The sequence below is a fragment of the Rubellimicrobium thermophilum DSM 16684 genome, from assembly GCF_000442315.1.
Classification (GTDB): Bacteria; Pseudomonadota; Alphaproteobacteria; order Rhodobacterales; family Rhodobacteraceae; genus Rubellimicrobium; species Rubellimicrobium thermophilum.
The window spans coordinates 135104-190480 of record NZ_KE557321.1; the positions used below are offsets into that span (position 1 = coordinate 135104).

51 protein-coding genes and 6 pseudogenes (2 of these 57 only partly in view) are annotated in these 55377 nt (G+C 70.4%); 32 read left to right on the forward strand and 25 right to left on the reverse strand.

Annotation, left to right across the window (positions count from 1 at the left end; genetic code table 11):
* Positions 1-768: the 5' portion of an alkane 1-monooxygenase gene (locus RUTHE_RS08450; RefSeq protein WP_021097957.1), read on the reverse strand. The gene continues 396 nt to the left of window position 1, outside the view; only the first 768 of its 1164 coding nucleotides appear in the window; its start codon is at positions 766-768; its stop codon lies beyond the left edge, outside the window.
* A gap of 628 nt (positions 769-1396) precedes the next feature.
* Here RUTHE_RS08450 and RUTHE_RS08460 point away from each other — a divergent pair.
* A complete protein-coding gene (locus tag RUTHE_RS08460) occupies positions 1397-2008 on the forward strand; it encodes a LolA family protein (RefSeq protein WP_040645595.1) in 612 nt (203 codons plus the stop codon).
* A gap of 147 nt (positions 2009-2155) precedes the next feature.
* Here the strand turns inward: RUTHE_RS08460 and RUTHE_RS08465 are convergent, their stop codons facing one another.
* Positions 2156-2746 (reverse strand): transglycosylase SLT domain-containing protein, encoded by a 591-nt coding sequence (locus tag RUTHE_RS08465; protein WP_021097959.1) that lies wholly within the window; start codon positions 2744-2746, stop codon positions 2156-2158.
* Between the two features lie 262 nt (positions 2747-3008).
* Here RUTHE_RS08465 and hspQ point away from each other — a divergent pair, with 262 nt between their 5' ends.
* The 5 genes and pseudogenes from hspQ (at position 3009) to RUTHE_RS08490 (ending at position 8235) form a co-directional block, all read left to right on the forward strand.
* The gene (gene hspQ / locus RUTHE_RS08470; protein ID WP_021097960.1) at positions 3009-3332 is read left to right on the forward strand and encodes a heat shock protein HspQ; all 324 of its coding nucleotides are present in this window, start codon (positions 3009-3011) and stop codon (positions 3330-3332) included.
* A 279-nt stretch (positions 3333-3611) separates the two neighbouring features.
* Positions 3612-4091, forward strand: a complete 480-nt coding sequence (locus tag RUTHE_RS08475; RefSeq protein ID WP_021097961.1) for a GAF domain-containing protein — start codon at positions 3612-3614, stop codon at positions 4089-4091.
* 39 nt (positions 4092-4130) lie between these two features.
* Positions 4131-4693, forward strand: a pseudogene (locus RUTHE_RS08480) (helix-turn-helix domain-containing protein).
* 11 nt (positions 4694-4704) lie between these two features.
* Positions 4705-7149, forward strand: a complete 2445-nt coding sequence (locus tag RUTHE_RS08485) for a GcvT family protein (protein WP_021097964.1) — start codon at positions 4705-4707, stop codon at positions 7147-7149.
* Positions 7150-7575: 426 nt separating this feature from the next.
* Positions 7576-8235, forward strand: coding sequence for an RluA family pseudouridine synthase (locus RUTHE_RS08490; RefSeq protein ID WP_040645596.1), 660 nt, complete (start codon positions 7576-7578; stop codon positions 8233-8235).
* A gap of 6 nt (positions 8236-8241) precedes the next feature.
* Here the strand turns inward: RUTHE_RS08490 and dapA are convergent.
* Positions 8242-9112, reverse strand: a pseudogene (dapA, locus tag RUTHE_RS08495) (4-hydroxy-tetrahydrodipicolinate synthase).
* Between the two features lie 670 nt (positions 9113-9782).
* Between dapA and RUTHE_RS08500 the strand changes: the two are divergent.
* Together RUTHE_RS08500 and RUTHE_RS15440 are read left to right on the forward strand one after the other, a co-directional pair.
* Positions 9783-11510 (forward strand): lytic transglycosylase domain-containing protein, encoded by a 1728-nt coding sequence (locus RUTHE_RS08500; RefSeq protein WP_021097967.1) that lies wholly within the window; start codon positions 9783-9785, stop codon positions 11508-11510.
* Positions 11511-11569: 59 nt separating this feature from the next.
* Positions 11570-12547: a BadF/BadG/BcrA/BcrD ATPase family protein gene (locus RUTHE_RS15440; protein ID WP_021097968.1), complete on the forward strand. Its 978-nt coding sequence runs from the start codon at positions 11570-11572 to the stop codon at positions 12545-12547.
* Here RUTHE_RS15440 and RUTHE_RS08510 read toward each other — a convergent pair.
* Positions 12525-13085, reverse strand: a complete 561-nt coding sequence (locus RUTHE_RS08510; protein WP_021097969.1) for an RsmD family RNA methyltransferase — start codon at positions 13083-13085, stop codon at positions 12525-12527. The two genes, RUTHE_RS15440 and RUTHE_RS08510, sit on opposite strands and share 23 nt — an antisense overlap.
* Entirely contained in the window at positions 13082-14305 is a 1224-nt protein-coding gene (locus RUTHE_RS08515) for an NAD(P)/FAD-dependent oxidoreductase (protein ID WP_021097970.1), read from the reverse strand. The genes RUTHE_RS08510 and RUTHE_RS08515 overlap by 4 nt, the downstream gene beginning before the upstream one ends.
* Positions 14306-14403: 98 nt before the next feature.
* Between RUTHE_RS08515 and RUTHE_RS08520 the strand changes: the two genes are divergently transcribed.
* Positions 14404-14904, forward strand: coding sequence for a peroxiredoxin (locus tag RUTHE_RS08520; protein ID WP_021097971.1), 501 nt, complete (start codon positions 14404-14406; stop codon positions 14902-14904).
* Positions 14905-14911: 7 nt separating this feature from the next.
* Here the strand turns inward: RUTHE_RS08520 and RUTHE_RS08525 are convergent, their stop codons facing one another.
* The 6 genes from RUTHE_RS08525 to RUTHE_RS08550 form a co-directional block, all read right to left on the reverse strand.
* Positions 14912-15283, reverse strand: coding sequence for a 4a-hydroxytetrahydrobiopterin dehydratase (locus RUTHE_RS08525; protein ID WP_021097972.1), 372 nt, complete (start codon positions 15281-15283; stop codon positions 14912-14914).
* Positions 15284-15415: 132 nt separating this feature from the next.
* Complete coding sequence (locus RUTHE_RS08530; protein WP_021097973.1) at positions 15416-16597, reverse strand: GNAT family N-acetyltransferase; 1182 nt, start codon at positions 16595-16597, stop codon at positions 15416-15418.
* A complete protein-coding gene (locus RUTHE_RS08535) occupies positions 16594-17358 on the reverse strand; it encodes a glycerophosphodiester phosphodiesterase family protein (RefSeq protein ID WP_021097974.1) in 765 nt (254 codons plus the stop codon). The genes RUTHE_RS08530 and RUTHE_RS08535 overlap by 4 nt, the downstream gene beginning before the upstream one ends.
* Before the next feature lie 7 nt (positions 17359-17365).
* The gene (locus RUTHE_RS08540; protein WP_021097975.1) at positions 17366-17827 is read right to left on the reverse strand and encodes a RidA family protein; all 462 of its coding nucleotides are present in this window, start codon (positions 17825-17827) and stop codon (positions 17366-17368) included.
* A 66-nt stretch (positions 17828-17893) separates the two neighbouring features.
* A complete protein-coding gene (locus tag RUTHE_RS08545; RefSeq protein WP_021097976.1) occupies positions 17894-19234 on the reverse strand; it encodes an HlyD family type I secretion periplasmic adaptor subunit in 1341 nt (446 codons plus the stop codon).
* Positions 19231-20988: a type I secretion system permease/ATPase gene (locus RUTHE_RS08550; protein ID WP_021097977.1), complete on the reverse strand. Its 1758-nt coding sequence runs from the start codon at positions 20986-20988 to the stop codon at positions 19231-19233. The genes RUTHE_RS08545 and RUTHE_RS08550 overlap by 4 nt, the downstream gene beginning before the upstream one ends.
* A gap of 111 nt (positions 20989-21099) precedes the next feature.
* On the opposite strand from RUTHE_RS08550, the gene RUTHE_RS08555 reads away from it, so the two are divergent.
* Positions 21100-21840: an MlaA family lipoprotein gene (locus RUTHE_RS08555; protein ID WP_021097978.1), complete on the forward strand. Its 741-nt coding sequence runs from the start codon at positions 21100-21102 to the stop codon at positions 21838-21840.
* Positions 21837-22421: an MlaC/ttg2D family ABC transporter substrate-binding protein gene (locus tag RUTHE_RS08560; RefSeq protein ID WP_021097979.1), complete on the forward strand. Its 585-nt coding sequence runs from the start codon at positions 21837-21839 to the stop codon at positions 22419-22421. The genes RUTHE_RS08555 and RUTHE_RS08560 overlap by 4 nt, the downstream gene beginning before the upstream one ends.
* Before the next feature lie 82 nt (positions 22422-22503).
* On the opposite strand, the gene RUTHE_RS08565 is transcribed toward RUTHE_RS08560, so the two are convergent.
* A complete protein-coding gene (locus RUTHE_RS08565; RefSeq protein ID WP_021097980.1) occupies positions 22504-24750 on the reverse strand; it encodes a transglycosylase domain-containing protein in 2247 nt (748 codons plus the stop codon).
* 253 nt (positions 24751-25003) lie between these two features.
* Between RUTHE_RS08565 and RUTHE_RS08570 the strand changes: the two genes are divergently transcribed.
* Positions 25004-25342 (forward strand): P-II family nitrogen regulator, encoded by a 339-nt coding sequence (locus RUTHE_RS08570; RefSeq protein ID WP_021097981.1) that lies wholly within the window; start codon positions 25004-25006, stop codon positions 25340-25342.
* A gap of 53 nt (positions 25343-25395) precedes the next feature.
* Positions 25396-26775 carry an ammonium transporter gene (locus RUTHE_RS08575; protein ID WP_211217741.1) on the forward strand — a complete coding sequence of 460 codons (1380 nt, stop codon included), beginning with the start codon at positions 25396-25398 and terminating at the stop codon, positions 26773-26775.
* 126 nt (positions 26776-26901) lie between these two features.
* Here RUTHE_RS08575 and RUTHE_RS08580 read toward each other — a convergent pair.
* Positions 26902-28082: pseudogene (locus RUTHE_RS08580) on the reverse strand (amino acid aminotransferase).
* A gap of 10 nt (positions 28083-28092) precedes the next feature.
* Positions 28093-28932 (reverse strand): sulfurtransferase, encoded by an 840-nt coding sequence (locus RUTHE_RS08585; protein WP_021097984.1) that lies wholly within the window; start codon positions 28930-28932, stop codon positions 28093-28095.
* A 97-nt stretch (positions 28933-29029) separates the two neighbouring features.
* Here RUTHE_RS08585 and RUTHE_RS08590 point away from each other — a divergent pair, with 97 nt between their 5' ends.
* Positions 29030-29863 (forward strand): glycosyltransferase family protein, encoded by an 834-nt coding sequence (locus RUTHE_RS08590; protein ID WP_021097985.1) that lies wholly within the window; start codon positions 29030-29032, stop codon positions 29861-29863.
* Positions 29864-29891: 28 nt separating this feature from the next.
* Entirely contained in the window at positions 29892-30761 is an 870-nt protein-coding gene (locus RUTHE_RS08595) for a LysR family transcriptional regulator (RefSeq protein WP_021097986.1), read from the forward strand.
* Between the two features lie 26 nt (positions 30762-30787).
* Here the strand turns inward: RUTHE_RS08595 and RUTHE_RS16045 are convergent.
* Positions 30788-31114, reverse strand: a pseudogene (locus tag RUTHE_RS16045) (ArsR/SmtB family transcription factor); the annotation flags it as partial.
* 220 nt (positions 31115-31334) lie between these two features.
* Here RUTHE_RS16045 and RUTHE_RS08605 point away from each other — a divergent pair.
* The 5 genes and pseudogenes from RUTHE_RS08605 to RUTHE_RS08625 all read left to right on the forward strand — a co-directional run bounded on the left by RUTHE_RS08605 (position 31335) and on the right by RUTHE_RS08625 (position 33964).
* The gene (locus tag RUTHE_RS08605) at positions 31335-31667 is read left to right on the forward strand and encodes an AtpZ/AtpI family protein (RefSeq protein ID WP_021097987.1); all 333 of its coding nucleotides are present in this window, start codon (positions 31335-31337) and stop codon (positions 31665-31667) included.
* A gap of 4 nt (positions 31668-31671) precedes the next feature.
* Positions 31672-32436: a F0F1 ATP synthase subunit A gene (locus RUTHE_RS08610; protein WP_021097988.1), complete on the forward strand. Its 765-nt coding sequence runs from the start codon at positions 31672-31674 to the stop codon at positions 32434-32436.
* Positions 32437-32474: 38 nt separating this feature from the next.
* Positions 32475-32714 (forward strand): annotated as a pseudogene (locus RUTHE_RS08615) (F0F1 ATP synthase subunit C).
* Positions 32715-32798: 84 nt separating this feature from the next.
* The gene (locus RUTHE_RS08620; protein WP_021097990.1) at positions 32799-33404 is read left to right on the forward strand and encodes a F0F1 ATP synthase subunit B'; all 606 of its coding nucleotides are present in this window, start codon (positions 32799-32801) and stop codon (positions 33402-33404) included.
* Positions 33401-33964, forward strand: coding sequence for a F0F1 ATP synthase subunit B family protein (locus tag RUTHE_RS08625; RefSeq protein WP_021097991.1), 564 nt, complete (start codon positions 33401-33403; stop codon positions 33962-33964). Before RUTHE_RS08620 ends, RUTHE_RS08625 begins: the two co-directional genes overlap by 4 nt.
* A gap of 91 nt (positions 33965-34055) precedes the next feature.
* On the opposite strand, the gene RUTHE_RS08630 is transcribed toward RUTHE_RS08625, so the two are convergent.
* Both RUTHE_RS08630 and RUTHE_RS08635 read right to left on the reverse strand, forming a co-directional pair.
* On the reverse strand, positions 34056-34709 hold the full coding sequence (locus tag RUTHE_RS08630) for a YiaD family glycine zipper/OmpA-like lipoprotein (RefSeq protein ID WP_021097992.1): 654 nt from the start codon (positions 34707-34709) through the stop codon (positions 34056-34058).
* Between the two features lie 115 nt (positions 34710-34824).
* The gene (locus RUTHE_RS08635) at positions 34825-35670 is read right to left on the reverse strand and encodes a methylated-DNA--[protein]-cysteine S-methyltransferase (RefSeq protein ID WP_021097993.1); all 846 of its coding nucleotides are present in this window, start codon (positions 35668-35670) and stop codon (positions 34825-34827) included.
* A gap of 102 nt (positions 35671-35772) precedes the next feature.
* Between RUTHE_RS08635 and nth the strand changes: the two genes are divergently transcribed.
* From nth to RUTHE_RS08680, 9 genes are all read left to right on the forward strand, one after another.
* Positions 35773-36420, forward strand: a complete 648-nt coding sequence (nth, locus tag RUTHE_RS08640; RefSeq protein ID WP_021097994.1) for an endonuclease III — start codon at positions 35773-35775, stop codon at positions 36418-36420.
* Positions 36417-37466, forward strand: a complete 1050-nt coding sequence (locus RUTHE_RS08645; protein ID WP_021097995.1) for an adenosine kinase — start codon at positions 36417-36419, stop codon at positions 37464-37466. Before nth ends, RUTHE_RS08645 begins: the two co-directional genes overlap by 4 nt.
* Positions 37467-37532: 66 nt before the next feature.
* Entirely contained in the window at positions 37533-38534 is a 1002-nt protein-coding gene (locus RUTHE_RS08650; protein ID WP_021097996.1) for an SIS domain-containing protein, read from the forward strand.
* A 12-nt stretch (positions 38535-38546) separates the two neighbouring features.
* Positions 38547-39695 (forward strand): N-acetylglucosamine-6-phosphate deacetylase, encoded by a 1149-nt coding sequence (locus tag RUTHE_RS08655; RefSeq protein ID WP_021097997.1) that lies wholly within the window; start codon positions 38547-38549, stop codon positions 39693-39695.
* A 54-nt stretch (positions 39696-39749) separates the two neighbouring features.
* Complete coding sequence (locus RUTHE_RS08660; RefSeq protein WP_021097998.1) at positions 39750-40691, forward strand: histidine kinase dimerization/phosphoacceptor domain -containing protein; 942 nt, start codon at positions 39750-39752, stop codon at positions 40689-40691.
* A 75-nt stretch (positions 40692-40766) separates the two neighbouring features.
* Positions 40767-41984 carry an NAD-dependent epimerase/dehydratase family protein gene (locus RUTHE_RS08665; protein ID WP_021097999.1) on the forward strand — a complete coding sequence of 406 codons (1218 nt, stop codon included), beginning with the start codon at positions 40767-40769 and terminating at the stop codon, positions 41982-41984.
* 4 nt (positions 41985-41988) lie between these two features.
* Positions 41989-42228: a DUF2798 domain-containing protein gene (locus RUTHE_RS08670; protein WP_021098000.1), complete on the forward strand. Its 240-nt coding sequence runs from the start codon at positions 41989-41991 to the stop codon at positions 42226-42228.
* A complete protein-coding gene (locus tag RUTHE_RS08675; protein WP_021098001.1) occupies positions 42225-43103 on the forward strand; it encodes a glycosyltransferase in 879 nt (292 codons plus the stop codon). The genes RUTHE_RS08670 and RUTHE_RS08675 overlap by 4 nt, the downstream gene beginning before the upstream one ends.
* Complete coding sequence (locus tag RUTHE_RS08680) at positions 43104-43925, forward strand: NAD-dependent epimerase/dehydratase family protein (protein WP_021098002.1); 822 nt, start codon at positions 43104-43106, stop codon at positions 43923-43925. It begins immediately after the preceding gene.
* Between the two features lie 640 nt (positions 43926-44565).
* Here RUTHE_RS08680 and hemF read toward each other — a convergent pair.
* On the reverse strand, positions 44566-45459 hold the full coding sequence (gene hemF / locus RUTHE_RS08685; protein WP_021098003.1) for an oxygen-dependent coproporphyrinogen oxidase: 894 nt from the start codon (positions 45457-45459) through the stop codon (positions 44566-44568).
* A 109-nt stretch (positions 45460-45568) separates the two neighbouring features.
* On the opposite strand from hemF, the gene RUTHE_RS08690 reads away from it, so the two are divergent.
* Positions 45569-45961, forward strand: a complete 393-nt coding sequence (locus RUTHE_RS08690; protein WP_021098004.1) for a hypothetical protein — start codon at positions 45569-45571, stop codon at positions 45959-45961.
* Positions 45962-46012: 51 nt separating this feature from the next.
* On the opposite strand, the gene RUTHE_RS18280 is transcribed toward RUTHE_RS08690, so the two are convergent.
* From RUTHE_RS18280 to clpS, 3 genes are all read right to left on the reverse strand, one after another.
* Complete coding sequence (locus tag RUTHE_RS18280) at positions 46013-46348, reverse strand: methyltransferase (RefSeq protein ID WP_342662230.1); 336 nt, start codon at positions 46346-46348, stop codon at positions 46013-46015.
* On the reverse strand, positions 46309-46950 hold the full coding sequence (locus tag RUTHE_RS18285) for a methyltransferase (RefSeq protein WP_021098006.1): 642 nt from the start codon (positions 46948-46950) through the stop codon (positions 46309-46311). The genes RUTHE_RS18280 and RUTHE_RS18285 overlap by 40 nt, the downstream gene beginning before the upstream one ends.
* Before the next feature lie 70 nt (positions 46951-47020).
* A complete protein-coding gene (gene clpS, locus RUTHE_RS08700) occupies positions 47021-47353 on the reverse strand; it encodes an ATP-dependent Clp protease adapter ClpS (protein ID WP_144079652.1) in 333 nt (110 codons plus the stop codon).
* Between the two features lie 109 nt (positions 47354-47462).
* On the opposite strand from clpS, the pseudogene RUTHE_RS08705 reads away from it, so the two are divergent.
* Positions 47463-48159: pseudogene (locus tag RUTHE_RS08705) on the forward strand (HAD family hydrolase).
* A 310-nt stretch (positions 48160-48469) separates the two neighbouring features.
* Positions 48470-49921 carry a D-alanyl-D-alanine carboxypeptidase family protein gene (locus RUTHE_RS08710; protein ID WP_425413939.1) on the forward strand — a complete coding sequence of 484 codons (1452 nt, stop codon included), beginning with the start codon at positions 48470-48472 and terminating at the stop codon, positions 49919-49921.
* A 98-nt stretch (positions 49922-50019) separates the two neighbouring features.
* On the opposite strand, the gene RUTHE_RS08715 is transcribed toward RUTHE_RS08710, so the two are convergent.
* From RUTHE_RS08715 to RUTHE_RS08730, 4 genes are all read right to left on the reverse strand, one after another.
* Complete coding sequence (locus RUTHE_RS08715; RefSeq protein ID WP_021098010.1) at positions 50020-51378, reverse strand: aminomethyltransferase family protein; 1359 nt, start codon at positions 51376-51378, stop codon at positions 50020-50022.
* Positions 51379-51560: 182 nt separating this feature from the next.
* Positions 51561-53201 carry an ABC transporter ATP-binding protein gene (locus RUTHE_RS08720; protein WP_021098011.1) on the reverse strand — a complete coding sequence of 547 codons (1641 nt, stop codon included), beginning with the start codon at positions 53199-53201 and terminating at the stop codon, positions 51561-51563.
* On the reverse strand, positions 53198-54385 hold the full coding sequence (locus tag RUTHE_RS08725; protein ID WP_021098012.1) for an ABC transporter permease: 1188 nt from the start codon (positions 54383-54385) through the stop codon (positions 53198-53200). Before RUTHE_RS08725 ends, RUTHE_RS08720 begins: the two co-directional genes overlap by 4 nt.
* Before the next feature lie 5 nt (positions 54386-54390).
* Positions 54391-55377: the 3' portion of a microcin C ABC transporter permease YejB gene (locus RUTHE_RS08730; protein ID WP_021098013.1), read on the reverse strand. 102 nt of this gene lie beyond the right edge of the window; only the last 987 of its 1089 coding nucleotides appear in the window; its start codon lies off the right edge, out of view — the gene reads right to left on this strand; it ends in the stop codon at positions 54391-54393.

Below are 55377 nucleotides of genomic sequence, written 5' to 3' on the forward strand. Positions count from 1 at the left end.
GAAGGCCTGCAGCAGGAACAGCCCCAGTCCTTCCCACCCGCCCAGGGCCAGCGCCAGGGCCAGCGCCGCCGCCTGCAGGACGGCATAGCGCCAGAAGGGGTTCCGGCGCGACCAGACCGGCAGCCCCGCCCGCGCCAGAAGGGCCTTCTCCGCGCGCCAGGCCGACGGCGGACATTGCCGCAGCACCCGCAGGAAGAAGCGGTGGAACCCTTCATTGTAGCGGGCCGAGACGGGGTCGCGCGGGGTGCCGACATGGATGTGATGGACGCGCAGATGTTCGGACCGGAAATGGGAATAGAGCACCTGCGCCAGCAGCAGATCCGCGAGCCACCGTTCAAGCCGGGAGGACTGATGCATCAGTTCATGGGCATAGACGATGCCGACGGCCCCCGAGACGATCCCGATGCCGAAGAAGAGGGCGAGCTTCTCGCCCAGGCCGAGATGGGGCGCCTGGGGCACATACCAGACGAGGCCGAAGACGGTCAGCGCCTGCAGGGGCCACCAGATCAGGGTGACGAGGCGATACCAGAACAGATCCGAATCGGGTGTGGAGGGGTCGGCATTCGACGTGTCGAGGCCGATGACGAGATCGAGCAGATCGAACAGGAACCAGGTGAAGAGCGGCAGCAGGAACACGGTCCACCCCCCCCACCAGGCGCCCGCCCAGGCGAGGGGAAGAGTGAGCAGCGACATCCAGTAGGGCAGCGCACGCCAGAAACCGATGGGCGCGTGGCGGGGCGGGGGCGGAGCAGTGGCGGTCTCGGGCATGGGGGTCCCTTCTCCTGCGATCCTGGGGGAGGCGTGGCGGCGGCTCGCCACGGCGATTCTAAGGGGGCGGGGTGACCGCTCAACGGCGGCAGGGGGGCGGCAGGGTGGCGGCAGGGGGACAGCAGGAGGGCTGCATGACGGCGGATGGTCCGGCAGGGCAGGGGCCGGCCCGGATCCGTCTGCCGTCAGGACGGTCATGGCGCGCCGGCGCCATGGCGGCAGGGCTGTCCGGCGATGTGGGGCGGATGGTTCCGGGCGGTTCCTCCATGGCTGTTGCGGTGACGATGACGCCGTTCTGCCAGCAAGAGGTTCATGATCGGTAAGCGCAACGCGCGCTCCGCCCCCGATTCGCGCAACACCCCCCGGACCCCGCCGTGACGGCAGTTCCGTGCCGCGCCTTTCGGTCCCCCGGCCTCTCGGCCTCCGCGAAGGAGGGGGTGGAAGGCCCCCCTTGCGGAGAGCAGGCGGCCTTCCTCGCGGAAGGCCCCTGCGGGAGGAGCGGACCGGCGGCCGGCCCCCGTCACCGCCCTGCGAGCGGCTGTTATCGTCTGGCGCTCGGGTTCCGGGCAGGAGGGCGCTATATGATGCCGGACCTCAGACCGAAAGGACGGACCCCATGAGCCGCCCCATGACCCGACGCCACCTGATCGCTGCCTTGCCTGCCGTCGCGCTTGCCCCGGCGCTGTGGCCGGCCATGGCCCGGGCCCAGGCGATCCCCCTGGCGGAGATCGCCGCCTATCTCAACCGGTTGCAGACCGCGACAGGTGGCTTCACGCAGATCAATGCCGACGGCTCGATCTCGACCGGCACCATCTTCCTCAAGCGCCCTGGCCGCATCCGCTTCGAATATGACGACGGCTCGGCGCTGGTGGTGGCAGGGGGCGGACAGGTGGCCGTGTTCGACCGCCGCTCCAATCAGGGGCCCGAACGGTTCCCCCTGCGCGAGACGCCGCTGTCGATCATCCTGGCCGAGAGGGTGGACCTGTCGCAGGCGGGGATGGTGACGGGGCATGTCTCGGACGGGACGACCACCACCGTGACCATGCAGGATCCGCAGAATCCCGGTTATGGGTCGATCCGGCTGGTCTTCACGGGCAGTCCGGTGGAGCTGCGCCAATGGATCGTGACCGATCAGTCAGGCAGCGAGACGACGGTCGTGCTGCATGATCTGCAGACAGGGGTGCAGATCGGCGACCGTCCCTTCAACATCCAGGCCGAGATGGCCGCCTGGAACCGCTGAGACGCCGCCGGGACAGCGCCGGGACAGCGCGGGGACAGCGCGGGTACGGGCGTCGGCGGGGGGGGCTTCCCGCCCGCGGCCCCCCGCCCGCGGCCCCCCGTCCGCGGCGAGGCGTCCGCGGCGAGGCCGGGTCGGTCCGGCGGCGGGTCAGATCCGCCGGCAGCTGCGGAGCTGGGCGTCATACATCTGGGCGCGGGTCTTCAGATCCGCGGCCACGCGCAGCAGCCAGGCCTTTTCCTGATGGCTCTGCCGGCGGTAGCCGTTGCGCCCCTCGTGATAGGCCAGATACTGATTTTCCACGTCGTGGAGGGGGATGCCGAGTTCGCGCAGCGTCCCGTTCATGTACCAGCCCATGAAATCGGTGGCATCGAAGATGTCGTCGCGCCGTCCGCGGCCCTGCTGGGCCTCGTATTCGGCCCAGGTGCCGTCGAGCGCCTGGCTGTAGCCCATCGCCGAGGACTGACGGCCGATGGGAATCACGCCCAGGGCATACTGGTGAGGGGGGCGCGCATTGGGGACGAATTTGGATTCCTGGTAGATGATGGCCATCTGCACCGCGACGGGCACGCCCCAGCGCCGTTCGGTCTGCCGGAAGGCGCGCAGATAGCTGGGACGCTCGGCGAGGATGGCGCAGGCATTGTCGAGATTCCTCGGGGCAGGGCCCGAGCGTTCGCGCGGGGCGCAGCTCGAGGCCACCACGAGAAGCATCAGCGCCATGACGCGGAGTCGTCTGCTCATCTGCCCCTGATTCCGTTCCGGGGCGGCGCCCCCTGCGGTGCCTGTTCTTGAGGGCTACTGTAGCGCAGGGGGGCGGCGCGGGGAACCGGGAATCCGGCGGATCCGCCCCGAAGAGGGATGCCGACGTCGCCGATGCGCGACAGGCCGCCGGTTCCGCACCCGGGATCGGAGGCGAACGGATCGTTTCCTGGCCAAATCATGGCGAAGCATGGACTTTTTCGTGGCCGACAGGCCTAATGCACGGGAAAGGAGTGCAAGGGCCATGCTGACAGCCTTTACGAAATACCGCATCGGGCAGGTGGTGCGCCATCGCAAGCATGGCTTTCGCGGGGTGATCTTCGATGTGGATGCCTGTTTCTCGCAGGGCGAGGCCTGGTGGCAGTCCATCCCCGAGGACGCCCGACCCCGCCGCGATCAGCCTTTCTATCATCTGCTGGCCGTGAATGCGGAGGGCCCCTCCCTCGCCTATGTGTCCGAGCAGAACCTGGTCCCGGATGATTCGGGGCCGGTGGACCATCCGGATATCCCGGATCTTTTCGGAGCCTTCGAGGGGGGGCGCTACCGGCTCGAATTCCAGCTCAACTGACCGAGCCCGCCGGCAGGGACCCCGGCGCCGCCATCTGGGTGGGGGCATTCGCGTGCGGCGCCGGGGGAAGCCATGCAGCTACGCGGGGCAGACTGGCCGGACGGCACGGCAGCAGCACGGAGGATTTGCGGCAGGGGCAGGGCAGGGCAGGAACACTGCGTTGCCAGAAAGGAGACGGCGCGGGGGCAGGACGGGGCAGGGCCGCTGTTCCGCCTGCATGGCGCGCCTTCCCCCCGGCACCCCCTTGCGCGCGCCCCTCATCCGGGCTCTGCTGCCGTCATGCGCGCCGATTACGCCGAGCTCCGCTCCCGCATCCGGGCCCTGACCGAGGGCGAGGACGATCCCGTGGCCCTGATGGCCACCCTGGCCTGCGAGATCCACCATGCCGATGACCGCTTCGACTGGACCGGCTTCTACCGGGTCGTCGCACCGGGGCTGCTGAAGATCGGCCCCTATCAGGGCGGCCATGGCTGCCTGACCATCCCCTTCGCGCGCGGGGTCTGCGGCGCGGCAGCCCGGACCGGACAGGTGCAGATCGTCCCCGATGTCGAGGCCTTTCCCGGCCATATCGCCTGCTCCGCCTCCACCCGCAGCGAGATCGTGCTGCCGGTGCGCGACGGAACGGGGCAGCTGATCGCGGTGCTCGACATCGACAGCGACCGGCCGGCCGCCTTTGACGAGACCGATGCCGAGGGCCTGTCCGCCATCCTCTCCGACGTGTTCGGACGGCTGCGCAGGGATCCCGCGGAACCGGATTGACAGATCCGGCCGCCCGTGAAATTCATCCCATGAATTTTCATGGACGGCCATGGCATGGACAGCGGGTTCGGCGCCGATCTGCGTGCCCTGCGCCGCGCGAGGGGGCTCACCCTTCAGGCGCTGGCAGGGGCGGCCGGCCGCTCGGTCGGCTGGATGAGCCAGGTCGAACGCGGCCTGTCGCGCCCGAGCCTTGACGATCTGCGGCGGCTGGCCCGCGCGCTCGATGTGCCGCTGGCTGCCCTGATGCGCCCGGAAGGGCCCGAGGAGGAACGCGGCGTCGTGCTGCGTGCGGGGGCACGGCGGCCGATCGGGTCGCGGGCCGAAGGCCTGACCGAGGAGCTCCTGTCCCCCGATCTGTCGGATGCCTTCGAGGTCATCCGGTCGGCTTTGCCCCCGGGGCGCGCCTGCCCGACCCCGTGCAGCGCCCCACCCAGGAAGTCGGCTATGTCGAGAGCGGACGGCTGGACCTGACCGTCGCCGGGCGGCTCCACCGCCTGGGGCCCGGCGATTCCTTCCGCCTGCGGGGCGAGCCCTTCCAATGGGCCAATCCCCATCCCGAACCCTGCACGGTCATCTGGGTCATCGCCCCCCCGATCTACTGAGAGGTCCGCCCATGCATCCCCCTGCCCATGCCCGTGCCGTCATCATCGGTGGCGGTGTCGTCGGCTGTTCGGTCGCCTATCACCTGACAAGGCGCGGCTGGCGCGAGGTGGTGCTGCTCGAACGCAAGAGGCTGACTTCGGGCACCACCTGGCATGCCGCCGGGCTGATCGCCCAGCTGCGGGCGACGGCGAACCTCACCCGCCTCGCGAAATACAGCCAGGAGCTCTATGGCCGGCTCGAGGCGGAGACCGGGGTCGCCACGGGCTTTCGCCGTGTCGGATCGATCACCGTGGCGCTGACGGAGGAACGGCTCGAGGAGCTGCGGCGGCAGGCCGCCATGGCCCGCGCCTTCGGCGTGGAGATCGAGGAGATCACCCCGGCCGAGATCGGTGCCCGCTATCCCCATCTCCGTCTCGAGGGCGTGACCGGAGGGGTCTATCTGCCGAAGGACGGGCAGGGCGATCCCTCCGGCATCACCATGGCGCTGGCCCGAGGGGCGCGGAACGGGGGCGCCTCCCTTCACGAACAGGTCTGCGTCACCGGATTCCGCATGAACCGGGGGCGCATCGCCGCGGTGCGCTGGGAGGCCGGGGGCGAAACCGGCGAAACCGCCGCCGAGGTCGTCGTCAACTGTGCCGGCATGTGGGCCCGCGAGGTGGGCGCCTGGGCCGGCGCGGCCATTCCCCTGCAGGCCTGCGAGCATTTCTATGCCATCACCGAGCCGATCCCGGATCTGGGCTCCCTGCCGGTCCTGCGCGTGCCGGACGAATGCACCTATTACAAGGAGGATGCCGGCAAGCTGATGATCGGGGCCTTCGAGCCGCGCGCCAAACCCTGGGCGGTGGACGGCATCCCGCCCGATGCCGAATTCACCGAGCTGCCCCCCGATCTCGACCATTTCGAGCCGATCCTCGAGAAGGCGGTCCACCGCATCCCTCTCCTCCAGCGCGCGGGATTCCGCACCTTCTTCAACGGTCCCGAAAGCTTCACCCCCGACAATGCCTATCACCTCGGGCCCACGCCGGAATGTCCCAATCTGTGGGTGGCGGCAGGGTTCAACTCGGTCGGCATCCAGTCCGCCGGCGGGGCGGGCATGGCCCTGGCCGCCTGGATGGACGAGGGCGAGAAGCCCTTCGACCTGTCCGATGTGGACATCGCCCGCACCGAGCCCTTCCAGCGCAACCGCCGCTATCTGGCCGAGCGGGTGTCCGAGACGCTCGGCCTGCTTTATGCCGATCACTTCCCCTTCCGGCAGAAGGCCACGGCGCGGGGGGTGCGGCGATCGCCCTTTCACGCGCATCTGGCCGCGCGCGGCGCCGTCTTCGGCGAGCTGGCCGGATGGGAACGGGCCAACTGGTTCGCCGCGCCGGGGCAGACGCCCGAGGAGAGCCGCACCTGGGGCCGGGGGCCCTTCTTCGACAATGTGGGGCGCGAGCTGCGCGCCTTCCGCGAAGGGGTGGGCGTCTATGACATGTCCTCCTTCGGCAAGCTGCGCATCGAGGGGCCGGATGCCGAGCGCTTCCTCAACCGGGTGCTGGCTGCCGATGTCGCGGTGGCGCCCGGGCGCCTTGTCTATGCGCAGGCGCTCAATGCCCGGGGGGGGATCGAGGCGGATGTGACCGTGGCGCGTCTGCGCGAGGATCTGTTCCTGATCGTCACCGGGGCGGCGCGACGGCGCGCCGACGAGGCCCTGCTGCGCGCCGCCCTGCGCGAGGAGGAGCGCGTCGTGATCACCGATGCGACCGCCGCCGAAGGCTGTCTGGCCGTGATGGGCCCCCTCTCGCGCGCGCTGATGCAGCGCCTGACGGCGGAGGATGTCTCGGCCGCGGGGATGCCCTGGGGCACGGTGCGGGAGATCGAGTTCGGCCTCGGCCTCGCCCGGGTGCATCGCGTCTCCTATGTCGGAGAGCTGGGCTATGAGGTCTATGTGAGTGCGGACATGGCTGCCCATGCCATCGAGGCCCTGTTCGAGGCCGGAGATGAGGTGGGTCTCCGGCCCTGCGGGCTGTATGCCATGAACTGTGCCCGGCTGGAGAAGGGGTTCCGGCATATGGGGCACGACATCACCCCGGAGGATCACGTCCTCGAGGCCGGACTGGGCTTTGCCGTTGCCCTGGAAAAGGGGGAGTTCGTCGGCCGCGAGGCCGTGCTGCGCAAGCGCGAGGCAGGGCTGTCGCGCCGCCTGCTCCAGTTCCGGCTGCAGGATCCGGGCCCGCTTCTCTATCACAACGAGCCGATCCTGCGCGACGGGCGCATCGTCGGGCATCTGAGCTCCGGCGCCTACGGGCACTGGCTCGGTGCGGCCGTGGGCCTGGGCTATGTCCCCTGCGAGGGCGAGGAGATCGGCGCGCTGCTGGCCAGCGAATGGGCGATCGACGTGGCCGGGCAGAGGGTGGCCGCGGAGGCCTCGCTGCGGCCGTTCCACGACCCGTCGGGCGCGCGGATGCGGGCCTGAGCTTGCGCCGGAGGTTGCTCCATGCCGTCTCGCCCCACCGGGACGGGCAGGAGGAGCGATGCGCCCTGCCGCGTTCCGGGTCGGTCAGGCCGCAGCCAGGACCGGAGAGGGGGGACCGGTCGCAGCGGTCTGCTGGGGGGGCTCTGCCCCCCGCCGCTGTGCGGCTCCCCCCGGGATATTTGCAGTCGGATGAGAAGGCGTTAACGAATTCTTAACCTTTTCCTGTCAGGCTGATCCTGCGGTACAGGCTGGGAAGCCGATGACCGTGTCGGATGACGGCCCCTCCGGTCCTCGTGCCGGGGGGGCTGCGCCTTCATCCGACCGCAAATATCCCGGGTGGGTGAAGGCCGTAGGCCGAGGGAGGGCAGCGCCCTCCCTGGCGCCAGTGGACAGGCGCGCTGCCTTGCGGCAAGGGGCAGGGCATGGATCGCCGCCCAGCCCGATTCCCCTGTCTATGCCCCCCCGCAGGAGCCCCTGCGCATCCTGCATGACGATCACGAGATCGTCGTGGTGGACAAGCCGGCAGGCCTGCTCTCCGTCCCCGGAAGGGGAGAGCATCTTGCCGACTGTCTGATCGCCCGCCTGCAGGCGGTGTTCCCGACCGTGCGCCTTGTCCATCGGCTCGACCGCGACACTTCGGGCGTGATGGTCTTCGCTCTCACCCCGCTTGCCCAGCGGCATCTGGGCTGGCAGTTCGAGGAAAGGCGGGTGAAGAAGACCTACATCGCTCGGCTGTGGGGCGAGATGGCGGAACGCGAAGGCGTCGTGGACCTGCCGCTCAAGGTGGACTGGCCCAATCGGCCGCGGCAGATGGTAGCCCCGGACGGGCGCCCCGCGGTGACGCGATGGCGGGCCCTGCGCGCCGCCGGGGGAGAGACGCGGGTCCGCCTGTTCCCCGAGACGGGGCGTAGCCATCAGCTCCGGGTGCATATGGCCGCCATCGGACATCCCATCCTGGGCGACCCCTTCTATGCCGAAGGGGCGGCACGGGACTTTCCCCGCCTGATGCTCCATTCCGAGAGTCTGACCATCCGGCATCCGGATGGCGGCCGCAGCATGCGGTTCAGCGTTCCCGCGCCGTTCTGAGGGCCATCACAGCAGGCCGGCATGCTCCATTGCGGCGCGGATTGCCGCCCGGGTCGGCTCGGTCACGGGCAGGAGCGGCAGGCGCACCTCCTCGCGGCAATGACCAAGCAGCGACAGGGCATATTTCGCCCCGCACAGACCGGGTTCGCGGAAGATCGCCTCGTGCAGGGGCATCAGCCGGTCCTGATAGGCCAGCGCCCTGGCCCAATCCCCCGCAAGGGTTGCCGCCTGGAATTCCGCGCAGAGGCGGGGGGCGACATTCGCCGTCACCGAGATGCAGCCCCGCCCCCCACTGCGCGTTGAAGCCGAGCGCCGTCGCATCCTCGCCCGAGAGCTGGATGAAGTCCGTCCCGCAGGTGATGCGCTGCTTCGGCACGCGCGAGAGATCGCCGGTGGCGTCCTTGACGCCCACGATCATCGGATGGCGCGCCAGTTCCCCCATCGTCGCGGGCGTCATGTCCACGGCCGAACGGCCGGGGATGTTGTAGATGATGATCGGCAGACCGACCTCGGCCGCGGCGGTGAAATGCGCGATCAGACCCGCCTGCGTGGGCCGGTTGTAATAGGGCGTGACGACCAGCGCCGCATCCGCCCCCGCCGCCTTCGCCGCCTGGACCAGACGGACGCATTCGGCCGTGCTGTTGGATCCCGCCCCGGCGATCACCGGCACACGGCCCGCCGCCTGCCGCACCACCGTCGCCACCACCAGATCATGTTCCTCATGGCTGAGAGTCGGGCTCTCGCCGGTGGTGCCCACGGGGACGAGACCGTGGCTGCCTTCGGCGATCTGCCAGTCCACCAGAGCCTTCAGGGCCTCCAGATCCAGTCCGCCGTCGCGGAAGGGGGTGACGAGGGCAGTGATCGAGCCCTGGAACATCGTGCCGGTCCTCATGCCAAGGGGGTCTGCGGGGCCCTGCGGGACGCGGCCCGAGGGCCTGGTCCGCTGCGGCCCCGAAGCCGCAAGCGCCGGGACCCTAGACGGTTTTCCGCCGACTGCCAAGTTGGAGCAGGTTGTGGCTTGTCCCCGAGATCCCCATGCGTAGGCTTTGATCCCGAAGCCCTCCGCCCTCTCGCGATTCCCCCAGTCCGGCGGTCCTGCATGCCCCTGTCCCGATCCATCGTCCGCGGCCTTGCGGCTCTCCTCTTCATCATCCCCCTGCCGGGTGGGGCGGTCCGGGCGGAATCCGTTGCCGCCGTCGAGGTCCTGCGCGAGGCCGCGCGGCTGGCCGATCAGGGCCTCTGGGAGGCCGCGCGCGACCAGGCGCAGAAGGGCGGCGATCTGGTCGCGGACCTGATCGAATGGCGCCATCTGCGCGAATCCGAAGGGACGGCCGAATTCGCCGAATACGCTACCTTCATCGCCGCGCATCCCGACTGGCCGGGGCTCGACCGGCTGCGCGCCAATGGCGAGACGGCGATCCGCGAGGCTGCCCCCCCCGAAGCCGTGATCGCCTATTTCGGCCAGGCCCTGCCCCGGACCGGGCAGGGGGTCCATCGCCCTGGCCCGTGCCCTGACCGCCACGGGCCGCGGCGCAGACGCCGAGGCCATGCTGCGCGAGGTCTGGCTGCGCCAGCCGCTCAAGGAGGCGGAGCTGGCCGAAATGCTGGCCGTGCATGGCGATCTCCTCCGACCGCTGGCCGCCGCGCGGGCCGAGGCGATGCTGTGGCGCGGGCGGGCAGCCGATGCCGAGCCGATGCTCTCCCTTCTGCCGGACGAGCGCCGGGCCCTGCTGCGCGCGCGCATCGCGCTGATCCGCGGCCAGGAGCCCGACCTGTCGGCCATTCCCGCCGCCCTGCGCGACGATCCGGGCCTGGCCCATGACCGCTTCGCCCGCCTGGCCGCAGAAGGCCGCTACAGCGAGGCCCTGGCAATCCTGCAGGCCCGGACCGGCAGCGCGGCCGCCCTGGGAGAGCCCGATCGCTGGGCCGCCTGGCGGGCGCAGATCGCCCGCTGGCTCATGCGCGAGGGCCGCCATCAGGAGGCCTATGCCATCGCCGCCGCGCATCACCTGACAGAGCCGTCCGAGTCCCATGCCGATCTCGAATGGCTGGCCGGCTATCTCGCCCTGCGCTTTCTCGATGAGCCGGCGGGGGCGCTCGAGCATTTCCGGCGCTCCGAAGCGCTGGTTCGCGGGCCGATCTCGCTGGCGCGGGCGGCCTACTGGCAGGGGCGCGCCGAAGAGGCCCTGGGCCGGCCCGACGAGGCCGCGATCGCCTATGCGCGCGGCGCCCGGCATCAGACCGCCTTCTATGGTCTGCTCTCGGCCGAGAAGCTCGGCCTCCCGCTCGACCCGATCCTGACCGGGCAGGAGGATTTCGGCGACTGGCGGACCTCCGGGCGGCTGGCCGGCGACCTGCCGCGCGCCATGCTCCTGTTGCTGGCCGCCGGCGAAAGGGCGGATGCACGGCTCTTCGCGCTGGCGCTGGCACGCTCTCTCGACCGCGAGGGTGTGGGGCAGCTGGCCGCTCTTCTTGAGGAGATGCACGAATCCCACCTGGCCGTGCTGGTGGGCAAAGCCGCCGTGGAACAGGGCATCGTGGTCCCCGCAGCCTATTTCCCGCTCCATCCGATGGCCCGGGGCGACTGGCCGGTCGACACGGCGCTTGCCCTGTCGATCGCGCGGCGCGAATCGGAGTTCGATGCCGCGGCACGATCCCCCGTGGGGGCGCAGGGTCTGATGCAGCTCATGCCCGCCACGGCGCGCGAGGTGGCCGGCTGGCTCGGCCTGCCCTACAGCGCCGCGCGTCTGAACGAATGGGACTACAACGTCCGCTTGGGAACGCGCTATCTGCATCATCTGGAGGAGCAGTTCGGCACCTCGCCCGTGCTGATCGCGGCCGGTTACAATGCCGGGCCGGGCCGACCGCGCCAGTGGCTTGCCGAAAGGGGGGATTTCCGCGACGGCAGTGTCGATGTCGTGGACTGGATCGAGCATATCCCCTTCACCGAGACGCGCATCTATGTCATGCGCGTGGCCGAATCGATCCCTGTCTATCGCGCCCGCCTGACCGGCGAGACGGGGCCCGTGCAGTTCACCGCGCTGCTGCGGGGCGCCCCGCCGCTGATCCGGCCCGTGGCCCGGCCGGATCCGGCAGCCGCTGCGGCAACAGGGGCGGTCGAGCGGCTGTCCACCGCTTCGGTGCCCGAGGCCGTTGCCCAGGCGGTGGCTGCCGGGCCGGAGGTCGGATCCCAGGCGGAGGCCCCGGCCCGGCAGGTGGCCCCTCAGACCGTCGATCCGCTTCTGCGCCCCCTGAACCGGCCCGATCCGGATTGAGGCATCGCCCCGCGGGCGGGGGCCTTGCGCGCCCCCGCCCGGCTGGCAGGAACGGGACCATGGGCAAGGGCAACTGGGTTCTGGCAGTCGATGGGGGCGGAACCAAGACCGCCGCCGCGCTGGCTTCGCCCGATGCAGAGGTGATCCGCCTTCCCGATGGACCGGGTTGCAACCCCCAGGACGGGCCGTCCTGGGCGCCGGTGCTGGGCCGGGTGATCGACACTGCCTGCGGCCTCTCGGGCGGACTGGCGGGCGCGGTGCTGGGGCTGGCGGGACGGGGCGAGGTGGCCGCCCATGATGCGGCGGTCGATGCCCTGATCCGGGCGCGGCTGGGCACGGATCTGCCCGTGGAGACGGTCCATGACGGGATGCTGGCGCATCGGGGGGCCTTCGGCGGCGGAGAAGGCGTCCTGCTGATCGCGGGAACGGGATCGGTGGCGGTGGCACGGGGACCGTCGGGGTTTGCGCGCGCCGGGGGCTGGGGCGATGTGATCGGCGACGAGGGCAGCGCCTTCTGGATCGGGCGCGAGGCGCTGGCCCTCGCGGCCCGGGCGGCGGATGGACGGATGCCTCAAGCGGCCGGATTCGCCGGAGCCCTGCGCCGGGGGCTGGGGGTGCCGGCGGGTTCCTTCGGCCTGCTCGACTGGCTGCTGGGGCAGGGCCTCGGCCCGCGCGCGGCGGCGGCACAAGCCGCGCAGGTGGTGGATGCGCTGGCGGCCCAGGGCTGGCCGGAAGCGGCGGCCATCCTCGACCATGCGGGGGAGGAGCTGGCCCTCGCCGCCCGGGCGGCGGCGGCCCGAGCCGGCCTGGGCGAGGAATTCCCCTGGGTGGCGACGGGCGGCGCCTGGGCCTGTGCCCCTCTGCATGCGGCGGTGGTCAGGCGGCTCGGCCCGCCGGGGGCGGCGCGGCTCTCGGTGCTGGCCGGGGGGCTCGCATGGGCTGCCGAACTGGCGGGCTGGGCGCCGGGCCCGGACTGGACCGGCCGTGCGGAGGCCGGATTGCGTGCGGAGCCGGTCAGGTCGCCCGCAGCAGGGTGAGCCAGCTTCGTCCGTAGCGGCGGTGATCGAGCAGCATCAGCCCGGGCAGCGGCAGCATCGGCTGATCCTCTTCCCACAGGAGGAGGGCGCCGGGGGCGATCCAGCCCCCTGCCTGTGCCGCCGCGATGGCCTGCTGGCCGAGGCCGCGTCCATAGGGCGGATCGAGCAGGATCAGCCCGAAGGGCGGCCCGTCATGGGGTGGCAGGCGCGTCGCATCCTGCGCCAGAAGGCGGGCGCGATCCTGCATCCGCGCACGGGCGAGATTGTCGCGGATCAGCCGGCCGGCCACGCGGCCGTCATCGACCAGAACCGCCTCTGCCGCCCCGCGCGAGAGGGCCTCGATCGCCATCGCCCCGGTCCCGGCAAACAGATCGAGCACGCGCGCCCCGCTCAGCGGATCGCCGAAGCGTCCCCCCTGGAGAAGGGCGAAGGCCGCTTCGCGCACGCGATCCGGGGTGGGGCGCAGGCGCGCGGCCTCGTCCCCGGCGCCGGGATCGGCCAGGCGCAGACCGCGCAGGACTCCCCCGACGATCCTCACCCCTTGAGCAGGGCCTTCAGATCGGTCGCCGGATCGGCCAGAAGCGCGGGATCCGGGCTGCGCCCCGCCTCGATCAGGCGCTTGCCGATCATGTAGGCGCGGCTGTCATTCATCGCATCCACCGCGATCAGCCGCCCGTCGCGGAAATACCAGTGCGACAGCGGCGCATCCGGCCCCTCGCCCAGGCGGCGCGTCACGATCCGGTCATGCCCCTGGCCGAGGCCGGCGATCTGCAGCTTGCAGTCATACTGGTCGGACCAGAACCACGGCATCGGGCGATAGGGCTGTTCGGCGCCCATGATGTTGCGGGCGACCGTCTCGGCCTGGTCGATGGCATGGCCCACCGATTCGAGCCGCAGCCGTCCCCCTTCATGGGGGAAGGAGGCACAGTCGCCGGCCGCCCAGACATGGGGGACGGAGGTGCGGCCGTATTCGTCGGTGCGGATGCCGTTCTCGACCGCGATTCCGGCCGATTCGGCCAGCCGCGTGTCGGGCTGGATGCCGATCCCCACGAGCACCAGATCGACGGGGATCTCCTCACCCGTGGACAGGCGCGCGGCGGTCACGCGGCCGTCCTTGCCCAGCAGACGGTCGAGCCCGGTCCCCTCGCGGATGTCCACCCCATGCGCGCGGTGGAGGGCGCGGAACCAGTCGGCGGTCTCGGCCGAGGCCACGCGGTTGAGGATTCGCGGGGCCATCTCGATCAGCGTCACCTGCAGGCCCCGGCTGGCCGCCACTGCCGCCCCTTCGAGGCCGATATAGCCCCCCCCCACGACAAGAGCGCGGCGCCCCGGCCTCATCTGCGGGGCGAGGGCATCCGCATCGCGGATGTCGCGCATGGTGAAGACGCCCTCGAGATCCCCGCCGATGGCCGCCGGCAGGCGGCGCGGCACGGCGCCCGTGGCCAGCACCAGTTCGTCATAGGGGATCTCGGCCCCCGTCTCCAGCACGACGACCTGCCGTCCCGTGTCGATGGCCGCCGCCGGAGAGCCGAGGCGCAGGTCGATCCCTTGTTCGGCATAGAAGGATTCGGGACGCAGATAGAGCCGTTCCTGCGGCATCTCGCCCAGAAGATAGGCCTTGGAGAGGGGAGGGCGCTGATAGGGCGGGTGCGGCTCGGCACCGATCAGGGTGATGGGCCCGTCGAAACCGTCCGCCCGCAGCCGTGCCACAAGCGCAAGACCCGCCTGTCCCGCCCCGACCACGACGACATGCGTCATTGCCCCCTCCTCCCCCGCCGATCCGCTTGACGGCGCGCACCGTATCCGCTCGGGTCGCGCACGCAACCGGGAAGTTCACGGAGGGAAAGGGAATCGCCATGGTGAAGGTCGGCGACAGATTGCCGGAGGGGCGCGTCCTGCAGACGGGCGAGGGGGGTGCGCAATGGGTGTCCACGCGCGATCTGTTCGCCGGGCGCCGCGTCGTGCTGTTCGGTCTGCCGGGCGCCTATACCGGCGTCTGCACCACGGCGCATGTGCCCTCCTTCGTCCGCACCAAGCCCCGCTTCGAGGCCGCCGGCGTGGACGCCATCCTGTGCCTGGCGGCGAACGACCCCTATGTGCTCGAGGCCTGGGCGCGGGATACCGGCGCCACCGCGGCCGGGATCGGCATGCTGTCCGACCCCGCCGGGGACTGGATCGAGGCGCTGGGCGTCCTCTTCGATCTGCCTGAGCGCGGCTTCCTGCGGCGTTCGCGCCGCTTTGCCGCCTTGATCGAGGACGGCGTGGTGCGCATCTGGCACGAGGAGGAGAGCCCCGGCACCTGCGAGGCCACGGCCGGAGAGGCGATGCTGGCCGCCCTGGAGGCGCAGATGGCCTGAGGGCGTCTCAGCCGCGCCCCCGGGCGTGTTCGAGCTTGCACAGGCATTCGATCTGCTGCGTCTGATCGCGCTGGATCTCGGCCCCGCCGGCCAGCGCGTCGATCTTTGGCGCCATCTCGATGTCCAGACGCGAGAGGCCGTCGCAGGCATGGGTGGTCAGGCGCAGATCCACCACATTGTAGACATTGCGCCAGTCAGGATGGTGCCCCATCTTCTCGGCCAGCAGGGCGACGCGGCTCATGAAGCCCCAGGCTTCGGAGAAGCTGCGGAACTTCCAGATCTTGCGGATCGAATCGGTTTCGGGGTCGGCGCCCCATCCTGCCTCGCCCAGAGGGGGCAGGAGCGCGTCGCGTTCGGCCTGGGTCAGCTTTTCAACCATGGGATGCGTCCTCTCTGCGCCGGCATCTCGCCTGTCCCCCGGGCGGGGGCGGCGGCGATCCCGGATCCGGTTCCAATAGGCCATGAACCGGGGGGCGGATGGAAGCCTGTCGGCCGCGGGCGGTGGATCCTGTCAGTCCTGATCGGGCGCCGCGCCGGGGCGGGGGCCGCGGCGGAAGGGGCCGAACGCGGTCAGGATGGCGGTCTCTTCCGCCACGGCCTGGCGTTCGCGGATCAGGAAATCGGCGACGGCCGCGCGGAAACGGGGATCGGCGATCCAGTGGAGGGAATGGGTCTCCACCGGGCGGTAACCACGGGCGAGCTTGTGCTCTCCCTGGGCGCCTGCCTCGACGCGGGGCAGGCCGTGGGCCAGTGCCCAGTCGATGGCCTGATGATAGCAGAGCTCGAAATGCAGGAAGGGGATGTCCGCGGTGCAGCCCCAGTAGCGGCCGTAGAGCGCCTCGCGCCCGATCCAGTTGAGCGCACCGGCCACGGGGCGGCCGTCCTTCATCGCCAGGAACAGCAGCACGTCATCGACCAGCCTTTCGGCGGCCAGATCGAAGAAGCGGCGCGTGAGATAGGGCCGGCCCCATTTGCGGCGGCCCGTGTCCTGGTAGAAGCGCCACATCGCGTCCCAATGCGCCGCTTCGAGCGCGGGGCCCGTGAGGGCGAGGATCGCATCCACCCCGGCCTGCGCCGCGGCTCGTTCGCGCCGGATGGCCTTGCGCTTGCGCGAGGAGAGGGAATCGAGGAAGCCCGCGAAGTCGCCGAAGCCTTCGTCGAACCAGTGGAACTGGTGCGAGGCTCGGGAGAGCAGGCCCAGCGTCGTGCCTGTCTGCGCTTCGGCGGCGGTGCAGAAGGTGGCATGGAGCGAGGAGACACCGAGCTGACCGGCGGCCCGGAGGGCGGCGGAGATGAGCGCCTCCGGCGCCGTGCCGGGCGCGGCAAGAAAGCGCCGCCCTGTCACGGGGGTGAAGGGCACGGCGGCCTGAAGCTTCGGGTAGTAGCGTCCCCCGGCGCGTTCGAAGGCCTCGGCCCAGGCCCAGTCGAAGATGTATTCGCCCTGGCTGTGTGCCTTGGCATAGAGCGGCACGACGCCGATGAGGCGGCCGTCCTGCCGCAGGGCGAGATGGCAGGGCATCCATCCGGTGCCAGGGCCGACGCTGCCCGAATCCTCGAGCGCCAGCAGAAAGCGGTGCGTGGTGAAGGGATCGAGCGGGCGGCCCCCGTCCGCTGTCTCGGGCGCGGCGCAGGCGTCCCATTCCGCTGCCGGGATCTCCGTGATCGAGGAATGCAGCCTGGCGGAAAGGCTCACGCCCGGTAGCCCTCGAAGGTGACATTATCGGCGATCAGGCGGGCGAGACGCTCCTGCAGGGGCGAGCGGATCGTCCAGGTCAGGATGGCGGTCCCCTGTCGGCGCAGCTCGCGCAGGCGGGGACGGAGCAGGTCGCGCGCCTCGTGGCTGACGAAGCTGCTGCCCGTGCGGTCATGGTCCGGGATGTCGCGGAGGCGGTCGCAGATCGCCGGATCGAGCGGGGCCCAGTCTCGCGGATCATAGCGCGAGGTCGTCAGCCCCCGCGGGACATGGGGCAGGAGTTCCGCCATCCGGGCCACGGCATGGGGGTTGAAGGACATCACGGCGACGGGACCGTCATAGCCGTGCAGCGCCCGGGCGACGGCGTCCTCGAGCAGACCATCGGTCTCGTCCATGCGACCGGTCTGATCCTTGATCTCGATGAGCAGCGGAACGCGGCCGGCCACGGCGGCCAGCACGGCGGACAGGCTGGGAATGCCCTCGCCCGTTCCGCCCCGGAGCGGCAGCGCGGCAAGATCCGCGGCGGTCCGGGCGGCCACGCTGCCCTGCGCCTCGGTCAGGCGGGAGAGATCCTCGTCATGGAAGACGACGGCCGCGCCATCGGCGCTGGGCTGGACATCGATCTCGATGCCATAGCCGGCCTCGACCGCCGCGCGCACCGCGGAGAGCGAGTTCTCGGGCCGCCCTGGCCCCCACAGCGCGCGATGCGCGATGGGCCGGGCGAGAAAGGCGGGAGGCAGGGGGACGACGGGCGCACGCATCGCGGCCTCAGCGCAGCAGGAAGACGCCCTCTACCTCGACCGCAGCGCCGAGGGGCAGGGCGGCGACACCGACGGCCGAGCGGGCATGGCGCCCGGCATCGCCGAGCAGGGCGACCATCAGTTCGGAGGCGCCGTTGACGACCGCGGGATGATCGACGAAGTCGGGGGTGGAGGCGACAAAGCCCGTGAGCTTCACCACGCGCAGCAGCCGTCCCCAGTCGCCCTCGCAGGCGGCGCGAACCTGGGCCAGAAGCTGCAGCGCGCAGGAGCGGGCCGCCTCGGCCCCTGCGGGGGCATCCATGTCCTTCCCGAGCAGGCCCCTGAGGACCCCGCCCCCGGCGTCCCGCGCGATCTGGCCCGAGACATGCAGCAGATCCCCGGCCCGCACGAAAGGCACATAGGCCGCAAGCGGCGCGGCCGGTTCGGGCAGCGACAGGCCCATCTCCCTCAGGCGGTCCTCGATCGTCATGGCGCATTCCCCCCTCTTGTTGCGGGGCGGACGGTAGTGCGGCGCGGGCGAGGCGTCCAGACGCCCTCAGGCCTCGCGGAAGGCGCGGGAGAAGTAGTCGCTGAGGGGCTTGAGCAGGAAGGACAGGGGCGTGCGCTCGCCGGTGCTGATGAAGGCCTCGACCGGCATGCCGGGGATCAGGGCCATGCCGGGGGGCAGCCGGGCGGTCTCGCCCTCTGCGATCGCGATCTCGGCCCGGTAATAGCTGATGCGCGCGGCCTCGTCGGTGAAGGCATCGGCCGACAGGCGCAGCACGCGGCCCTCCAGCTCTGGCGTCTGGCGCTGATTGAAGGCGGGAAAGCGCAGCCGCACCGTCTGGCCGACGGCGACCTCGTCCACATGGATCGGTTCGACCTGGGCGGCGATGATCAGGGGGCGGTCCTGGGGGACGAGGTAGAGGATCGGCTCGGCCGGGCGGATGACCGAACGGGGGGCGAACACGGCCATGCCGTAGACGACGCCGGAGACCGGGGCGCGGATCTCGAGCCGGTCGAGCCGCAGGAGCAGGCCGCGCCGCCGTTCCGCCAGTTCGATGGCATCGAATTGCAGGTCCCTCAGGCGCGAGGACGCCTCCTCGCGGCGGGCGGACTGAAGGCGAAGACGTTCGATCTCGATTTCGGTGATGCGGCCGCGGGCCTGGGCGGCGGCGGCGACCAGTTCGCCCAGACGGCCTTCGAGGCTGGCCTGTTCGCGCTCGAGCTCGAGCACGCGGCCTGCCTGGGTCAGCCCCTGCTCGAGAAGACGCTGCTGATTCTCCAGCTCCCGCGCGATGAGCGAGAGCTGGGTGCGGATCGCGGCCTGCTGGGCCTCGATGCCGCGGATCTGGTCGGCGGTCTGCTCTGCCCGGCGGGCGAGCTGTTCATCCTGACGACGCGCGGTCTCCTGCCGCTGGCGGAACAGACGTTCGGATCCGGCCATCAGCTCGGCCGCGACGGGATTGTCCGATCCGGTCAGCATCGGATCGAAGCTGAGGCTGTCGAGGCCGGCCTCTTCGGCCTCGAAGCGGGCCGCGCGGGCAAGCACCTCGAGGAGCTGGCCCTCGACCGCGGCCAGTTCGGTCTCGAGCGCCTCGGCATCGAGGCGGATCAGCAGATCGCCGGCCTCGACGCGGTCGCCTTCCTTGACGAGGATCTCGGCCACGATGCCGCCATCGGGATGCTGGACGACCTGCCGGTTCTGCGCGACCTCGATGCGGCCCGGGGCGACGACGGCGCCCATCAGCTCGGTCTCCACGGCCCAGACCCCGAAGCCGCCGACCAGGATCCCCAGACAGGCGAAGCCGAGCAGCAGCGGCCCCCGCGCCGACCAGCGGGAGGCGGCCGAGGCGCCGCCGGCGGAAGAGGGCGGGGGGGGGAGGGAGCGGCTCATGCGACGCCACCGGCCGGACCGGCCTGGATGATCTGGCGATGGTTCTGGACGATCTCGCGCAGCACATCCTCCTTGGGGCCGAAGGCGCGGCGGGTGCCGTTCTCGAGCATCAGCAGCAGGTCGCATTCCGCGATGGCCGCCGGGCGGTGGGCCATGATGAGGACGGCGGCCCCCCGTTCCTTCAGCCCCCGGATCGCCGCGTTGACGGCCATCGAACCGTCATTGTCGAGATTGGAGTTCGGCTCGTCGAGCACCACCAGGACAGGATCGCCATAGAGGGCGCGGGCCAGACCGATGCGCTGGATCTGTCCGCCCGAAAGGCGACCCCCGCTGCTGTCCACGCGGGTGTCATAGCCTTCCGGCAGGCGCAGGATCATCTCATGGGCGGCCGCCGCCTGGGCCGCGCGGACCACCGCCGCGTCGTCCGGCACGGGGGAGAGGCGGGCGATGTTTTCCTTGATGGTGCCCTCGAACAGGGTCACGCGCTGGGGCAGATAGCCGATATGGCGGCCGAGGGTGTCGGGATCGTACTGGTCGAGCGCGGCCCCGTCGAGGCGGATCTTGCCCGCAGCCGGCCGCCAGGCCCCGGTGATGGCCCGCGCCAGCGTGGACTTTCCCGCCCCCGAGACGCCGATGACGCCGACCGCCTGACCCGGCTCTACCCGGAAGCTGACCATGCGCAGCGTCGCCTGGCTTTCGCCGGGGGGGACGACCGTGACCTGCTCGACCTCCAGCCGGCCGCGCGGACGGGGCAGATGGGTGCGCAGCGGCTCTTCCGGCACCTCGCCGAGCAGCGTGGCGAGATTGGCCCAGGCCTCGCGTCCGCGGGCAAGGACGGCCCACTGCCCGACGATCGTCTCGATCGGGGCCAGGGCCCGGCCGAGCAGGATCGACCCCGCGATCATCGCCCCTGCGGTCATCTCGCCCCGCAGGACGATATAGGCGCCCAGACCCAGCATCGCCGACTGCAGGAACAGCCGCACGGCCTTGATGATGGCCGAATAGGCACCACCGGCGTCCTGTGCCGCGATCGCCGTTTCCAGGGCACGCTCGCGTTCCCGGTTCCAGCGGGCAAAGGCGGCCTCGCGCATGCCGAGGGCCTGGATCGTCTCGCCTTCGGTGCGGATCCGGCTGGCGGTCTGATCGGCGGCAAAGGCCGAGCGCGCGGCCATCTCGAGCGGGCGGCGGGTGGCCGCCTGGTTCAGCAGGGCCAGCGCCAGCAGCAGCGCCGCCCCCCCGAGAGCGAGATGCCCCATCCAGGGATGGAACAGGAAGATGCCCGCGAAGAACAGCGGCGCGAAGGGCAGGTCGAAGAGCGCCATCAGTGCTGGCGAGGTGATCGCGCGCTGCACCGCCTCCAGATCGCGCAGGGCGGTCGGCGCCTCGCGCTGGGCGCGGGCAAGGCCGGGGGCGCGCAGGCTTGCGGAGAAGACGCGCCGGTCCAGCCGGGCCTGGAAGGCCGCCCCGACCCGCTGCATGATCCGCCCGCGGACGAGATCGAGCAGACCCATGCAGGCATAGAGAAAGATCACCAGCCCCGACAGCGCGACCAGCGTCGCCACCGACCGTGAGCCCAGCACGCGGTCATAGACATTGAGCATGTAGAGGGGGCCGGTCAGCATCAGCAGGTTGACAGCCAGACTGAACAGGCCCACCGCCCAGTAGAGACCCCGGCTTTCGTCCCGGGCGGCCCGGAGTTCCGCCAGGCCGCGGGCCTGCGGGCTGCCTCCGGCTGTCCCTTCCGTCCGCGCCATCGCGTTTGCGCCCTTTCGCCGCCCGGCCCCCCCGATCCGTTCCGGGGGTTTCTGCGCCCCGTCTCCCGCGGCTATACCAGAGACCGCCGCCGCCGTCAGCCGGGAGTCATCATGCCCCACCTCCCTGTCTTCCTGCCAGTGCTGTTCCTGTCCGCCAGCCTCGCGGCCTGTTCGGTGGCACCCCCCGGAACGGAGATCCACGACCCCTACGAACCCTTCAACCGCCAGGTCCATGCCTTCAACAAGCAGCTTGACGAAAGCGTCCTGCGCCCCCTGGCCCGCGAGACGGAACAGGCGCCCGAAGGGCTGCGCGAGGTCGTGCTCAACTTCTCGGGCCATGCGGGTTTGCCGGGGGCGGTGGTGAACGGGCTGCTGCAGGGCGATCTCGAGGGGGCGGCCACCAACACCGCGCGCTTTCTTGTCAATTCCACGCTGGGGCTGATGGGGCTGGCCGATCCTGCCGCCGAGCTGGGTCTGACCGAGGTCGAGACCGATTTCGGCGAGACTCTGGCCGTCTGGGGCGTGCCCGAAGGCGCCTATCTGGAGCTGCCGGGCCTTGGCCCCTCGACCGAGCGTGATGCCGTCGGGCGCCTCGTGGATTTCGTGCTCGACCCCTTCGACCGGCTCCGCGCGATCCCCGAACCGGTCCGTGCCCTGTCCCTGCCTGCGCAGATTGCCGAGGAAGTGATCGAGCGGCAGCAGATGGGCGGGCTCTATGACGATATCCTCTACGGCAGCGCCGACAGCTATGCGCAGGCGCGGCTGATCTGGCTGCAGAACCGCCGCTTCGAGCTTGGCCAGACCGGAGCGGATGCCGATGTGTATTTCGATCCCTATGCGGAGGCCCCATGACCCTGCATTTCTCCCGCCGCCACCTTCTGGCCGGGGGGGCGGCCCTGGTCGCGCTCCTCGCCGCCGCCCCGCGCGCCGCGCTGGCCCAGGACCTTGCCGCGGCGCGGGCGCTGGTGGACGCGCTCGTGGCGGATGTGAACGCGGTCATCGCCTCGGGCCAGCCCGAGACCGAGATGATTCGCCGCTTTGCGCAGATCTTCCTCGCCTATGCCGATGTGCCCACGATCGCGCGCTATTCGCTGGGGGCCGATGCGCGCGCCCTCACGCCGGACCAGATGGCCCGCTACCAGCAGGCCTTTGCCTCCTATGTCGCGCGCAAATACGGATCGCGCTTCCGGGAATTCATCGGCGGGCGGATCGTGGTGGAGGAGGCGCGCGCCGTCCCGAATGGGATCGAGGTGCGCACCATCGCCCATCTGCGCAACCAGGCCCCCTTCCGGGTCGATTTCTGGGTTTCGGACCGCTCCGGCCAGCTCCGGTTCTTCAACATGATCGTCGAGGGGGGTCAACATGCTCCTCTCCGAACGCACCGAGATCCAGGCCAGTGCTCGATCAGCGGGGCCGGGATGTGGAGCGGCTGATCGCCGACCTGTCCCGGATGTGACACCGGGGCCGCGACGGGCCGGACGGGGGGCAGGACAGGAGCAGGGACCGTGACAGTCCCTACTGCCCCGAAAGGATCGAGATGAGCGCGTCGAGCACCGCCTCCTGACCGGGGTCGAGCGGCGTGCCGCCATCGAAGCTGCCCGAGGGAGGGCCGAAGGCCGCTTCGAGCGCGGCATCCACCGCCGGATCGCCGGTGGGCTGGAAGGGCTGACCCGTGCCTTCGGCCAGAAGGCCGCCGGGATCGACGAAGCGTCCCGTTCCGCCGCCCGCCGGCCCCTCCATCGGCAGGGGGCGGGGCGTGAGGCCATCCAGGACGCGAACCATCGTCTCGCGCCAGATCTCGGCCGGAAGGCCGCCGCCCGTGACGCCGGTCAGCGGGGTGTTGTCGTCATAGCCCATCCAGACGCCGGTCACGTAATCCGCCGAGAAGCCGATGAACCAGGCATCGCGGGCGCCCTGGGTGGTGCCGGTCTTGCCGGCCAGCTCCCAGCCGGGGATGCGTGCGCGGGTGCCCGTGCCCTCCTCGACCACGCGCCACATCATCCAGACGAGCTGCCTTGCAGCCTGCTCGCGGATGATCCGTTCGCGCAGGCCGCCGCTGCGGCCCATCACGGGTTCGGAATCGCCCAGGATCGTCAGATCGACGAGGCCATAGGGTTCGACCGCCGAGCCGCCGTTGAGGATGCCGGCATAGGCGGCCGTCATGCGCAGCAGCGTCGATTCGGAGGCCCCGAGCGCCAGCGCCGGACCCGAGGCCAGGTCCCCGCTGAGCCCGAAACCTTCGGCGATGGCGCGGACATTGTCGCGGCCGACCTGCTCGGACAGCAGCACGGCAGGGATGTTGCGGCTCTCGGCCAGGGCCTGGGTCAGGGTGATGGGGCCCTTGAAGGTCCGGTCGTAATTTTCCGGGCACCATTGCCCGCTGCCGGCGATCGTCATGCAAAGCGGGCTGTCATCGATGATGTCCATGGGCGAATAGCCCAGATCCAGGGCCGCCGCATAGATGAAGGGCTTGAAGGCCGATCCGGTCTGGCGCAGCGCCATCGTGGCGCGGTTGAAGCGCCCCGCCCCGTCGGCGCGGCCGCCGACCATCGCCCGCACCGCCCCATCGGCCGACATCACGACGATCGCCGCCTCGGCCTGGCTGCCGGCACGGACGCGCGTTTCGAAGACGCTGCGCAGGGCCTGTTCCGCCGCCCGCTGGATTCGGGGATCGAGCGTGGTGCGGATGATCACGTCCTCGGTCGTGCCGGAGGTGAAGAATTCGGGCCCCGAATCCATCACCCAGTCGGCAAAGGCGCCGCCCAGCGGCTGGGCCGCCGTGGGCGCAAGCCGCGCCGGATTGGCGCGCGCCTCGGCGGCCTCTTCGGGGGTCAGATAGCCCTGTTCCTCCATGAGGCCGATGACCAGCGCCGCGCGGTCCTGGCTGCGGGCGAGATTGGCCGTGGGCGCAAAGGTGGACGGAGCCTTGAGCAACCCCGCCAGCATCGCCGCTTCGGCGGGGGACAGATCGGCCGCGCCCTTGTCGAAATAGCGCCGGGAGGCGGCCTCGAAGCCGCGCGTGCCGGCGCCGAGATAGGCGCGGTTGAGATAGAGGGTGAGGATCTCCTCCTTGGAATAGCGCAGCTCCATCGCCATGGCATAGATGGCCTCCTCGGCCTTGCGCCACAGCGTGGTCCGGCGGCAGTCGGCCTCATAGGCGGCCTCGTTCTCCCAGCGGGCGGGATCGAAGGGCCGGCCGAGGCAGAGCAGCTTGGCCGTCTGCTGGGTGATCGTCGATCCGCCATTGCCCGAGAACGGCCCCCGCCCCTCCGAGAGGTTGATGCGGATGGCCGAGGCGATGCCGATGGGATCGACCCCGGGATGAAGCCAGAAGCGGCGGTCCTCGGTCGCGATGATGGCATTGCGCAGATGGGGCGACACCGAGTCTGCCGTCACCATGCCGCCGAACTGGTCGCCGCGCCAGGCGAAGGGCTGGCCATTGGCATCGAGCAGCGTGACCGAACCGCGCGCCCGGCCGTCCACCAGCGACGTCGCCGGCGGCAGCAGCGAGGCCTGCCAGAGGACCCAGCCACCGATGACCAGCGCGGCCAGCAGCCCAAATCGCCAGCTGACCGCCCAGACGGCACCGAACACGGCGCGCAGCAGACCGGCGAGAAGACCGAGGAGCCAGCCGATGGGACCGCGCCGGCGCCGCGCCGGCACAGGTCTCGATCCCGGTCCGCTGCCCCGGCTGCTGCCCTGTCCCCTGATCGGCCGCCTGTCCGCCACCAGCGGTCCCCGTCCCGATGTCTGTCTGGCCATCCTGCCTCTCGGCTGTCCTGCTGCTCGTCCGTGCCGATGTCGCGGACCATAGCCCTTCGGGGGGATCTTGTCGAAGGGGCCGGTCCGGTCGGGCAATTTCCTGCATGCCTATTCTTCAGGCAATGCGCTCATTTTGTGCAATCCGACGGCAGAAACCTCGGTCAGCGGGGTTTCGCAGGGGCAGCATCCGCTTGCTGCAGGGGCAGATGGAAGCCTTGCTGACCGCGAAGCGGCAGCCGGAGGGGACAGGAACGTGAAACTCATCATCGCGGCCATCAAGCCGTTCAAGCTGGAAGAAGTGCGCGAGGCCCTCACCGCCCAGGGTGTCCGGGGCATGATGGTGACGGAGATCAAGGGCTTCGGGGCCCAGTCGGGGCACACCGAGATCTATCGCGGCGCGGAATATGCCGTGGCCTTCGTGCCCAAGGTCAAGATCGAGATCGTCGTGCCCGATGCGCTCGCGGACGCGGTCGTGGCGACCATCGCCCGCACCGCGCGGACCGACAAGATCGGGGACGGGAAGATCTTCGTCCTCGATGTGGAGGCGGCCCTTCGCGTGCGCACCGGCGAGACCGGGGAGGACGCCCTGTGAGGCGCGCTCGACAGGATCAGGAAAGGATGCAGATGACGGAACGGATGAGACGGATGCGGCACGCAACGGCCACAGGCGCAGGACTGGCTGCAGGACTGACTGCGGGACTGGCCGCCCTGCCGGTCTGGGCACAGGAGGCTGCGCCCGCCGCGGCCGAAGGGTCTGTCACGGCGGCGGCCGAGGCGACGGCAGCGATCATCGAGAAGGGCGATGTGGCCTGGATGATGGTGTCCTCGCTGCTCGTGCTGTTCATGCTGATCCCCGGTCTTGCCCTGTTCTATGGGGGGCTGGTGCGGGTCAAGAACATGCTCTCGGTCCTCATGCAGTGCACGATGATCGGGGCCCTGGTCATGGTGATCTGGGCCGTCTACGGCTACTCCTTCGCCTTCGGGGGCGGCACCTCGCCCTTCTGGGGGGGGCTGGGCAAGCTGTTCCTGGCGGGGGTCACGCCCGATTCCACCGCCGCCACCTTCACCGACGGGGTGGTCCTGCCGGAATATGTGTTCATCGCCTTCCAGATGACCTTTGCCGCGATCACCCCGGCGCTGATCGTCGGCGCCTTCGCCGAACGCATCAAGTTCGGCGCGGTGATGCTGTTCACGGCGCTGTGGGTCACCTTCGTCTATTTCCCGGTCGCGCACATGGTCTGGGATGCGTCGGGGCTGATCTACAACCTCGGCGCCATCGACTTTGCCGGCGGCACGGTCGTGCATATCAATGCCGGGGTGGCGGCGCTGGTGGCGGCGGTCGTCATCGGCCCGCGCATCGGCTATGGCCGCGAGAACCTCGCCCCCCATTCGATGACGCTCACGCTGGTGGGTGCGGCGATGCTGTGGGTCGGCTGGTTCGGTTTCAATGCCGGCTCCAACCTCGAGGCGACGGCCGGGGCCACGCTGGCCATGCTCAACACCTTCCTCGCCACGGCGGGGGCGATCCTCGCCTGGACGCTGATCGAGAACGCCGTCAACGGCAAGCCGTCGCTGCTGGGCGCGGCTTCGGGAATGATCGCGGGTCTCGTGGCGATCACGCCCGCCTGCGGCACCACCGGCCCCATCGGCGCGATCGTGCTGGGCGCGGCGGCCTCGGCAGTGTGCTATGTCTTTGTCGCCAAGGTGAAGCATCGCCTGGGCTATGATGACAGCCTCGATGTCTTCGGCATCCATGGCGTGGGCGGCATCGTCGGTGCGATCGGCACCGGGATCCTCTGCGCCCCGGCGCTGGGCGGCACAGGCTATGTCGCCGAAGGCGGCACCATGGGAGCCCAGATCGTGGCACAGGTGACGGGCGTGATCATCACCATTCTCTGGAGCGGGATCGGATCGCTCGTGATCCTCTATGTGGTGCGCGCGGTCACGGGCCTGCGCGTGAAGGAGGAAGTAGAGCGCGAAGGCCTCGACCTCGCTTCGCACGGGGAGCGTGCCTACAGCTACTGAAAGCAGGATCGGCCGCGGCGGGCTCTTCCCCCGCCGCCGGATCCGGGCAGCGGCCTGCGCGGTTCTCTCCCCCCCGCGCAGGCCGTTCTGTTCCTGGGTCGCCCCCTGGGCCGACGGGGCCCGCGTTCAGAGACCCGCTTCGACCATCGCCTGCGCCAGCAGCGGAACCGTGCGTGCATTCAGCCCGGCGATGTTGATGCGCCCGTCCCCCACCATGTAGATGCCGTGATCGGCCCGCATCCGTTCCACCTGCTGCGGCGTGGCGCCGATTCGCGAGAACATGCCCCGGTGGTGCCGCAGGAAATCGAAGCGATCGGAATTGGTCAGCCGCCGCAGCTCTGCCGCCAGAGCCTCGCGCAGGGCCTCCATCCCCCTGCGGACATCCGCCAGCTCCGTCTCCCAGTCGCGGCGCAGATCCGCATCCGACAGGATCGTGGCGACGATGCGGGCGCCGTGATCGGGCGGAAAGGAATAGTTCTGCCGGTTGAGATGGGCGAGATTGCCCTGCGCCAGGCGCGCCGTGGCGGCATCGCGCGCCACCGCCATCAGAAGACCCGTCCGTTCGCGGTAGATACCGAAATTCTTCGAGCAGGAGACGGCGATCAGGCAATCCCCCTCGGCGGCGAGGCGGCGGGTCGCCTGTGCATCGGCCTCGAGCCCGGCGCCGAAGCCGAGATAGGCCAGATCGACGAAGGGCAGGGCGCCCCGCCCGCGCAGCAGGGCCGAGACGGCCTCCCATGTGGCCTGGTCGGGATCGGCCCCGGTCGGGTTGTGGCAGCAGCCATGCAGCAGCACCACATCGCCGGCCGCCACCGCGGACAGATCGGCCAGCATTCCGTCGCGGTCCACCCCGCGCGTGGCCTCGTCGAAATAGCGGTAGGCCCGGTGCGGGATCGCCAGATGCCTCAGGATCGAGACATGATTGGGCCAGGTCGGATCGGGCACCCAGACGGTGGCGCCGGGATTCAGCATGCGGATCAGCTCGAGCCCCTGCCGCACAGCGCCGGTGCCGCCGGGGGTTGCCACGGCGGCCACCTGATCGCGCGGGACGGCGGGCCCCAGCACCAGCGGGATCAGGGCATCGGCAAAGGCCGGATCGCCTGCCAGCGCGGTATAGGTCTTGGTCGTCTCGGTCTCCCAGATGCGCCGCTCGGCCTCGCGCACGGCGCGCATGACGGGGGCCGCCCTTCGGCATCCCGATAGACCCCCACGCCGAGGTCGATCTTGCCCTCGCGCGGGTCGGCACGGAAGGCGGCCATCAGGGAGAGGATCTTGTCGGGGGGTTGTTCGGTCAGGCGCTCGAGCATGGCTTGTCCTTCAGGGTCCGGTCGCCACCGGGCGGGCGGGGTCGGCGCCCCATTCCGCCCAGGAGCCGTCATAAAGTGCATGCGGCCGCCCCAGCCTTTCGAGCGCCAGGGCGAGAATCGCCGCGGTGATGCCCGAGCCGCAGGTGGTCACGCCGCCTTCCTCCGGCAGGAGGGCGGCCAGGGCATCCCTGTCCTTCATTCTGCCGTCAGGGTTCAGCAAAGCTGCATAATGGCAGTTGACCGCCCCCGGCATGTGGCCGGGACGCAGGCCGGGGCGCGGTTCGGGCGCCTCGCCGCGGAAGCGGGTCGGCGAGCGGGCATCGAGGACGGGCTGCCCCATGGCGAGCGCCCGCGCCACTTCGTCGGCGGTCGCGACCCGGACAAGGGGATCCCCCGCGGCAAAGTTGCCGGGCGGCACGGGCCGCGCTTCGCCGCTCTCCAGCGGATGCCCTTCGGCACGCCATTTCGGCAGACCCCCGTCGAGGACGGCCACGGCGGCATGGCCCATCCGGCGGAAGGTCCACCAGGCGCGGGCCGCAGAGAACAGGCCCGCGGCGTCATAGCAGATCACCGTGCTGCCTTGCCCGATTCCCTCGGCCCGCGCCCAGGCCTCGAAAATCGGCGGCGGCGGCGCCATGTGGGGCAGGGGGCTGTCCGGGTCGGCCACGGCATCGAGATCCATGCGCCGGGCGCCGGGGATATGGGCGTGCCGGAACTCGGCCTCGGCATCGCGCCCCGCATCGGGCAGATGCCAGGAGGCATCCACCACCACAAGGCCCGGCAGCCCGATCCGGCGGGCAAGCCAGTCGGTCGTTACGAGGGGGCCGGGCAGCAGGAGCGGATCCGTCATGGTGCCCCCCCGTAAGCCTGCATCGGCCCGGCGCAAGGCGAGCCTCTTGCCCCGAGGGCCCTTCCGCCGCATTCTGCGGATGCGAGAGGGGGGCAGCATGACGGATGACCGCGGCGCGATCTGGGTGGCGACCGGTCCGGACTATCTCGACCTCGCGCTGGCGTCGGCCCGGTCGCTCGCCCGGCATGAACCGGGCCTTGCGCGCGATCTCTATACCGATCGGCCCGATGCCGTGCCCGCCGGGCTGTTCGACCGGATCCATCCGATCCCGGACCCCCATCCGCGATCCAAGCTCGACTGCATGGCGCGCACGCGCTTCGGGCGCACGCTGTTCCTCGATGCCGACACGCTGGTCCTGGGGCCGCTGGGCGATCTCTTCGATATCGCCCTGCGCTTCGACCTCGCGATGGCCCATGACGTCCGCCGCGCCTCGCGGCTGATTCGCGAAGGGGTGACGGAACGGACGCCCTATGCCTTCCCGCAGCTCAATTCGGGCGTTGTGCTCTATCGGCGTTCGCCTGCGATGATGGCCTTTCTGGCCGAATGGGCCCGCCGCTATCGCCAGACGGGGGCAAGACGCGACCAGACAGTGCTCAAGGATCTGCTCTGGACCGACGAGCGGGTGCGCTTCTATGTCCTGCCGCCCGAGTTCAACCTGCGCCGGGTGACCCTTCTGGACGCCTGGGAGCCGCTCGATGCCCGCCCGACCATCCTGCATTCCCACCGCCTCATGGACCATCTGCGGGGGAATGGTCCGCGCATCACCGATCCTCTACACCTCATCGAGGAGGAACGACGGATGCTGCGCGCCGAATGGGAAGCGGCCGGGGTGGAGGGGGATGCGGTGGCGCGCTTTCGTGCGGCGCAGGCCGCTCTGGGCGAGGGCGAGGAGACGGACAGCCCGGCGGCAGCGGTGATGGCGCAGCCATGACGGGCGGGCACGGGATGAACCGCTTCCGATGAGCTGGGACGAGATCCGCACAGCCTATCAGGTGGCGCGCCTCGGCACCGTCTCGGCGGCGGCCGAGGTTCTGGGCGTGCATCATGCCACGGTCATCCGCCATGTGGATGCCCTCGAAGGGCGGCTCGGCGTGAGGCTGTTCCAGCGCCACGCACGCGGCTACACGCCTACGGAGGCCGGGCAGGAGCTTCTGCGTGTGGCGGCGAGGGTCGATGACGGCTTTTCGCAGATGGCGGTGCGCATCAAGGGCCAGGAGGCCACGGGCGAGCTCGTGGTCACGGCGCTGCCCTCGCTGGTGCCTCGCCTGGCCCCGCTTCTGGCCGAGTTCCAGGACCGCAATCCCGGCCTCACGGTCCGCCTTCTGGCCGCCGAGCGGCTGTTCCGCCTCGAATCCGGAGAGGCCCATATCGCCATCCGCGCCGGGATCGATCCCCCGGCCCAGCCGGACAATGTGGTCCAGCCGCTCGCGCGGATCCGCTTCCATCTCGTCGCGGCGAAGGAATATCTCGACCGCCACGGCCGACCGAAGGATGAGGCGGAGCTTGCCGCGCACCGTTTTGTCGGTCTGGATGGGGACGGGGGGCGCGCCCCCTTCAACCACTGGATCGAGGCTCTGGCTCCGGGGCGGATCGCCTTTCGCACATCGGGCGATCCGGCCATGCTGGAGGCGATCTGCGGCGGAGCCGGGATCGGCTTTGCCTCGCTCCAGGACAGTGCCGCGCGGTCCTGTCTGCAGGAGGTCCTGCCGCATCGGCCCGACTGGGCGGTGCCGCTCTGGCTCGTGACCCATGTGGACCTGCATCGTTCGCCCAAGGTGCAGGCGGCGTCGCGGCTGCTGAAGGAGGGGGCCAGGGGCTGGACGGGCTGAGGGCGGCCGGGGCGGCTCAATCGGGGGGGGGGCGCCTCGAGTTCGGCGGCCAGGAACCGTTCGAAGGCGTCCAGATCCACCGATTCCAGCACCCCGAAGCCGGCCAGGAAGGCGCCGGCCTCGCGCAGGCCGTCGGGGTCGAGCTTGCACCAGGTGATGCGGCCGCGGCGTTCCTGCTGGATCAGGCCGGCCTCGGCAAGGACCTGAAGATGCCGCGAGACGGCCGCCAGGCTGATGGGAAAGGCCGAGGCCACATCCGTCACCGCCATGTCGTCCTCGAGCAGCAGCCGCAGGATGCTGCGCCGGGTGGGGTCGGCCAGGGCGGCAAAGACGGCGTCGAGAAGGGCTGCCATGCCCGCCTTCTGGGCCCTGCCCCGGGCAGAGGTCAACCGTCCGACGGGGATCGCTCAACAGGACGGTTGAATGTCGTTCTGCGGCCCGGCCGCGGCGGGAGCGTCACAGGGGATTGCAGGATGTCAGGAAAGACAGGGGCTTGCGGGATCCGATCTGCGCCTTGACTCCGCGCCTGCCCTCCCCTAGCACGCCGCCAGCCCTTCTGAGGGGATCACGGCCTTGCCCGAGTCCGACCGGCCATCCGATGATGAGCGTCTGCGTGCGCTCGGGGAGCGGCTGGCAAAGGCCCGCGCGGTGGAGGACCGGCCCCATCAGGAGGAACATTATTCGCAGGCGCAGCTCGCCTGGCGAATGGTGATCGAGCTCGTGGCCGGTCTGATGATCGGTTTCGGGATGGGATACGGGGTCGACTGGGTGTTCGGGACTTCCCCGATCTTCCTGGTGATCTTCATCTTCCTGGGCCTCGCGGCGGGTGTGCGCACCATGCTGCGTTCGGCTCAGGAGGTGCAGCGCAAGCGCGAGGCCGAAGCCTCGCGGGGAAAGGGGGACTGAGCCGGTGGCAGCCGAAGCGGGACATGGGCAGGAAGGCGGCCTGACCTTCCATCCTCTCGACCAGTTCATCGTCCGCCCCCTCTTCGGCGAGGCGGGCGATCCGGTCCACTGGTACACCATCACCAATGCGACGCTGTGGATCGCCATTGCCGTCGCGGCGATTGCCGGTCTCTTCGTGCTGGGGACGGCGCGGCGGGCTGTCGTTCCCTCCCGGCTGCAGTCCGTGGCCGAGCTGCTCTACGGCTTCATCCACAAGATGGTGGAGGATGTCGCGGGCCGTGAAGGTCTGCGCTACTTCCCCTACATCTTCACGCTGTTCCTGTTCATCCTGTTCGTCAACTTCATCGGCCTGATCCCGACCTCCTTCACCGCGACTTCGCATATCGCGGTGACGGCGATCATGGGTTTCGGGGTGTTCATCGCTGTCACCGTGCTCGGCTTTGTCCTCCACGGGGTGAAGTTCCTCGGGCTCTTCTGGATGACGGACAGCCCGCTGATCCTGCGCCCGATCATCGCCGTGATCGAGCTGATCTCCTATTTCGTGCGCCCCGTCAGTCACTCGATCCGTCTTGCCGGCAACATCATGGCCGGCCATGCGGTGATGAAGGTCTTTGCGGGCTTTGCGGCGATCGCCCTGATCTCGCCCGTCTCCGTCCTCGCGATCACCGCGATCTACGGGCTCGAGGTGCTGGTTGCGGCGATCCAGGCCTACGTCTTCACCATTCTCACCTGCGTCTATCTGAAGGACGCTCTGCATCCCGGCCACTGACGGCCGGGTCCCACCCCGTTTCCAAAGGAGCAAGGGACATGGAAGGCAACATCGCGGATATGGGTCAGTTCGTCGGCGCAGGCCTCGCCGCCATCGGTTCGGGCGCGGCCGCCATCGGGGTGGGCCATGTTGCCGGCAACTTCCTCGCCGGTGCGCTGCGCAACCCCTCGGCCGCCGCCTCGCAGACGGCGACCCCTGTTCATCGGTCTGGCCTTCGCCGAAAGCGCTCGGGCATCTTCGCCTTCCTCGTGTCGCTGCTGCTGATGTTCGCGGTCTGAGCGCCCGATCCGCAGCAACGCCGATCGCCCCGGCCCGCTGCATGGCGTCGCCGGGGCGCCGACCGAATGCCCACGGAGGGAGCGATGGAAGAGGACGCCCAGCACGGCGCGGCAACCGATCCGGCCGTTGCGGCCGTGGACCCGGCCGGTGACGACGCGCATGGCACGCTGACGCATGCCGAAGCCGAGGCCTCGGCAGGGATGCCTCAGCTCAACCCTGAATATTTCGACAACCTGATCTTCTGGCTCGTCATCGCGCTGGTGGCGATCTGGGCAATCGTGACACGCGTGGCGATGCCCCGCCTGTCCGGCACGCTCGAGGCGCGGCGCGGCGCCATCGAAGGCGATCTGGCCGCTGCCGAGCGGCTGCGCGCCGAGGCCGCGGAGGCGCAGGCCGCCCATGACAAGGCCCTGGCCGACGCGCGGGCCGAAGCCTCGCGCATTGCCGCAGAGACCCGCGCGCAGATCCAGGCCGAGCTGGACGCTGCCCTGGCCGAGGCCGACCGGCGTATCGAGGCGAAATCCGCCGAGAGCGCCCGTGCCCTGGCCGAGATCGAGCGTGAGGCCGCCGCCAATATCGAGGCTGTCGCTCGCGACGTGGCCCGTGCGGTCGTCGCCGCTCTGGGCGGGCGGGTGGACGAGGGGGCCATCGACCAGGCCGTTGCGCGCCGCATGGGAGGGATCGCATGACCCGGCTCCTGACGCCGACCCTGATCCTCGCCGCAGCGCCGGCCGCGGCAGCGACGGGCGATTACGGCTTCTTTTCTCTCCGCAATACCGATTTCGTGGTGTTGCTGGCCTTTGTCGTCTTCGTCGGCATCCTGCTGTATTTCCGCGTCCCCTCGCTCATCGCGGGGATGCTGGACCGGCGTGCCGAGGCGATCCGCGCCGAGCTGGCCGAAGCCCGCGCCCTGCGCGAGGAGGCCCAGGCGCTTCTGGCCTCCTTCGACCGCAAGCGCCAGGAAATGGCCGAGCAGAGCGCCCGCATCGTCGCCCAGGCGCGCGAAGAGGCCCAGCGCATGGCGGCCCAGGCCCGCGAGGATGCCGAAAGGGCGGTGGCCCGTCGCATCGCCTCGGCCGAAGAGCAGATCGCTGCGGCCGAAGCCCGGGCCCTGCGTGATGTGCGCGATCGTGCGGCCGCCATTGCCGTTGCCGCCGCCCAGGAAGTGCTGGCCGCGCAGATGACCGATGCCGACGCCGCCCGTCTGATCGACGAATCCATCGACATCGTGGCCCAGCGCCTGCACTGAGGATCCTGCTTCCGGGCTCCCCCCGGAAAGGGGGCAAGAAAAAAGGGCCGCCGGAGCGATCCGGCGGCCCTCGGTCGTCTTGCGCTGGCGCTCAGCGCGGGGTGATGACGATCTCGACCCGGCGGTTCGCCTGGCGTCCTTCCGGGGTCTGGTTCGAGGCGATCGGGGCATCCTCGCCGCGGCCGATGACATTGATCCGCCTGGGGTCCACCCCGGCCGAGATGAGGACATTCGCCACGGCACGGGCCCGCTGTTCGGACAGATTCTGGTTGTAGGCGGCCGGCCCCGTGCTGTCGGCATGGCCGATGACATTGACGGTCGTGTTCGGATAGCGGTTGAGCGAGGCCGCAACCGCGCGCAGATCGTTCTGCAGCGTCGGCGTCAGGGCGGCCGAATCGGTCGCGAAGAGGATGTCGTTCGGTAGGGTCACGATGAGCTGGTTGCCGGTGTTCACCAGCCCGACATTGCTGCCGAGCTGGGCGCGCAGCTCCGCTTCCTGCCGGTCGAGCTGATTGCCCACCACTGCTCCGGCACCGGCCCCGAGCGCCGCGCCGATGGCCGCCTGGCGCAGGCGTTCATCATCGTTGTCGGCTGTTGCTGCGCCGACCAGCGCCCCGAGGCCGGCGCCGACCAGCGCCCCGGTCCGGGTGTTCTCTGTCGTCTGCCCCGGCAGCGGAGCCTGACAGGCAGCGAGCCCAAGAACCGAGATCGCCGAGAGCGAGAGGGTGAATCGTGCGAATGTCATGCGGTCTTCCTTCCGTTCGGGCGCTGGGCGCCCGCCATGGCCTCTATCGCCGGAGTTCGGCTGATATGCCATAACGTCCGCCTGTCGAAGCAGTTCCGGCTGCTCTGGACGCCCGTCAGGGGGATGCCTCGCGGCATTCCGGCTGCTGCGCCGCCTCCCAGGCCAGCATGGCGCGCTTGACCGGAAGACCCCAGCGATAGCCTCCGAGCGCCCCTGTGGCCCGCAGTGCGCGGTGACAGGGGATGAGCCAGGCGACGGGATTGCGTCCCACCGCCGTTCCCACGGCGCGCACCGCTCGCGGCCGCCCGACCGCCCCCGCGATTGCGCCATAGGTCGTGACCTGCCCCGAGGGGATGGCCAGGAGCGCCTCCCAGACCTTGATCTGGAATGGCGCCCCGATCGCATGGACATGCGCCGGTCCGCCCCTGCCGAAGGCGGCCTCTACCCAGGGGCGGAGGGCCCCCTCATCGCGGCGGATCCGCGCCCGGGGCCACCGGGCAAGCAGATCCTCGCGCGCGGCCGCTTCGCCTGTCTCGGCCGTGAAGGCGAGGCCGCAGAGGCCCTTGTCCGTGGCCATGGCGAGGACCGGCCCGAAGGGGGATTCGAACAGCCCTTCGCGCAGGGTCAGGCCTTCGCCCCCTGCGGCCCAGCGTCCCGGTGTCATCGCCTCCCAGGTGATGAAGAGGTCGTGCAGGCGCGAGGGCCCCGACAGTCCGACCGTCTGCGCGACATCGAGCAGGGCGCGTCGTTCGGCCAGCAGCGTCCTGGCATGGCCGAGCGCGAGATACTGGGCGAGCCGCTTGGGCGAGATCCCCGCCCAGGCCGAAAAGACGCGATGCAGATGGGCCTCGCCCATTCCCATCGCCCGGGCGAGATCGGGCAGGGTCAGGCGCGGCCCCGCCGCGTCGATCAGTTCGATGGCCCGGCGCACGACGCCGTAATGATAGGGTTCCTGGTCCATGGCCCTGTCCTAGGCCCTGTTCGGCTGCTGCGCGACCCGGATCCTGCGCAACGGCGACACCCGCTTGCTCCCCAGGCTCCGGACAGGCATGAGGGGCGGGCCATGCCACGCCAGCTCACCTATGCCGAGGAACAGGAGGTCTTCGCCCGGCTGAAGGCCGCCAACCCCCATCCGAAGGGGGAGCTCGAGCATGTGAACGCCTTTACCCTTCTTGTCGCGGTGGTCCTGTCGGCCCAGGCCACCGATGCCGGCGTCAACCGGGCGACGCGCACGCTCTGGCCGGTGGCCGACACGCCGGCCAAGATGCTCGCGCTGGGCGAGGAGGGGCTCGTGGCTCATATCCGCACCATCGGCCTTTACCGGGCCAAGGCCCGCAACATCATCGCTTTGTCGCGCCTGCTGATCGAGCGGCATGGGGGCGAGGTGCCCTCCTCGCGCGCGGCGCTCGAGGCGCTGCCGGGGGTGGGGCGCAAGACCGCGAATGTCGTGCTCAACATGTGGTGGGGGCATCCCGCGCAGCCCGTGGATACCCATGTCTTCCGCGTCGCCAACCGCACCGGCATCGCGCTCGGCGCCGATGTCGTGGCGGTGGAGCGGGCGCTCGAGAACCATGTGCCGGTGGAATATCAGACCCTGTCCCATCACTGGCTGATCCTGCACGGGCGTTATGTCTGTCTCGCGCGGCGTCCCAGATGCCCGGTCTGTCTCATCCGCGATCTCTGCACCTTCGAGGACAAGACACCCTCATGACCGCTCCCCGCTTTCAGGTCGTCGGCATCGGCAATGCCATCGTCGATGTCATCGCCCCTGCCGACGATGCCTTCCTCGACCGGATGGGCATCGCCAAGGGCATCATGCAGCTCATCGAGCGCGACCGTGCCGAGGCGCTCTATGCCGCCATGGAGGCGCCCCGGCAGGTTCCCGGCGGATCGGTGGCCAACACCATGGCCGGCTGCGGCAATCTCGGTCTGCGCACGGCCTTCATCGGCCGGGTGCGCGATGACGCGCTCGGGCGCTTCTATGCCGGGGCGATGGCTGAAGAGGGAACCGTCTTCGCCAATCCCCCCGTGCCCGCAGCGATGCCGGCCGACGGCAATCCGGCCGGGGCAGGCCCCGCCGACCGTGACCTGCCGACCTCGCGTTCGATGATCTTCTTCTCTCCGGATGGAGAGCGGAGCATGAACACCTATCTCGGCATCTCCGCGGAGCTGGGCCCGGAGGATGTGCGCGCGGACGTGGCCGGTGCGGCGGCGATCCTGCTCCTCGAAGGCTATCTCTATGACCGGCCGGCCGGAAAGGCCGCCTTCGAAACGGCGGCGCGGCTGACCCGCAGATCGGGCGGGATGGCCGGGATCGCGCTGTCGGATCCCTTCTGCGTGGACCGCCACCGGGCCGATTTCCGCCGCCTCGTGCGCGAGCTCGACTATGTCATCGGCAACCAGCACGAATGGGAATCGCTTTATGAATGCGGGCTTGCCGAGGCATTGAGGCGGGCCGCGCAGGATTGCGGCCTGGTGGTCTGCACCCGCTCGGGCGACGAGGTGATCCTGATCCGCGGAGAGGAGCGCGTCGTGGTTCCCGTGCGCCGCCTGACCCCCGTGGATGCGACCGGCGCCGGCGATCTGTTCGCGGCGGGCTTTCTCTACGGCTTGATCCATGGGATGCCGCTGGAGACTGCCGGGCGGATGGGCTGCCTGGCCGCGGCCGAGGTCATCTCGCATGTCGGGGCGCGGCCCGAGGGGGATCTGCGGCAGCTCTTCCGCGAGGCGGGTCTGCCGGTGGCGGAGACGGTCTGACCGCTCGACCCGGGGCCTGCGGGATGCGATAGGAGGATACCTCCTCCGCCCTGTCATGGAGGCTGCATGCCCGCCGCTCCCTCTCCCGGTGCCCTGATGGCGCGCGAGGCCGCCGAGGCCCCGGCTGCCTTCGCCCGCGCCTCGTGTCAGACCGTTCCCCCGCCGGAGGGGGCCTTCAGGGCCCTCCATACGCTGGCCCGGGGATCCTCGGACGCCGCGGCCACGGTGCTGGCCTACGAGGCAATGCGCGAGACGGGGCTGCCCTGCACCTCGCTGCCGCCGTCGGTGTTCTCCCTCGGGCGCGGTCTGCGGCTTGCGGATACGCTGGTGCTGGCCCTGTCGCAATCCGGGGCCAGCGAGGATCTCGTCCTGTCCGCCCGCGGGGCGCGGGCCGGGGGGGCACGGGTCGTGGCGCTGACGAATGTCGATGGCTCCCCGCTCGAGCGGGAAGCCGATCTTCGCCTGCCGCTGCTGGCCGGAGAGGAACACGCCATCCCCGCCACCAAGAGTGTCGTCGCCGCGATCGGTGCGGGAACAGCGCTGATCGGCGCGCTGGCCCCTGCCTATGCGCCGCGGGCCCGCGCCGCCGCCGAGGCCGTCCGCCGGGCCGAAGGGCGGGTCCTGCCCGGGGCGGCCCGTCTGGTCGATGCGCTGGCCGGCGCGCGGAGCGTCTATGTCCTGGGGCGCGACACCGGCTATGGCGCCGCGCAGGAGACGGCGCTCAAGATCAAGGAGTGCTGCGCCCTGCATGCCGAGGCGCATTCGGCGGCCGAGGTGCTGCATGGCCCGCTCCAGCTTGCCGCAGGGGGGTTGACGGCGCTGCTGCTCGAGACCGGGGCGCCCGGCACCGCTGGCAGCCTGCGCATCGCCGCCGAGAGGCTGACGCAGGAGGGGGCCGCGGTGCACCGTCTGTCGCCCGATGCCATCGGCGCCGGGGGACTCACGCCGGCGGCCGCGGCGGCGCTGCTGCTGTGCCTGCTCTATCCGGTGATCCGCGAAGCGGCGCTGGCCCGCGGGCAGGACCCCGATGCGCCGCGCGCCCTCTCCAAGGTCACGCGGACGGTCTGAGGGGCGCGGTCGATGCCCTGGATCGCCCCGGACCGGATCTTCGACGGCGAACGGCTGCAGGAGGGGCTTGCCCTGCGGATCGAGGACGGGCGCGTGGCCGACCTTGCCCCCTTCGATCCCCGGATGGGGGCGAAACGGATGACCGGAACCCTCTCTCCCGGTTTCGTCGATCTGCAGGTGAATGCGGGGGGGGGTGCTGCTCAATGCCGATCCGACGGCTGCCGGCATGGCGGCGATCGCCGCCGCTCACCGCCCCTCGGCACGGTCGCGATCCTGCCCACGCTCATCACCGATGCGCCCGAGCAGGCCGAGCGCGCGGCGCAGGCGGCTCTGGCGGCAAGAGGGCGCGAAGAGCTTCTGGGATTGCATCTGGAAGGGCCTCATATCAGCCCGGCCCGGCGCGGCACCCATGCCGCACGCTTCATCCGGCCGCTCGACAGACGCATGATCGATCTGGTCCGGCGCCTGCGCGCGGGCGGCGTGACGGTGATGATCACGCTCGCCCCCGAGGCCGTCGCGCCGGGGCAGGTGGCCGAACTCGTGGCGATGAGGGCTGTCGTCTCGCTCGGCCATTCGGATGCCGGTTTCCCGCAGGTGCAGGCAGCCCTGGCCGAAGGGGCAGGGGCCTTCACGCATCTGTTCAACGCAATGTCGCCCCTGTCGCATCGTGCGCCGGGGATGGTGGGGGCGGCCCTGGCCTCGACGGTTCCGGCGGGGCTGATCGCCGATGGCATCCATGTCGCCGATCCGGTGATTCCGCTGGCCTTCCGCGCCCGGCCCGCCCCGGACCTGACCTTCCTCGTCTCCGATGCCATGCCCACGGTCGGCGGACCGGACCGCTTTCGTCTCTATGACCAGGAGATCCGGCTCGAGGCCGGGCGGCTGGTCAACGCGGAGGGCCATCTGGCCGGGGCGCATCTGGTGATGGCCGAAGGCGTGGCGCGGCTTGTCCGGCTCGGCCTCGGCGAGGAGACGGCCTTGCGCGCGGCGGTCACGATCCCCGCCCGGCTGATCGGGCGCGAGGATCTGGCCCGGATCGCGGGGCGGCGCGCGACGGATCTGGTCCGATTGGGGCCCGGCCTGTCCTCCTGCACGCCCCTGGGGGCGCGGGTTTCCGCCGCTGCCTCCGGATCCGGCATTGGCGCCTGCGAAGGGGCCTGATAGCCTGAAACCGGGGAGAAACCCTGCGGCCCAAGGCTGGGAAGGACCCGACGCATGTTCATCGCACGCCATCCGACCGGCCCTGACGACCGCCTCTTCGCTGCTCTCGAGGCGCTGGCCGACGGCGCCCTCTGTCTCGGTCAGCTCCTGCATGACGAAGCGGGCAGGCCGAGCGATCTGCGGCTGCTGCGCGTGGGGGGGCGCCTTGCAACGGCGACGGGCCTTGTGCCGGCCGAGAAAGGCCTCCTCGGCGATCTGCTGCGCGAGGCGGGGGCCGAGGGGGACTGGCTGGCCGCCTGCGGCGAGACGGCGCGCAGCGGAGAGGCGCAGCGCTTCACCCTCTGCATCGGGGGACGTCGGCTGTCGGGTCGGGTCGTGCCGACCGGTGAGGCGGGCTGTCTCGCGCTCGCCTTCGCCGAGGAGACCGAGGCCGAAGCCCTGCGCCGCCGCAATGAAGAGCTGAGCCACCGGGTGATGAACAGCTTTGCCGTTCTCTCGGCCATAATGGCGATGGAGGCGCGCGCGGCGGACCCGGCCGCACGGGCGCCGCTCCGCCGGCTGCAGGGCCGGGTGGAGGTGATGAGCCTGCTCTACCGCCAGATCGAGGGGGCCGGCGACGGAGGGCTCGATGCGGCCGCCTATCTGCGCAGCCTGGCCCAGAGCCTGGCCCGGATGCAGGGGCCCGCCGTGACGGTCGAGGTGGAGACGGCGGTGAGCCCCCTTCGGCTGCCGGCCCGCCGGGCCGCTCCCCTGGGGCTGCTGGTCAACGAGCTGATGACCGGGGCCGCCGACCGTGCCGGGGGCGCGGCGCTGCATCTGCGTCTCAGCCTCCGCCCCGCGGACGGATGCGGAGACGGGGCGCTGCGCCTGACGATCGAGGACGATGCGCCGGGAGCCCCGGGCGATCCGCCCCCCCTGGCCGGGGCCTTCGCCGCCGAGCTGGACAGCGCCCTCGAGCCCGGGCCGGGACAAACGGCGCTGACCTTCCGTCCCTGAAAGGCAGGACGGTAGACGGGTGCCTGCAGATCGGCTAGGGAGGCGCGCGTGACGGGACGGCCACGGAGAGGCTCCATGAAGATCGCGATCCTGGGCGGCGACGGCTTCGTGGGCTGGCCCACCTGCCTGCATCTGTCCGAGAAGGGCCACGAGATCCATATCGTGGACAATCTCTCCCGCCGCTGGATCGACACGGAGCTGGGCGTCCAGTCGCTCACCCCCATGGATTCGATCCAGGAACGCTGCCGCATCTGGCGCGAGGTCACCGGACGCAGCCTGCGCTTCCATCTGCTCGATGTCGCCAAGGAATACGAGCGGCTCAAGCAGTGGCTTCGGGAACACAGGCCCGATGCCGTGATCCATTTCGCCGAGCAGCGCGCGGCGCCCTATTCCATGAAGACTGACCGGCACAAGGTCTATACCGTCAACAACAACGTCAATGCCACGCACAACCTGCTGGCCGCGCTGGTCGAGACGGGAATCGACGCGCATCTGATCCATCTGGGGACCATGGGAGTCTATGGCTATTCCTCGATCGGCGCGCCGATCCCGGAAGGCTATCTCGATGTCACCATCGACACCCCGAACGGCCCGCAGGCCCAGCAGATCCTCTATCCGACGCGGCCCGGCTCGGTCTATCACATGACCAAGAGCCTGGATCAGATCCTGTTCCAGTTCTACGCCCAGAACGACGGGCTGCGCATCACCGACCTGCATCAGGGCATCGTCTGGGGCACCCATACCGACCAGACCCGGCGGCATCCCCAGCTGGTCAACCGATTCGACTACGACGGCGATTACGGCACCGTCCTCAACCGCTTCCTGATCCAGGCGGCGATCGGTTACCCCCTCACCGTCCACGGCACCGGCGGACAGACCCGCGCCTTCATCCATATCCAGGATTCGGTGCGCTGCATCGAGCTCGCCCTCGGCGATCCGCCCAAGGCCGGGGACCGGGTGCGCATCTTCAACCAGATGACCGAGACGCACCGCGTCCGCGACCTGGCCGAGATCGTCTCCCGCCTGACCGGCGCCCGCATCGCCTTCCTGCCCAATCCCCGCAAGGAAGCCGATGAGAACGATCTGATCGTGAAGAACGACCAGTTCCTGGCGCTCGGGCTCGATCCCATCCGGCTCGAGGAGGGACTGCTGTCCGAAGTGGTGGACGTGGCCCGCAAGTTCGCCCACCGCATCGACCGCTCCCGCGTGCCGGCCGTCAGCGCCTGGACCCGCGAGATCGCCGAACGCCTCGACCGTGACCCCGAGCGCCGCGCGCTGCGTCCGGCCTCCTGAGCCCATGCTGCCTGCCCGGTTCGCCCCGCTGCTGTTCGGCCTGATCCTGTCCGGGATGATGTCGCTGATCGTCTCGGGCATCGCCACCCTGCGGGCGCTGGGCCTGGCCGAAGGCCTGGTCCGCGCCTGGATGGGGGCCTGGCTGTCGAGCTGGGCCGTCGCCTTTCCGACAGTGCTGGTCCTGGCCCCGCTCACACGGCGCATCGTGGCCCGCCTGCTGCGACCGGGGGACACGGCCCGGTGAGCGAAACCCCCGCAGCCCCGCGCAATCCCCCGCCGCCCCCGCCCCGGCCCGGCCATGGGCAGGCGGGACTCCGCCGCGCCTTCGTCACCCTCGTCACCAATGCCGATTTCGCCATCGGCGCAGGGGCCCTGCTGCGATCCCTCCGCGAGACGGGGACTGAGGCCGAGCTCGTCGTCATGCATACCGGCGGAGTGCCCGAGAGCGCCCTGCGCGCCCTCGAGGCCCGCGGCGCCCAGCTTCATGCGGTGGAGCTGCTGCCCACATCGGACGCCTTCAACACCGCCCATGCGAAGGACCGCATCCACGGGCTCAACCCCTTCACGAAGGGCACAAAGCCCCCGTTCCACACGCCGCTCGACAATTTCGCCAAGCTGCGGCTGTGGCAGTTGCCCCATGACCGCGTGGTGTTCCTCGATGCCGATACGCTGGTGCTGCGCAACATCGACCGGCTGTTCGACTATCCCGAGCTCTGCGCCGCCCCGAATGTCTATGAGAGCCTGGCCGATTTCCACCGCATGAATTCGGGCGTCTTCACCGCCCGCCCCTCGCAGACCACCTTCGAGCGCCTCCTCGCGCGGCTCGACAGCCCCGGCGCCTACTGGCCCCGCACCGACCAGACCTTCCTTCAGGCGGCCTTCCCGGACTGGCACGGCCTGCCGGTCTTCGACAACCTGCTGCAATATGTCTGGCTGAACCTGCCCCGGCTGTGGAGCTGGGAGCAGGTGCGGGTCCTCCATTACCAGTACGAGAAACCCTGGACCGATCATGCCAAGGCCGACCGGCTGCGCGTGCTGATCGATCTCTGGCGCGCCCATGCCGGCGACGGCCCCCTGCCGGATCTGTCCAGCCTGCCCCCACCGCCGGAGACGCGGTGAATGCGCGTCGCCCTGACGGGAGCATCGGGCCTGGTGGGGCAGTTCATCGCGCAGCGGCTGATCGCCGACGGGCATGCGCTCGTCGCCCTCGGGAGGCCGTCGCCCTGGGGCGGCGAGGCGCGGGATTGGCGGCTGGGCGAGCCCGCCCCGCTGGCCGGCTGCGATGCCCTCGTCCATTGCGCCTTTGCCCATCTGCCCGGGCGCTACCGCGGCGGCGAGGGGGACGACCCGGAGCGCTTTCTGCGCCTCAACCGCGACGGCACGCTGCGGCTGTGGCAGGAGGCGCGGGGACGGCGGATCGTGTTCCTCTCCTCCCGCGCGGTCTATGACGGCCTGCCCGAGGGCGCAGCGCTGACGGAGGATCGCCCGCTCGCCCCTCCGACTCTCTACGGGCAGGTCAAGCTGGCGGCCGAGGCGGCCCTGCATGATCAGGGAGGCGCCTCGCTCCGGGCCACGGGCGTCTACGGCCCCCCGGCGCCGGGACAGCAGCACAAATGGGCCGATCTGTTCGCCGCCTTTGCCGCCGGCACGGCGCTGCCCCCCGCCTGCGGCACCGAAGTGCATGGCGCCGATGTCGCCGATGCGGTGATGCGGCTGCTCGGTCAGGACAGGGCGGGGGCGTTCAACTGCTCGGACCTGCTGCTCGACCGGCACGACCTGCTGGCCGCCTGGTCGCGGATCGCGGGGGTGCAGGGACCCCTGCCCGAGCGCAGCACCGCCCGCCCGGCCGTGATGGACTGCACGCGCCTGCGCGCCCTGGGCTGGAAGCCGGGCGGCCGGGACGCCCTCGAGGCGGCGCTGCGCCAGATGGCGCGGCTCTGACCCATCCGGCCCGGAGCCCTGCCGGGCCTGTGTTCGGCTGCGGGTTCGGATGAGGGGCAGTTTGGTGGGGTTGAGGCGTGCGGGGGGTTTGCGGCGGAGGCAGGCGGGGAGGATGCGGAAGCCGAGGGGTCTGAGGGGTTCGGGTCTGGAGCGGGGGAAGAGGTTCCAGTTGAGGGCGAGGAAGGCATCGAGGAAGCGGTGGAGTTCCTGGGTGCAGGTGGCGGCGAGGGCCTGATCGGAGCTGGGGGAGGCGGCGATATGGGCGGCGCGCCAGAGGGCCTGATGGGCGAGTTCTCTGGCATCGGGTCTGTCGGCGGCGAAGGCCTGGAGGCGGTCCCAGAGGGCGGAGAGGAGGGCATGGCGGGCCGGGGGGAGGCGTTCGGGGGCGAAGAGGAGGGCAGTCGAGGACATCATCGGGGGCCATGGGCGGGATCCGGTTCGGGGTCTGTTGCGGGTTGCGGCCGCTCTGGCACGGGGAGGGTTAAGAAAGTCTTCGCGCAACGCGCGCTGCGGGGGCGATTCGCGCAACACCCGCCCCGGCCCCCGCTCTGGCCCCCGCTCTGGCCCCCGCTCTGGCCCCCGCCCGCGGCGGCCCGCTCCAACCGGGGGCTGTCATCCCCCCCGGAGCCCCGCCGCGCCCTCAGGGCCACATCGCCAGGGGCGGCAGGCTCATCAGCACCGCCTCGGCGTCATGACCCGAGGCGAGGCCGAATTTCGTCCCCCGGTCCCAGACGAGGTTGAATTCGGCATAGAGGCCGCGATGGACGAGCTGGCGGGTGCGGTCGGCCTCGTCCCAGGGCTGGGCGGCGCGCGCCTGCGCCAGCGGCAGCCAGGCCGGCAGGAAGGCCTCGCCGATGGCGCGGATCAGGGCGAAATCCGCCTCCCAGTCGCCGCTGTTGCGATCATCGAGGAAGATCCCCCCCACGCCCCGCGCCCGTCCGCGATGGGGGATGAAGAAATAGTCATCCGCCCAGGCCTTCTGCCGGTCGTATTCCCCCGGCCAGGGGGCCAGGGCTGCGCGCAGCGTGGCGTGGAAATGGGCCGTGTCCTCGGGATATTCGATCGCCGGGTTGAGATCGGTGCCGCCGCCGAACCACCAGGCCGAGGGCGTCCAGAACATCCGCGTGTTGAGATGGACGGCCGGGACATGGGGATTGCGCGGATGGCAGACGAGGCTGATCCCCGAGGCCCAGAAGCGCGCATCCTCTGCCACGCCGGGCACGCGGGCGGCCATCGCCGCCTGGGCTGCCGCCCCGAGCCGGCCATGCACGGTCGAGACGCCGATGCCCATCTTCTCCACCACGCGCCCGCCCCTGAGCAGGGCCATGGTGCCGCCGCCCGCATCCTCGCCCTCTGGGGCGTGGCGGCGCGTCCGGCGCAGGGCGAAGCGGCCGGGGGCGATTCCGTCGGCGCCGGCGGCCGGACCCTCCTCCAGCGTCTCGACCGCGGCGATGATGCGGTCGCGGAGCTGTTCGAACCAGGCCGCCGCCCGGGCCTTCTGTTCGGCCATCGCCCCATCCGCCATCGGATCCATCGCGCCTCTCCCCTGTCGGCATTCTGTCCTGCTATCGGATAGCAGCCCTAGCACCCTTTGCCGCCCGCGCGCAGGGGGCTATGTCGGGGCGCAAATGCGGAGGCTGACGATGCGCGTCCCTGTCCCCCTGATCCTGTGTGCGGCGCTGGGCCTGGCCGCCTGCGAATCCCCGCGGGAGGCCTGCATCAACCAGGGCCTGCGCGAGCTGCGCATCGTCGAATCGCTGATCCGCGAGACGGAGGGCAATCTGCAGCGCGGCTATGCCCTCGAGGAGACGCAACAGATCCGCGTGCGACCCGATTTCTGCCCCGTCACGCGCGCGGATGGCAGCACCGGCCTGCAGCGCTGCGAGCGCACCGAGGTCCTCGATGTCGAGCGCCCGCGCGCCGTGGACCTGGCCGAGGAGCAGCGCAAGCTGGACAGTCTGCGCCAGCGGCAGGCCGAGCTGATGGCGGCTCAGGCGGCGCGGGTGCAGGCCTGTATCGCCGCCCATCCGCAGTAGTCCGCAGACGCAGGAGTCCGCAGCCGGCGTGCCGCCGCGGATCCCGCCCCGTCAGCGGCGCTGGCGCTGGCGCTGGCGTGCCGGGGCCGGGGTCAGGGGCTCGCGCGCATGGAGAAGCTTGTAGCGGCTGTCGCCCCCTGTCTCCTCCCAGTGGCGGAACAGGCCGGCCAGAGCCCCTTCGTAGGGCAGGTGGCGATTGGCCACCAGCCAGAGCTGTCCCCGCGGGGTCAGGGCGCGGGCCGCGGCGGCCAGGAAGGCCCGTCCCCGTTCGGGTGCGGCGCTGCGCCGCCCCCCATGGAAAGGCGGATTCATGACGATGCCGTCATAGGGGCCGAGCGGCGCGGCTGTCACATCCTCCCAGCGGAAGCGGGCCCGCGGATCGGTGATGTTGCGCCGCGCACAGTCGAGCGCGAGGCGGTCCGCCTCGAGGAGGTCGAGCTGCTCACCCCCTCGCGGGCGAGGATGGCGCGCGAGAGCACGCCGATCCCCGCGCCGAAATCCGCCATGCGGGCGGGCAGGCGGGCCGGAAGCGCCTTGGCCAGCAGCAGCGAGCCGGGATCGGGGCCGTCGGCGGAGAACACCCCCGGCTGGGTCCAGAAGCCGGCCGCCCCCGGCCGGGGCCCGGCCGAGGCCCAGTCCTCGAAGCCCGCGCCGCCCGCGAACCACAGCAGCCGCCCATGCCCCTGGGCGATCCCTTCGATCTCGGGGCGGCGGGCCAGCAGCTCGCGCCGGAGCGCATCCACCCCGTCCTCGCGCTGGCCATCGACGAGGACGAGCGGCGCCAGACGCGCCGCCTGCGCCACCAGCGCATGGGCCAGTGCCTTGGCCCGGGGGACGAAGACGAGGGCCGCGGCAGCGGGGGCGGGGTCGTCCTCCAGCCGGTAGCCGGCCGCCGCCCAGGCATCGCGTTCGGCCCGGTGACTGTGGTGGATGCGGACCCGTTCGGGCGGCAGAGCGGACAGATCCGCCGCGGCCGGCGGATGGAGCACCAGGACATCGCCCGGCGGCAGGGTCAGGCCCCCATCGAGGGCAGTGGCAAGGCGGGTGCGGGACAGGCCGCTATTCCTTTTCCATCGTGCATTGCAGCGGATGCTGATGCCGCTGCGCGAAATCCATGACCAGGGCAACCTTGGTCTCGGCGATCTCGTAGGAATAGACGCCCACCACCGCAAGGCCCTTCTTGTGGACGGTCAGCATCAGGTCGAAGGCCTGGGCATGGCTCATCCCGAAGAAGCGTTCGAGGACATGGACGACGAACTCCATCGGCGTGTAGTCGTCGTTGAGGATGATGACCTTGTAGCGCGGCGGGCGCTGGGTGCGGCTGCGCGTCTCGAGCTGGACGCCGGTGCCGCCGTCGCGCCCGGCGAGGCTGTGGCGGGGCGGAGCGGCCATGTGATACGCAAGTCCCGTCATGGGCGATCGCGGTCCGTCTCGGCGGTGATGTCCTGCAGGGCGGAATATAAGACGCAGACCCCTGCAAGAAAAGACGGAGGGCCGGCCCATGGGCAGGCGACTGACCATCGGATTCGATGCGGATGACACGCTGTGGCACAACGAGCGGTTCTTCCGCATGACCGAAGACCGCTTTGCCGAACTCCTCGCCCCGCATATGGAGGGCGAGGGGCTGCGCCGGCGGCTGCTCGAGGCGGAGCGGCGCAATCTGGGCCTTTATGGCTTCGGCATCAAGGGATTCGTCCTGTCCATGATCGAGACCGCGGTAGAGGCCACCGCAGGGCGCGTTCCCGCCGCCGTCATCGGCGAGATCCTGGCCATGGGGCGCGAGATGCTGGCCCATCCGATCGAGCTGCTGCCCCATGCCCGCGAGGCCGTGGAGGCCGCCCGCCGCCATGGCGAGGTGGTGCTGATCACCAAGGGCGACCTTCTCGATCAGGAGCGCAAGCTCGCCCAGTCGGGGCTGGGCGAGCTGTTCGACGCGGTGGAGATCGTCTCGGACAAGACGCCAGCCACCTATCTGCGCATCTTTGCCCGTCACGGGGGGCAGACCTCGGTCATGGTCGGCAATTCGCTCAGGTCCGATGTGCTGCCGGCGATCGCGGCCGGGGGCTGGGGCGTGCATGTGCCGGCCGGGTTCGTCTGGGGCGCTCGAGGCCGCCGACCCGCCCGAGGACCGCACGCGATTCCGCGAGATCCCGCATCTGGGCGAACTGGAGGGCCTGCTCGAGGAGATGGCGGGCTGAGGCCCCGCGCCGCGCCGGGCCGCGCCGCGGGGTGGATTCGCTCTCCGGTTGCGGCAGGGCTGCGGCCCCATTCCCACCGCAATTCCGCCTTAATCAAGATGCGGGGGTCGAATCGCAGGCGAACCGCAAGATGTGCCGCGGCGGGCGGCAGATCCTTGTGCAATTCCCCCCACGGAAAGGCTTTTTCGACTCGGGGGGGCATGCTAGGCTCGGGTCGGAGACAAGGCGATGGGACATGAATCCGCGCCGCTCCGGGGCAGAGGGACAGGGCAGAGGGACACGGATCGTGAGCAGGTTTCCGACTCGGCCGATGCGGCTGGCCTTTGCGATCATGGCCGGCCTGGTTCTGGCGATGGCGGCGCAGGCGGCCCCCTATGCCGCCTTCGTGATGGATGCCCGGACCGGCGAGGTCATCCATGCCGAGAATGCGGACACGCCGCTCCACCCCGCCTCGCTGACCAAGATGATGACGCTCTATGTCGCCTTCCAGGCGATCCAGCGGGGGGAGATCACGCTCGATACCGAGGTGCGCATCCCCGCCGCCGCCGCCGCCGAGCCGCCCTCGCGCCTCGGCCTGCGCGAAGGGCAGGTGATCCGCCTGCGCTATCTGCTGCGCGCGGCGGCGGTCAAATCCGCCAATGACGCCGCGACCGCCATCGGCTTTGCCATCGCCGGATCCGAGGAGGCCATGGCCGCCCGCATGAATGCCATCGCCGCCGCGATGGGCATGCGCAACACCCATTTCGTCAACATGCACGGTCTGACCGAGGCGGGCCATTATTCCACCGCCCGCGACATGAGCATCCTCGGGCGGCATCTGATCTACGACTTTCCCCAGTATTACAACCTCTTCTCGCGCCGCACCGCGGATGCGGGAATCGCCGAGGTCGTCAATACCAATCGCCGCTTCCTCGACAGCTATCCCGGCGCGGACGGGATCAAAACCGGCTATACCGTCGCGGCGGGCTACAACCTCGTGGCCTCGGCCCAGCGGGGCGAGGTGCGCATCATTGCCACCGTCTTCGGCGGCACCTCCACCGCCGACCGCAATGCCCGCGTGGCGCGGCTGCTCGACCTCGGCTTCGAACGTGCCCCGGCCCATGCGCCCTTCCGCTGGGAACCGCCCGCTGCCGTCTCTGCCCCGGCGCCGGCCCCGGCGCCGGCCCTGCCCGGATCCGTGCCCGTGGCGGCCAACAGCCCCTCTCCGCCTGCCGCAAGGACCGTTCGGCCGAGCGGACAGGTGACGGTGGCCCTGCGCCCTGTCGCCCGCGGCGGGACTGTGCCGGGCGGATCCTCGGGCGGGGCCGCCGCCGCCGCCGTGGCCGTCGCCGCCGTGGAGCCCGCCGCGATCGAGGGCGCCCTGGCCGAAGCCCTGGCCGAGGCGCCCGAGGAGGAGGGCGAGGGGGACGGCGCCCCGCGCGAGATCATCCTGACGGCTGCGGCCATCGATCCCGCCGCGGCGCCGCTTCTGGCCCCCGAACCCGAGGTGGTCAGCCGCATGTCGAGCTCGGGCGGGCATCACTGGGGGATCAGCATCGGCAGCTTCCGTTCCCGCGATGCCGCGGAACGGGCGCTGATCCAGGTCGCGCTGGCCGAATCCTCGGTCCTGACGGGGGGCGTGCGGCGTGTGGTGCAGCGTGCGGGCGGCTGGGAGGGCAGCATCCTCGGCCTGACGCGGGACAGCGCCGATCTGGCCTGCCGCCGGCTGCAGGCCCGCGGCACGACCTGCTTCATGATCGGCACCGAGGAACAGGCGGGCTGATCCGTCCTCCCCCTGCTTCCCCCTCCCCCCGGCCCTTCGGCCCCCGCTGCCTCTGCCGCAGGCCCCCAACGGGTCTGCCAGGGCCGGGGCTGCGGGCCTCAGCCCGGCGCCGCCCCCGCGGAAGGGGCGAATTCCGGCCCGCTCACATCCACGTCCTCGTTGCGCCCCTCGTCGAAGAGGGGATAGCGATCCACGACGGCCCGGATCTCGCGCTGGCGCGTGCCGGGATCGCCCCAGAGCACGACGACCTCTGTCCCCTGCACGGCCAGGCCGGCATCGAGCGAGGCCAGCGAGATCATCTTCCTGTAGCGATAGCTGTAGACCCGGCCCGACGAGATGCCGACCACGTTGCCGTCCTTCAGGACCAGATCGGAGACATGCGGCGCCGGCTGGGCCAGGGGGGGCATGTCGATCCGGAAATCCATGAAGGGATGGGGCGTTCCCTCGGTCAGGTAGGAGCGGTAGATGTCCAGCACATCCTCGGGGTTCCAGGTCAGGGTGGCGATGAGCCGCCGCGGTGCGGCCAGTTCGGCCTCGAGCGCCTGCCGGCCCATGAAGTCATGGTCCAGCCTGATGACATGGCCCCAGCCGACTTCCACCGGCGTGCGGTAGCGCAGGCTGGGATCCGGCCCCGCGCTGCCCCGCAGGTCTGTCTTGAACGGGGTGCCGCCGGACCGGGCCGTCAGATAGCGTGCGAAATCCGCATCCTCGAACCAGGGATAGAGGAAATGCACATGCCCCTGCGGAAAGCCGTTCTCCGTATGGTTCATGCGATACTGGGTCCGTCCCAGTTGCCGCAGCCCCAGCGGGCTGCCCGCCGCGAGAAGGGTGCGATAGACCGCATGCGCCGCTTCGGCCGGGCCGTGCACCTCATAGGCCAGTGAACCCGCCATGCCGACGCGCAGCACATGCACGGCGCATCCCGCGATCCGCGTGGCCCGCCGCCGCAGGAAGCGGATGTCGCGCAGGTCCTCTCCGGTTGCGGCCTGCAGCACCGCCAGCGATCGGGGACCGGCAACCTGGAACAGGAAGACCCGGCCGGTCAGGTTCTCTCCGGTCACGCGGTAACGCCCGCTCTCGGCGAGATAGCTGACCCAGGGCATCAGCCAGTAGGTGAGGAACGACTCCTCGCCCTCGCGCACGCAGATGCCATGGGCAACGATCTGCCCGGCCGGATTGCACATGATCAGATGTCTGGCCGCATCCACCGGGAAGCGGGTCAATCCGTTGACGGAATGGTCGGACAGCAGGCGCAGGGCATCGGGTCCGGACAGGCGAAAGGTCAGGGTCGGGTTCAGCGCCGCGGTCAGATAGGCGCCGGTCTTCCAGGACATGACCTCGTCGCGCCAGTCGCCGAAGGCTTCGGGATAGGCATTGCCGAACAGCATCTCGTGCCGGGCCACGCCGAGATCCACAGGGGCAAAGGGATTGTAGGGCAAGTTTTCTGCCGGTGTCATCTGCGTCTCCTCCCATGCCGGACGGTCATCCGCGATCCGGTCGTCCGGATTCTGACATCCGGCCTGTGCCGCAGGGCGCATGATCCGTGCACGGCAGAGTTTCGCCGCGCATGGCTTGTCATCCGGGGGACCGGGCCCGGCGAATCAGGCCGGGAATCAGGGCGGGGCCGGTCTGTGTCGGGTCAGGGGGCGGGTTGCCCGGGGGCCTGCCGCGATGGGGAAGGCGCCCCCCCGGCCCCGAAGGCCGCTGCCATCAGCGTCCGCGTATAGTCCGAACGGGGATTGGCGAAGACCGCCTCGGCCGGGCCCTCCTCGACCACATCGCCATCCTTCATCACCAGCAGGCGATGCGCCATCGCGCGCACCACGTTCAGGTCATGGCTGATGAACAGATAGGCCAGCCGATGGCGCGCCTGCATCGCCCGCAGAAGCTCGACGATCTGGACCTGCACGGTCATGTCGAGCGCGCTGGTCGGTTCGTCCAGCACCACGAGGCGGGGGCGCAGGATCATGGCGCGGGCAATGGCGATGCGCTGGCGCTGACCGCCCGAGAATTCGTGCGGATAGCGGTCCATCATGCTGGGGTCGAGGCCCACCTCCTCCATGATCGCGGCCACCCGGGCGCGCGGATCCTCCCCGCCCTCGAGGCGGTGGACGGTCAGCCCCTCGGCGATGATCTCGCCGGCGGTCATGCGCGGGGAGAGCGAGCCATAGGGATCCTGGAAGACGATCTGCATGTCCTTGCGCAGGGGGCGCAGGGCGCGCTGGGACAGCCCCGCGATCTCGCGCCCGAGAAACAGGATGCGCCCCGAGCTGGGCGGGATCAGCCGCAGCAGCGCGAGCGCCAGCGTCGTCTTGCCCGAGCCGGATTCGCCCACGACGCCGACCGTCTCGCCCTCGCGCAGCGACAGGCTGACGTCGTTGACCGCCCGCACATGCCCCACGGTGCGCCGCAGCAGGCCGCGCTGGATGGGAAACCAGACGCGCAGGGATTGCACATCGGCCACCGCGGCCGCATCCGCCGGCACGGGCGCCGGCCGGCCGGTCTGGCCGGCGGCCAGAAGCGTCCGGGTATAGGGATGGCGGGGATCGGAAAAGATCCGCTCGGCCGGGCCCTGCTCCACGATCAGGCCGCCCTGCATCACGCAGACGCGGTCGGCGATCCGCCGCACGATGCCCAGATCATGGGTGATGAACAGCATCGCCATCCCCAGATCGCGCTTCAGATCGGCCAGAAGATCGAGGAGCTGGGCCTGGATCGTCACGTCGAGCGCGGTCGTGGGCTCGTCGGCGACAAGCAGATCCGGGTTGTTGGCCAGGGCCATGGCGATCATCACGCGCTGGCGCTGGCCGCCCGAGAGCTGATGCGGATAGGCGCCGAGCCGATCGGCCGCCCCGCGGATCCCGACCCGTTCGAGCAGATCGACGATGCGGGCGCGCACGGCCTCGCCGCGCAGACCCTGATGCAGCTCGATCGCTTCGCGCAGCTGCTTCTCGACGGTGTGGAGCGGATTGAGCGAGCTCATCGGCTCCTGGAAGACAAAGCTGATGGCGTTGCCGCGCAGGCGCATCAGATCGCGTTCGGAGGCCTGCGCCAGATCGCGCCCCTTGTAGAGCACGCGCCCCTCCACCCGGGCATTGTCGCCCAGAAGCCGGACGGTGGACAGGGCAGTCACGGATTTGCCCGAGCCCGATTCGCCCACGAGGGCGACCGTCTCGCCCGGCTGGATGGCGAAGGAGACGCCGCGCACGGCATGGACCAGCCCGCCATCCTGCAGGAAGCGGACATGGAGATCCTCGACCTGGAGAAGGGGCTGGGTCACGCGAAGGTCTTCCGCGGATCGAAGGCATCGCGCACGCCCTCGAAGATGAAGACGAGCAGCGCGAGCATGATGGCAAAGGTGAAGAAGGCCGTGAGGCCGAGCCAGGGGGCGTGAAGATGATCCTTGGCCTGGAGCGACAATTTCCCCAGCGAGGGCGCCGAAGACGGCAGGCCGTAGCCCAGGAAATCCAGCCCCGCCAGCGTGCCGATGGCCCCGGTGACGAGGAAGGGCAGCATGGTCAGCGTCGCGACCATCGCATTGGGCAGCAGATGGCGGAACATGATCGTCCGGTCGGAGACCCCGAGAGCCCGGGCCGCACGGACATATTCGAAGTTGCGTGCGCGCAGGAACTCGGCCCGCACGACACCGACCAGCGCCGGCCAGGAGAAGAGGATGATGAGGAGGACCAGCAGCCAGAAGCTCCGGCCGAGGACCGCGAAGAGGATGATGATGACATAGAGCGAGGGCGTGCCCGACCAGATCTCGATGACGCGCTGGAGGATCAGATCCGTCCAGCCGCCGGTATAGCCCTGCAGCGCCCCCGCCGCGATCCCGATGATCGAGGAGGCCAGCGTCACGATCAGGGCAAAGAGGATCGAGAGGCGGAAGCCGTAGATGACGAGGGCGGCCACATCGCGCTTGTTGTAGTCGGTGCCCAGCCAGTTGTGGCGGTCCGGCGGCGAGAGGGCGGCGCCGGGGCGGTCCACGATGGTGGTGTAGCTGTAGGGAATGGGCGGGAAGATGATCCAGCCGCGATGGAAGGCCGGATCGGTGATCGTTCCGGCCCGGGCCGCCGCGATCAGCCCCTGGGGATCGTCGTAACAGGCCTCGAGGCCCCCCGTCTCGATCAGGCAGCGGGTTTCCTCATCCTGATAGCGCGCGGGCAGGGGCAGGTCGCCGCCGAAATCCGCCTCGGAATAATAGGTGAAGATCGGCATGCGCAGCTCGCCGCGGAAGCTCAGCAGGAGCGGCTTGTCATTGGCGAGGAACTCGGCGAACAGCGACAGGCCGAACAGCACCGAGAAGATCACGAGGCTCCAGAAGGCCCGGCGGTTGCGGCGGAAATTGCGCCAGCGGCGGCGGTTGAGCGGCGACAGCCAGGGCCGGCGCGCAGGGCGCAGCGGCGCGGGGGGCGGGGGCGGAACCGGCATGCTGGGGGTCGTCTGCGGAAGGGAATCGGCCATGGCGGTCAGCCCCGGCTCTCGAAGTCGATCCGCGGATCGACGAGGACATAGGTGAGGTCGCTGAGGATCCCGACGATCAGACCGATCAGCGAGAAGGCGAAGAGCGTTCCGAACACCACCGGATAATCGCGCGAGACGGCGGCCTCGAAGCCCAGCCGCCCCAGCCCGTCGAGGGAGAACAGCGTCTCGATGATCAGGGATCCGCCGAAGAAGACGCTGATGAACAGGCCGGGAAAGCCCGCGATGACGATCAGCATCGCGTTGCGGAACACATGGCCGTAGAGGACGCGCCGTTCGGACAGGCCCTTGGCCCGGGCGGTCATCACATACTGCTTCTTGATCTCGTCGAGGAAGCTGTTCTTCGTCAGCAGCGTCAGCGTGGCGAAGGCCGAGATGGTGGAGGCCAGCACCGGCAGGGTGATGTGCCAGAAATAGTCGAGCACCTTGCCGATCAGGGACAGCTCCTCCCAGTTGGGCGAGGTGAGGCCGCGCAGCGGGAAGATGCGCCAGTAGGACCCCCCCGCGAAGAGCACGATCAGCAGGATCGCGAAGAGAAAGCCGGGGATGGCATAGCCGACGATGATCGCTCCGGAGGTCCAGGTGTCGAAGGGCGTGCCGTCGCGCACCGCCTTGCGGATGCCCAGCGGGATGGAGACGAGATAGGCGATCAGCGTTGACCACAGCCCCAGCGTGATCGAGACGGGCATCTTCTCGATCACCAGATCGACGACCGATCGGGAGCGGAACCAGCTCTCTCCGAAGTCGAAGCGGACATAGTCCCACATCATGAGGAGGAAGCGTTCGAGGGGCGGCTTGTCGAAGCCGAACTGGATCTCGAGTTCGCGGATGAATTCGGGCGGCAGGCCGCGGGCGCCGATATAGGTGCTGCCGGCCTGATCGGTCGCGGCCTCGGTCAGGGCTTCGGCGTTGCCGCCGGCGAAGGATTCGAAGACATCGCCCCGTCCCTCGATCCGGGCGATCATCTGTTCGAT

Bases quoted from the DNA above. Each gene is read 5' to 3' on its own strand.
- RUTHE_RS08575 (WP_211217741.1), top strand. From the start codon at position 25,396: ATGCGGCACGCAACGGCCACAGGCGCAGGACTGGCTGCAGGACTGACT.
- RUTHE_RS08465 (WP_021097959.1), bottom strand. From the start codon at position 2,746: ATGAGCAGACGACTCCGCGTCATGGCGCTGATGCTTCTCGTGGTGGCC.
- RUTHE_RS08590 (WP_021097985.1), top strand. From the start codon at position 29,030: ATGACGGATGACCGCGGCGCGATCTGGGTGGCGACCGGTCCGGACTAT.
- RUTHE_RS08715 (WP_021098010.1), bottom strand. From the start codon at position 51,378: ATGACACCGGCAGAAAACTTGCCCTACAATCCCTTTGCCCCTGTGGAT.
- RUTHE_RS08475 (WP_021097961.1), top strand. From the start codon at position 3,612: ATGCGCGCCGATTACGCCGAGCTCCGCTCCCGCATCCGGGCCCTGACC.
- RUTHE_RS08545 (WP_021097976.1), bottom strand. From the start codon at position 19,234: ATGAGCCGCTCCCTCCCCCCCCCGCCCTCTTCCGCCGGCGGCGCCTCG.
- RUTHE_RS15440 (WP_021097968.1), top strand. From the start codon at position 11,570: ATGGGCAAGGGCAACTGGGTTCTGGCAGTCGATGGGGGCGGAACCAAG.
- RUTHE_RS08645 (WP_021097995.1), top strand. From the start codon at position 36,417: ATGACCGCTCCCCGCTTTCAGGTCGTCGGCATCGGCAATGCCATCGTC.
- RUTHE_RS08650 (WP_021097996.1), top strand. From the start codon at position 37,533: ATGCCCGCCGCTCCCTCTCCCGGTGCCCTGATGGCGCGCGAGGCCGCC.
- RUTHE_RS08565 (WP_021097980.1), bottom strand. From the start codon at position 24,750: ATGGCCAGACAGACATCGGGACGGGGACCGCTGGTGGCGGACAGGCGG.
- RUTHE_RS08585 (WP_021097984.1), bottom strand. From the start codon at position 28,932: ATGACGGATCCGCTCCTGCTGCCCGGCCCCCTCGTAACGACCGACTGG.
- RUTHE_RS08550 (WP_021097977.1), bottom strand. From the start codon at position 20,988: ATGGCGCGGACGGAAGGGACAGCCGGAGGCAGCCCGCAGGCCCGCGGC.
- RUTHE_RS08520 (WP_021097971.1), top strand. From the start codon at position 14,404: ATGGTGAAGGTCGGCGACAGATTGCCGGAGGGGCGCGTCCTGCAGACG.
- RUTHE_RS08620 (WP_021097990.1), top strand. From the start codon at position 32,799: ATGGAAGAGGACGCCCAGCACGGCGCGGCAACCGATCCGGCCGTTGCG.
- RUTHE_RS08725 (WP_021098012.1), bottom strand. From the start codon at position 54,385: ATGGCCGATTCCCTTCCGCAGACGACCCCCAGCATGCCGGTTCCGCCC.
- RUTHE_RS08710 (WP_425413939.1), top strand. From the start codon at position 48,470: ATGCGGCTGGCCTTTGCGATCATGGCCGGCCTGGTTCTGGCGATGGCG.
- RUTHE_RS08515 (WP_021097970.1), bottom strand. From the start codon at position 14,305: ATGACGCATGTCGTCGTGGTCGGGGCGGGACAGGCGGGTCTTGCGCTT.
- clpS (WP_144079652.1), bottom strand. From the start codon at position 47,353: ATGGCCGCTCCGCCCCGCCACAGCCTCGCCGGGCGCGACGGCGGCACC.
- RUTHE_RS08525 (WP_021097972.1), bottom strand. From the start codon at position 15,283: ATGGTTGAAAAGCTGACCCAGGCCGAACGCGACGCGCTCCTGCCCCCT.
- RUTHE_RS08485 (WP_021097964.1), top strand. From the start codon at position 4,705: ATGCATCCCCCTGCCCATGCCCGTGCCGTCATCATCGGTGGCGGTGTC.
- RUTHE_RS08560 (WP_021097979.1), top strand. From the start codon at position 21,837: ATGACCCTGCATTTCTCCCGCCGCCACCTTCTGGCCGGGGGGGCGGCC.
- RUTHE_RS08460 (WP_040645595.1), top strand. From the start codon at position 1,397: ATGACCCGACGCCACCTGATCGCTGCCTTGCCTGCCGTCGCGCTTGCC.
- RUTHE_RS08655 (WP_021097997.1), top strand. From the start codon at position 38,547: ATGCCCTGGATCGCCCCGGACCGGATCTTCGACGGCGAACGGCTGCAG.
- RUTHE_RS08625 (WP_021097991.1), top strand. From the start codon at position 33,401: ATGACCCGGCTCCTGACGCCGACCCTGATCCTCGCCGCAGCGCCGGCC.
- nth (WP_021097994.1), top strand. From the start codon at position 35,773: ATGCCACGCCAGCTCACCTATGCCGAGGAACAGGAGGTCTTCGCCCGG.
- RUTHE_RS08555 (WP_021097978.1), top strand. From the start codon at position 21,100: ATGCCCCACCTCCCTGTCTTCCTGCCAGTGCTGTTCCTGTCCGCCAGC.
- RUTHE_RS08500 (WP_021097967.1), top strand. From the start codon at position 9,783: ATGCTGCGCGAGGTCTGGCTGCGCCAGCCGCTCAAGGAGGCGGAGCTG.
- RUTHE_RS08665 (WP_021097999.1), top strand. From the start codon at position 40,767: ATGAAGATCGCGATCCTGGGCGGCGACGGCTTCGTGGGCTGGCCCACC.
- RUTHE_RS08630 (WP_021097992.1), bottom strand. From the start codon at position 34,709: ATGACATTCGCACGATTCACCCTCTCGCTCTCGGCGATCTCGGTTCTT.
- hspQ (WP_021097960.1), top strand. From the start codon at position 3,009: ATGCTGACAGCCTTTACGAAATACCGCATCGGGCAGGTGGTGCGCCAT.
- RUTHE_RS08540 (WP_021097975.1), bottom strand. From the start codon at position 17,827: ATGACGATCGAGGACCGCCTGAGGGAGATGGGCCTGTCGCTGCCCGAA.
- RUTHE_RS08660 (WP_021097998.1), top strand. From the start codon at position 39,750: ATGTTCATCGCACGCCATCCGACCGGCCCTGACGACCGCCTCTTCGCT.
- hemF (WP_021098003.1), bottom strand. From the start codon at position 45,459: ATGGATCCGATGGCGGATGGGGCGATGGCCGAACAGAAGGCCCGGGCG.
- RUTHE_RS08635 (WP_021097993.1), bottom strand. From the start codon at position 35,670: ATGGACCAGGAACCCTATCATTACGGCGTCGTGCGCCGGGCCATCGAA.
- RUTHE_RS08690 (WP_021098004.1), top strand. From the start codon at position 45,569: ATGCGCGTCCCTGTCCCCCTGATCCTGTGTGCGGCGCTGGGCCTGGCC.
- RUTHE_RS08670 (WP_021098000.1), top strand. From the start codon at position 41,989: ATGCTGCCTGCCCGGTTCGCCCCGCTGCTGTTCGGCCTGATCCTGTCC.
- RUTHE_RS08535 (WP_021097974.1), bottom strand. From the start codon at position 17,358: ATGCGTGCGCCCGTCGTCCCCCTGCCTCCCGCCTTTCTCGCCCGGCCC.
- RUTHE_RS08595 (WP_021097986.1), top strand. From the start codon at position 29,892: ATGAGCTGGGACGAGATCCGCACAGCCTATCAGGTGGCGCGCCTCGGC.
- RUTHE_RS08680 (WP_021098002.1), top strand. From the start codon at position 43,104: ATGCGCGTCGCCCTGACGGGAGCATCGGGCCTGGTGGGGCAGTTCATC.